Here is a 57671-nt window from a genome sequence, read left to right as displayed (position 1 = left end):
AGCTTTCGACCGTCCAGGTCAAGGGCATGACGGCGACCGCCGTTGAAGCACTCTCGACCACCCAGGCCCAATCGCTCACCGCCGCTTCGATCGGCGTGATGTCGGCAGCAGACATTGCCGCCCTGAGCTCGGATGAGTTGCAGGGCTGGGGCACCGCCCAGCTCGCGGCCCTCACCTCCAGCCAGATCGCTGGCCTCAACGCCACCGACATTGCGGATTTCTCTGACACGCAGTTGGGCGGCCTCAGCGCCACTCAGCTGAAGGGCCTCACCGCCGGTCAGCTCAACAGCCTCGGCTCCACCCAGATGGGCGCCCTGAACCTCACCAACCTTTCCACCCTACAAATCAGTGGCCTGAACGCCACCGGCATCGGTGCATTGTCCACCACCCAGGCCACCGGCCTCTCCACCACCAACATCGCAGTATTGACCACCACGGCGCTCGGCGCGCTCTCGTCTGACAATGTGCAGGCCTGGAGCACGGCACAGATGGGTGCCATCACCACCAAGCAGCTCTCGGCACTCACCACCGTCGCGATTGCCAACTTCTCAGATACGCAATTGGGCGCCTTGACCACCGCACAGGTGCAGGGTCTGACTACCGCGCAATTGAACGGCTTGGGCACCACCCAGCTCAACGCGCTCGACGCCACCAAGCTCTCTACGGTTCAAATCAAGGGCATGACGGCCACCGCCTTCGGAGCACTCTCCACCACCCAGAGCCAGTCGCTGACCACCACGCAGATCAGCAGCCTCAGCACCGATGACCTGCAGGCCCTCAACTCGGATGAACTCCAGGGCTGGGGCACAGCACAGATGGCTGCCCTGTCATCAAAGCAGCTTTCCGGCCTTTCGACCGCAGCACTTGCCAACTTCTCTGACACCCAGCTTGGCGCCTTGAGCTCCACCCAGCTGCGCGGCCTCACGGCAGCCCAGCTGAACGGCATCGGCAGCACGCAGATGGCGGCACTCAATCTGACCAACCTTTCCACCCTGCAGGTCGGCGCGCTGAACGCCACCGGCATCGGCAACCTCTCGACCACCCAGGCCACCGGTCTCTCGACCACCAATATCGCGGCCCTGAGCGCCACCGCACTCGGCGCCATCGCGTCGGACAATGTGCAGGCCTGGAGCACGGCACAGCTCGGTGCGATCAGCACCAAGCAGCTCTCCGCGCTCACCACCTCTGCCATCGCTCACTTCTCCGATACGCAATTGGGCGGCCTGACCACGGCGCAGACCCAGAGCCTGACCACCACGCAGGTCAATGGCCTGGCGACTACCCAGCTCAACGCGCTGGACATCACCAAGTTGTCCACGCTGCAGCTCACCGGCATGACCACCGCCGTCTTCGGCACCATCTCGACGACGCAAGCCAACGCTCTGACCACCGGTCAGATCGGCCTGCTCTCCACCGGCGCACTCGAAGCCCTGACCTCGGACGAACTCCAGGCCTGGAGCACGGCGCAGATGGGCGCCATCACCACGAAGCAGCTTTCAACACTCACCACCGCCGACATCGCCAAATTCTCGGATACCCAGCTGGGTGCCTTGACCACGGCGCAGACGCAGGGTCTGACCGCAACCCAGCTCAATGGACTTGCCACTGCTCAGCTCAACGCGCTGGATGTGACCAAGCTGTCCACTGCCCAGATCAAGGGCATGACCACTGTTGCACTGGAAGCCCTCTCGACCACCCAGGCCCAATCGCTGACCACCGCCGAAATCGGCGTGCTGACGGCAGCGGGCGTGGGCGCTTTGAGCTCGGACGAAATCCAGGGCTGGGGCACGGCGCAACTTGCCGCCCTCACCACCACTCAAATCGGCGGCCTCTCGACCACGGATCTGGGCGACTTCTCGGATACGCAGTTTGCCGCTCTCACCACCTCGCAGCTTGGCGGACTCACCGCCACGCAGCTTAACGGCCTGGGCACCACCCAGCTGAACGCCATCACCATCACCAATCTGTCGACCACCCAAGTGGGCGGGCTGGACGCAACCGGTGTGGGCGCTCTGACCACCGTACAGGCTTCGGGCTTCAACACCGCACAGGTGGCGGCACTGTCCTCCACCGCGATCGGCGGCATCGCCTCGGACGCCCTGCAGGCCTGGAGCACGGCACAGTTGGGCGCCCTCAGCACCAAACAGCTGTCGGCCCTCACCACCACGGCCTTCTCGCACTTCTCCGATACCCAGCTGGGCGCCTTGAGCACGGTCCAGGTCCAGGGGCTGACCACCACCCAGGTCAACACGCTGGGCACCACCCAGTTGAACGCGCTGGACGCGACCAAGCTTTCGACCGCACAGGTTGCCGGCCTCACCGCCACGGCGGCGGGAGCGCTCACCTCCACGCAGTTCGGCGCCTTCGCTGCAAGCCAGGTGACGGCACTCTCGACCACGGCCCTGAACGCGCTCTCCACCGACGAATTTGGCGCTCTGACTACGGCCCAGGCCTCGGCTCTGACCGCTGTCCAGATCCTCAACTTGAGCACCACCAAGTTTGCGGCTCTGAGCGCCACGACCGGCCTGCCCAATCTGAGTACCACCGCCATTACGGCGATGACCACCGCACAGATCGCAGCGCTCTCCACCGATCAGGCTGGTGCGTTCACCTCGACTCAGGTAGGCGCAATGACCACCGATCAGATCGCCGCCCTCATCACCGTCAGCAATCCCTGATAAAACAAGCAAGGCCCCATGACTCAGATTTCTATCGTCGAACTGTTCAAAGCAGCTGAGTCATTGGAGAAGGGGGGAGACGGAGCAGGCGCCGTCAATCTCTACAAGAACTGGGTGGCCTTCAATGCGGATAATCCGCATCTGCATGCCGCCATGTTTAACTACGCTGTAGTGATGGCCCGCCATGGCGACTCCGCTGGCGCCATCAATGTGATGCGCGATTGCATCCGCCTGAAGCCTGATTTCCTGCCGCCCTATATCAATCTGGGCCGCCTGCTTGAAGATTGCGGCCAGGCCGGCTCGGCCATTTCGCAATGGCTCGAACTGAGCAAGAAGCTTCCTGAAGTGACCGGCGAAAACATCCGCCACAAGCTGATGGCCCAGCAACAGGCCGGCCGCGTGCTGGAAGGCAATCACCTCGACGTACCGGCTGAAGACGTGCTGCGCCAGTCAATCGACATCAAGCCCGACCAGCCGGAAGTCGTGCAGCACTGGATCGCGCTGCGCCAGAAGCAATGCAAGTGGCCGGTGATGGAAGCCTGGGAAGGTGTTACCACGCGTGATCTGCTGAAGCACATTTCGCCACTCTCTACGTCTGTGATGTATGACGACGCGGTGATGCAATTGGGCCGCGCCTATTCCTACGCCAAGACCCTGGTGAAGCGCCCGCCGCAATCCTTCGGCAAATTTGAAGATCGCATGCAGCCACGCGCTGAAAAGCTGCGCATCGGCTATGTTTCGTCAGACCTGCGTGAGCACGCCGTGGGCTTCGGCATGTCGGAAGCACTCGAACTGCATGACCGCGAGCGTTATGAAATCCACGCCTTCTATTGTGGCATTGCCCATGATGATGCCACCAAGCAGCGCATCAAGAACAGCGTTGACAGCTGGACCAACATCACCGGCATGAGCGATGATGATGCGGCAGCGCTCATTCACGCTGCCAAGATCGACATCCTGATTGATCTCAACGGCTATACCCGCGATGCTCGCACCGCCGTCTTCGCACGCCGCCCCGCACCCGTCCAAGTGAACTGGTACGGCTTCCCTGGCAGCATGGCCACTCCCTATCATCACTATCTGATCGCCGATGAAGTGACGATCCCGCGTGAAAGCGAAGCCTATTTCACCGAAAAGGTTTTGCGCATTCCGGTCTATCAACCCAATGACCGCAAGCGCAAGATTTCCGCCGAGATGCCCAAGCGCGCGGACGAGAACCTGCCGGAGCAGGGCTTCGTGTTCTGCTGCCTCAACGGCACGCAAAAGATTACCGAGCCGCTGTTCACCGCCTGGATGGAAATCCTGCGCAATGTGCCGGGCAGCGTGTTGTGGCTGCTGGATTCAGTCGCTGAAACCCATGCCCGCCTGAAAGCGATCGCCACCAAGCTCGGCGTTGATGAGAACCGCTTGTGCTTTGCGCCCAAGCGCCCCAACCCGCTGCATCTGGCCCGCTATCAACTGGCTGATCTGTTCCTCGATACATTCCCCTATGGCGCCCACACCACTTCGTCGGATGCCATGTGGGTCGGAACCCCAGTGCTCACCATGCCGGGCCAGAGCTTCGCCAGCCGCGTCTGCGCCAGCCTGGTGCGCGCCGCCGGCACGCCGGAATTGATCGTACCGGATCTCGCAACCTATATAGCCACCGCTACACGTCTGGGCCTGAACCCCAGCGAGGTGCAGGACTTCAAAGTGCGCCTGCGCGCCAGCCGTGACTTGTGTGTGCTGTTTGACACCAATCTCTTGGTCAGCAGCCTCGAAAGCCTCTACGACCAGATGTGGGAAGACTTTGCCTCCGGCAATCTTCCCCAGCCTGATCTGCGCAATCTTGATATCTATGAGGATATTGCACTCGCACATCAGGCCCAGTCCGGCCCGGTTGACGCACCCTCCTATCAGGCGGCCCTGGCAGCCTGGAATGACTTCTACCCCCTGCAGCTTGACTCGCGGCTTTGGACGGGCGAAACCACGCCTGATTCAAATCCTCTCGCAAGTGCAGCAAAAGGTGATTCTGCCCCCGCTGCCCCGCTGGAGCAACGCCGGGTAGCTTAACTTTGCGCATTACTGTTATTGGCTGTGGATATGTGGGCCTCGTCACAGGCACCTGCCTAGCGGAGCTGGGCCATCACATCACTTGTGTTGACACCAATGCAGCGCGCATCGAAGCCCTTAAGAAATCAGTGTCCCCGATTTATGAACCGGGCCTGGAAGAACTTCTCGAAACCAACATCAATGCCGGCCGCATCCACTTCACCACCAATGTGGCCGAAGCGATGCAGGGTGCCAGCGCTGTGTTCCTCGCCGTCGGCACGCCGCAAAGCGAAGATGGCAGCGCCAACCTCACTTATCTCAATGCCGCCGCCGCCGAAGTGGCGCGCAATGCCAAGGGCTTCCTCACCATCATCACCAAATCAACTGTGCCAGTGGGCACGGGTGATGCACTGGAGGCGCTTGTCGCGCGCGAAAATCCCGGCGTTGAATTTGCCGTGATATCCAATCCGGAATTCCTGCGCGAAGGTGCCGCCATTCAGGATTTCATGCAGCCCGACCGGGTGGTCATCGGCCTCGAAAACGACCGTGCCAGAAGCGTGATGACGGCGATCTATGCCCCGATGGGCGATATTCCTCTGCTCTTCACCCGCCGCCGCAACAGCGAGCTGATCAAATACGCCGCCAACGCCTTCCTCGCCATGAAAGTAGCCTTCATCAACGAAATGGCCGATCTGTGCGAAGCCGTGAATGGTGATGTGGCCGAAGTGGCGCAAGGCATGGGTCTTGATCCGCGCATCGGCAACCGCTTCCTGCAGGCAGGCCCTGGCTATGGCGGTTCTTGTTTCCCCAAGGATACGGCGGCGCTGGCGGCATCCGCGTCGAAAGCCGGAAGCCCGATGCAATTGGTGGAAGCCACCATCGCCTCCAACGAAGCGCGAAAAGCCAATGTGGCCACCAAGGTCGCAGAAGCCTTGGGCGGCAGCCTTGTGGGCAAGCGCATTGCAATCCTCGGCCTGGCCTTCAAGGCCGGCACTGATGACATGCGCGAAGCCCCGGCCCTCTCGATCATTCCGGCCCTTGAAGCGCGTGGTGCCAAGATTGCGGCGTTCGACCCCAAGGCCTTCGAACAGGCCAGGCCCTTGCTGACAGAGACTGAATTTTCCAAGGATGTGCAATCTGCGCTGCATGGCGCTGATGCCGCTTTAATCCTGACGGAATGGCCGGAATTCAGGACACTCGGCCCCAGCGATTTCAAATCCACGATGCGCCAGCCGCTGGTGTTTGATTTCCGTCACACGTTCTCAGTGGAAAGTTTTGCCGCAGCCGGTGTGAGCCTCTACAGCGTCGGTCGTGGCCACGATGAAGATGAGCAGGAAAGGCCGGATGTGCTGCCGTTCCCCTCGCTGGAATCAGAAGTGAAGGCCAAGCTCGCCAAGAGCAAGCTCAAGATCCACAGCGCTTGAGTTTCAGGCCGCCTTCAGCCGCTGGCTGAAATAGGCAATCGTCTTCTGCAGACCTTCATGCAGCCCAACCTTCGGCTCCCAGCCCATCAGTGCCTGCGCGCGGCTGATATCGGGTTTGCGCTGCTTCGGGTCATCCTGCGGCAGCGGGTTGTAGATGAGCCTGGATTTTGAGCCAGTAAGCGCCAGCACCTGCTCGGCCAGTTCCAGCATGGTGAACTCGCCCGGATTGCCGATATTCACTGGGCCCGCTTCACCCGGCGGCAACTTGCTCAAGCCATGGATGGCGCCAATCAGGTCATCCACAAAACAGAACGAGCGCGTCTGCAGCCCATCGCCATAAACGGTGATCGGTTCACCTTTCAGCGCCTGCACGATGAAATTGGACACCACCCGCCCGTCATTGGGGTCCATGCGCGGGCCATAGGTATTGAAGATGCGCGCCACCTTCACATCGACATTTTCCTTGCGGCGATAGTCAAAGCACAGCGTCTCCGCCGCGCGCTTGCCTTCATCATAGCAAGAGCGGATGCCGATCGGGTTCACATGGCCCCAATAATCTTCGCGCTGCGGATGCACCAAGGGGTCGCCATAAACTTCGCTGGTCGAAGCCTGCACGAAAATTGCCTTCTGTCGCGCGGCCAGTTCGAGAAAATGCATTGCACCGAGAACGGAAGTCTTCAGCGTGCGGATCGGATCAGCCTGATAGGCCGGAGGCGAAGCGGGGCAAGCCAGGTTGAAAATCATATCGGTTTCAATCTCGGCAGGTTCAGTCACATCATGCTTGATGAAGTTGAACTTGGCATTGCCGGAAAGGTGAGCCAGGTTCTGCATCGCGCCGGTCTGCAGATTGTCCAGCCCGGTCACCTGCCAGCCATCGCCCAGCAGCTTGTCCACCAGATGCGAGCCGAGAAATCCCGCCGCCCCTGTGACCAACGCCTTTTTGCCGGTGCTTGTAACCATCGTTCAGTCAGTCCTGATTTGTTTCGCCACGAGCCATAGCGCGTGTTGCACTGCGAAGGAATAGGCATGGCCTTGCCGATTTGTCACAAATCCGGGGGTTGACCAATGTTATGTTATAACATATGAGTGCCGATCATGAACGCAGACAATACCCGCAAGAGCGATCTGGAAGTGAGCAAGGTTCTCACCTCATCAAAGAAGCCACTCTCGGCCTATGACCTGATGCACCAACTTCAGGCGCACGGCCCGGCTGCAAAATTCAAGGCGCCCGTGCAGGTCTACCGTGCGCTGGAGCGCCTGATGAAACAGGGCGAAGTGCACAAGGTGGCTTCGCTCAACGCCTTCGTGCCCTGCCGTTGCGCGCATGATGGAACACCACCTGGCTTTCTGGTTTGCACCGGCTGCGGCACGGTTTCGGAATTTGATGCGGGCAGCCTTGAACGCGCCGCGCGCCACCGCCCGCCTGGCTTTGTCATTGAAGCCACCAATGTCGAGATTTCTGGCAAATGCCAGAAGTGCCTGCAGAAGGGCGCTTGATCATGCGGCAAATCAATTTCTGGCAATTGAGTATCGGTGCGCGCCTCGGCACCGCCGCCATCGCCGTGGCCCTGATCTGGGCCATTCTCTTTCTGGCCTGGAGGTAACATGGCCTCCATCACGCTCGACGATGTCACGCTCGGTTATGACGGCCACCCCGCCGTCCACCATTTGAAGGGCACCTTCGCCTCAGGTTCGCTGACGGCGATTGCCGGCCCCAATGGCTCCGGCAAATCCACCTTAATGAAGGGCCTCGCCGGCATTCTCTCCCCGCTCGGCGGCCACATCACCCGCAGCGGCTGCGCGGCGCGCGACATTGCCTATCTGCCCCAGGCCCATGACATTGACCGCAGCTTCCCTGCAACAGTGGGTGATCTCGTACAATCCGGCCTCTGGCACCGCCGTGGCAATTTCGCAGCACTCACTAACGCTGACCGCCACGATGTACATCACGCGCTGGAACATGTCGGCCTGCGCGGTTTCGAACGCCGCGACATCGGAACGCTTTCCGGCGGCCAATTCCAACGCGCGCTCTTCGCCCGCGTATTGCTACAGGACGCGAAGCTCATTCTGCTCGATGAACCCTTCACTGCCATTGACGGCAAAACAACTGCTGATCTCCTGAAGCTCATCGCGCGGTGGCACAACGAAAAGCGCACCGTGCTGGCTGTGCTGCATGATTTCGAACTGATCAAGGCGCATTTCCCTGAAACCTTGCTGATGGCGCGTGAACCGGTGGCTTGGGGTGATACAAGAAGTGTGATCGCTCCCGCGAATCTTCTCCAGGCCCGCACCATGACCGAAGCCTGGGATGACAATGCCGAAGAGTGCGCCGCATGATCCTCTACGATCTTTTGATCGCGCCGTTTGTGGATTTCGATTTCATGCGCCGCGCATTGGCAGGCAGCGTGGTGCTCTCGCTCAGCGCAGGCCCGGTGGGCGTGTTCCTCGTTCTGCGCCGGATGAGCCTCGCCGCCGATGGCATGTCGCATGCCATCCTGCCCGGCATGGCCGTGTGCTTCCTGCTGTTCGGATTGCAAATCCTGCCGATGACGTTCGGCGGTCTCATCGCGGGCCTGATCGTGGCCTTCCTCGCCGGCGCCGTCTCGCGCCTCACGCTCTTGCGTGAAGATGCCAGCCTCGCGGCTTTCTACTTAATGTCACTGGCCTTCGGCGTGCTGCTCATCTCGGTGAAGGGCACCAGCGTGGATCTTGTCCACATTCTCTTCGGCAGCGTGCTGGCGCTGAATGATCAGGCCATGGCACTGATCGGTGCTGTCGCCACCGTCACCATGCTGGTGCTGGCGGTGATCTGGCGCGCGCTGTTCCTTGAATGCCTCGATCCTTCTTTCTTGCGCTCAGTGAGCAAATCCGGTGGCTACGCGCATTTCGCGTTCCTCGGACTCGTCGCACTCAACCTCGTTGCCGGCTTTCAGGCGCTGGGTACGCTTCTCGCCGTGGGCCTGATCATCGTGCCCGCCGTCTCCGCCCGCTTCTGGGTGCACCGGCTGGAACCCATGTGCCTGCTCGCCGCCACCATCGGCGTCGTGTCGAGCTATGTCGGCTTGCTCGCCTCCTATCATTTCAATCTGGCCACCGGCCCTTCGGTCATCCTCGTTGCCGGGCTGATCTACATCGCCTCGCTGCTCTTTGCGCCCAAGGGCGTGCTGGCAGGGCAGGCCAAGCCGCATCATCACAAGAGAGCCTAGATCATGAAAAAGCTCATTCTCATCGGCCTGTCTCTCGCAGCCTTGGCGGCCCCCGCCATTGCCGATGCCAAGCTCCACGTCACCGCCAGCTTCTCGATTCTGGGTGACATGGTGAAGCGCGTCGGCGGTGATCTCGTCGATGTGTCAACCATTGTCGGCCCCGACGCCGATACGCATGTTTACGAGCCGAAGCCCGCCGATGTGCAGCTGATCTCCAAATCGCAAGTGCTGTTCGTCAATGGTCTGGGCTTTGAAGGCTGGATGACCCGCTTTGTGGATTCCTCCGGCTTCAAGGGCCAGGTGGTCACTGTCAGCGCCGGCGTGGCCTCGCGCCAGATGGAAGATGACGGAAAGGAAATCACCGACCCGCATGCCTGGCAGAATCTCGCCAACGGACTGATCTATGTGCGCAACATCGAGCTCGGCTTGTGCGCGGCAGACCCCACCGATTGCGGCACCTTCAAGCAGAATGCCGATGCCTATTCGGCCGAAATCACGGCACTGGATACCGAAGTCAAAGCCGCCATCGCCAAGGTGGAAGTGCAAAAGCGCCTCGTCATCACCACCCATGATGCCTTCGGCTATTTCGGTGCCGCTTACGGGGTGAAATTCGAAGCGCCGGAAGGCTTCTCCACCGAGAGCGAAGCCGCAGCGGGTGACGTGGCCAAGCTGATCACCCAGATCAAGGCGCAGCACGCCACGGCATTATTTTTCGAGAACATGTCAGACCCACGCCTGATCGAACAGATCGGCCGCGAAACTGGCGTCAACCCCGGCGGCAAGCTTTTCGCCGATGCCCTGTCGCAGGACGAGGGCGGCGGCAGCTACCTCGAATTCTTCCGCCATAATGTGAAGCTGCTGGTGGCCGCCATGAGCGGGCCGGCCTAGTGCGTGACCAGCAAAAGTGGACGCCGGTTTTGCGCCCGGTCACGCACCCTTCTTAATGTCCCGAACCTTGATTTTACCTCATTTGACGGTGATGACTGCGCCGTCCAAATTGGGGCTTCCATGAGTGATTTGCCAAAGTGCTGAAGCGCGTCGTGCTGCTTCTAGGCTTCGTGCTGTTGCAGGCATTGCCCGCCGCAGCACACCCCCATGTCTGGGCTGATATGCGCTCGCAATTGCTGATTTCCGATGACGGCATGGTCACTGGCGTGCGGGTGCAATGGACCACCGACAAGGCCTATGCGCTGGATGCGCTTGATGGATTTACCCCTCTGGCCGATGGCACTTACAGTGCTGAAGACATGAAGAAGCTCACCGACGAGAATCTCGATGCACTGAAGGATTACGGCTATTTCATTTTCTTCCGCTTCAATGGTGCGCCACAGAAGATCGGCGCCCCCGTAGAGGGCGCGCAGACCTATGATACAACGGAAAAGCAATTGACCCTGTATTTCACCGTGCCGCTGGAAACGTCGCTGGACCCGCGCAAAGGCATCATCGACCTTAAGGTCTATGACCCGGAATTCTACATCGATTTCGAATATATCGACGACAAGCCTCTGCTGATCTCCAAGGCCATTCCGCCGGGCTGCACCGCCGAACTCTTGCCCATCGTGGGTGACGCTGGCCTGCAGCAGACCAAGGACATGCTGGCCACCAAAGACAAGAGCTGGAAGCCTGAAAATGGTGAGGATTTCGGATCGCTCTTCGCGCAAGCTGCCGAGGTGAAATGTACGCCATGAGACATCTGCTTTTTTGCCTGTGCATGCTGGCCGGCCTCTGGGCCGCACCCGGATTTGCACAGGTGCAGCCTCAGGATCAGCCGGCGGTGACCCAACAACAGGATTCACAGCCCCTGAATCGCAGGCGCCTGATGGTGCCACCGAAAAATGCCGATGGCACGATCAAGGTCACGCCTTTCTTTGAAGATCCGGTTTTGTGGATCAGGGACCAGCAACAGAATTTCTATGGCGGCATGTCGAAAGCCATGAAGGATATGAAGCAAGGCGGCAGCCACCAGGCGGCCTGGTTCCTGCTCTGGCTCAGCCTGGGTTACGGCGTGTTCCATGCGGCAGGCCCCGGCCATGGCAAGACGGTGATTTCCGGCTGGCTGCTGGCCACCGAAACACAATTGCGCCGCGGCATCTTGGTTGCCTTCATGAGCGCCATCGTGCAGGCGCTGGTGGCGATCATCGTGGTGTCAGGCGCGCTGTTGTTGCTGGAGGGTGCCACTTCAGCGGCCAAGAACATGGCGGGCTATCTCGAAAGCCTGAGCTATGGCCTCATCGCCATCATGGGTGCTTATTTGTTGTGGACGGGCCTTCTCGCCCTCCTGCCGCGCGTGAGCCGCAAGCCCGTGTCAGTCGGCGCAGCAGCAGTGGCGCAAACGCATCATTTTGAAATCGTCAATCCGCTGCCGGCCAGTCATGTGCACAGCCACATTGACGGAGCCGATTGCGATTGCGGTCACGCCCATGCGCCTTCACCGAAGGATGTGACGAGTGACTGGTCATGGAAGCGTGCGCTGTCGCTGTCTTTCGCGGTGGGTGTGCGGCCTTGCACCGGAGCCCTTCTGGTTCTGTTGTTCGCCAATGCGCTCGGCATCTATTGGGCCGGCATTGCCGCCACTTTTGTCATGGCGCTGGGCACATTTGCCACGGTGGCCGCGATTGCCTCCATCGCCGTCTATTCCAAGAAGCTCGCCAACCGCATGGCGTCACGCAACGACGCATGGATGCAACGCCTCAACATCGCACTCCGCCTGTGCGGCGGCGCGATGATTCTGGGATTGGGAATTATCTTGTCGATTGGAGCCCTGAGCGGCTCGATGCCGGATTCGTTCTAGCCCAGCGGCTGCAGATTCAGCTCAACCCTGCGGCTCGCAGTCGCCATCATGCTTGATGTGCCAACGGCCATCAGGCGCTTCGGCGCAATGCCTTTGGTTGTAAGATAAGCCACCACCGCTTCGGCGCGCTGCTTGGACAGGCTGGAGCCTTCAAACGGATCGGCATAGCCAATCACATCAAGCTTGGTCTTGGGATATTTCTTCAGCACCATGGCCACCGAATCCAGTGTCTTGGCATCAGCCGGGCTCAAGGCCGATTGCCCGCTGGCAAAGGTCACATCCCTGTCGAGGTTCAGCGCCACCGTGCTGCCGGATCGCGTCACCGAAACACCGGTGGCCTGCATCTGCTCGCGCTTCTTGGCCTGCTGGTTATCCATATACATGCCGGTCCCGGCACCTGCCACGGCGCCAACGCCTGCACCGATCAAGGCCGAAGTGGCCACATCCGCATGGGTGATTGAACCCACTGCCGCGCCCGCACCTGCACCCACGGCCGCCCCGGCGCCTGCGCCGATCACCGTATCTGACATTTGGCTTTCGCCGGTAAAGGGATTGGTACTGCAGCCGGAAACCGCTGCCGCACTCGTGGCCAAACTCACGGCCAGAACAAATTTACGCATCACTTACCCCAGTTTACTATCGGCCAGTGTGGCTCAGACTGGTTAAAATTGCGTGTGAGCCGGAGATCGGCGCTTGCTGCGGCCCATGCAGCACGTTACAAAATCGCATCGTGACAATGAATTCCCCAGCACCGGCAAGGATTTCTGCACAGGCCTCAACGCATAATCATATGCGCAAGGCGGCTTTGCGTGAAAACCCGCGCTTGAGCGCCTTGCCCGGCGCCTTTGCGCCAACTGCATTGGCTTTGCCCGTGTTGCTGGCTTTGCATTGGTCAGTTGCTTGGGTCGTAGGCCAAACCAATCTGCTGATCTGCTTTCTCGCCGCCTTTTGCGTAGGGCAATTCATCATCCATTCCGGAGGTGCCCTTCTGCATGAAACGGCGCACCGCTTGGTCTTCCACCGCGACAGGCCGAAGCTGGTGTTTGATCTGGCGCTGGAACTTCTGCTGGGCTCCTTCGGCAAGCAGCTCACCTATCAGTTTGAACACGTCACCAGCCATCACGCGCATCTGGGCGACTATGAACGTGACTATGAGCACGAGGATGTCTGCGCATTTGGCGCGCGTCAGAAAATCCGTAGTGAAAATCCGCGCATGCAAAACCTGCTTACTGGCGTCACCTTGCTGTTCGGCCTGCTGCCATTCGGATTTCTTTTGGGCGATTATGTTTTGCCTCGTCTCTATGAAGGCCAGTCAGGCCGCGGAGCAAAGGATCATGCGCGCAACATCCGCGCGCGCCAGGTGCCGAAGAACCTGCGCCTCGCCTTTGTCCTGACCACCATCGTGCTGAATGTGTTTCTGTTCTGGGCCTTTGGTTTTCTGGGCTGGCTCTATCACAATTGGTCGCTGTCGATCTTTCTCGGCAAGATGGGCATCTCCAATCTCGGCCAGTCGCTCAGCGAACATGAAGGCGACAATGACGCAGCGCCCACCTTCTCGGATTACCGCGCGCAGAACCTGATCCTGTTCAATACCGGCTACCATAACGAACATCACACATTCCCCAATGTGGCCTGGGTGAATTTGCCTGGTCTGCGGCGTGGTGCGCCGGGCATTTTCAACCGGCAGAATCCGCTGAATTATGCCCAGCTCTGGCTCCGCCATGTGCGGGCCGATTTCAGCCCCTCACGGCGTAATGCGGCCATGAAAGCCGACAACACGGCACGCTGCGCGCCGAAACGCTAAGCCTCGGCACTCAGCAAACTCTTGATGCATATCTGCCAGCCACGGATTTTCGCATCCCGCATGGCAGGCTTCATCTTCGCCTTGAAGCGCCGATCGGATTTCCACTGCTTGGCAAAGCTGGAAGGCTTCGGCACCAGACCGGCTGAAAGCCCGGCGAGATAGGCAGCGCCCAAAGCTGTCGTTTCCAGTACGCGCGGCCTGTCCACCGGGGCGCCGAGAATGTCCGCCAGGGCCTGCATCGTCCAGTCGGAGGCCGTCATCCCGCCATCCACTCGCAGCACGGTGTTCTGCAGGCCGGGCCAATCCTTCTTCATCGCGTCCAGCAGATCGAAGGTCTGGAAGCACACGGATTCCAAAGCCGCCTTTGCCATTTCCTTTTTCGTCGTGCCACGCGTGAGTCCGAAAATCGCACCGCGAATATCCGGCTTCCAATAGGGCGCCCCCAGCCCCACGAAGGCCGGCACCAGATAAACCTGCTGCGCCGGGTCAGCCGCCTGCGCCAGTGCGCCTGTTTCCCCAGCACTCTTGATCAGCTGCAAACCATCACGCAGCCACTGCACCGCAGCGCCCGCAATGAAGATCGACCCTTCGAGAGCATAAGTCTTCTCGCCATCGAGCTGATAGGCGATGGTGGTGAGCAGCCGGTTGTGCGAGGGCACGGCTTCAGCACCGGTATTCAACATCGCAAAGCAGCCGGTGCCATAGGTGGATTTCACCATCCCCGGCGTGAAACACGCCTGCCCGATCAAGGCCGCGTGCTGGTCCCCAGCCACGCCGCCGATTTTGATTTCAGCCCCGAACAATTTCTTGTCAGTCTTACCGAAATCATCGGCGCAGTTTTTCACTTCCGGCAAAATGCCGCGCGGAATCTTGAGCAGTGCCAGCAATTCAGCATCCCATTTTCCCGTATGAATGTTGAACAGCAAAGTGCGCGACGCATTGGTGGCATCAGTGGCGTGAACCTTGCCGCTCGTCAGCCGCCAGATGAGGAAGCTGTCAATCGTGCCAAAACAAAGCTCGCCCGCTTCAGCGCGTGCCCGTGCGCCTTTCACATTGTCCAGCAGCCAGGCCAGCTTGGTGCCGGAGAAATACGGGTCCAGCAGCAGGCCTGTTTTCGCGCTCACCATCTTCTCGTGGCCCGCCGCCTTCAGCCTCTCGCAAAATTCCGCCGTGCGCCGGTCCTGCCAGACGATGGCTTTGTGCAGCGGTTTTCCCGTCTTGCGGTCCCACATCACCACGGTTTCACGCTGGTTGGTAATGCCGATGGCCTTGATGCTGGCCGCCTTGAATTTTTTGATCACGCTTTTGCAGGTGGAAAGCACCGAAGCCCAGATTTCATCGGCGTCATGCTCGACCCAGCCCGACGCTGGGAAGAACTGCTTGAATTCCTTCTGTGCCGAAGCCTTCACTTGCAGCTTGGCATCAAACACCAGCGCGCGGGTGGAGGTGGTGCCCTGGTCAATCGAAAGCAGATAATCCGGCATGTCGAAGTCACACTTTCAGTTTCAGCTTCATCGGATATATCCGGCCTGCTAAACCGGTTCAAACCCTTCAGGACGTTATCATGCCTTTACCCAGCCCATTTACCCTGTCTGCCTGCGCTGAAATGCTTTGGCCGGACAAGCCGATGCTCTGGCGCCTCCAGTGTCTCACGGAGCTGGGTTATGAATGCGGCATCTGGAACTGGGGCAATCACGATGTGGCCCAGCTCGAAAAATCCGGCGCGAAATTCTCCTCGATGACGGGTTACATCACTGGCCGGCTTTCTGACGCTGAAGGTGCGGACGACCTGCTGCATACGGCTGTTGAAGCGATCAAAATCGGCAAGCGCCTCAATGTGGCGCGACTCAATCTGCATGGCACCGGCCTCGGTGATCGCGGCCTCCCCGTTACTCCGGTTGAAACCGTCACCGGTGCCATGTGGCTGAAAGCTGAAGACACGCTGCGCCGCATCGCTGATCTGGCCGACAAGCATGACGTCACCTTCATGCTGGAAAACCTCAATCTGCCGGTCGATCACCCTGGCGTGCCCTTCGCCACCATCGAAGACACATTGGCGCTGGTCTCCGCTGTCAACCACCCGCGCGTGAGACTGAACCTCGATCTCTATCACGTGCAGATCGGCGAGGGGAACCTGATCGAATGGTGCCGGAAGTGCCAGCCCTGGATCGGTGAAATCCAGGTGGCCGATGTGCCCGGCCGTAAAGAGCCTGGCACCGGTGAGATCAACTATACCGGCGTGGCCCGTGCCCTCGTGGCCATGGGCTATAAGGGCCCGGTCTGCATGGAAGCTCACGCTTCAGGCGATGCCGAAGCAGCCCTTGCCGCCTTCCGTCAGGCCTTCACGCCCGCTTAACGGAACAATCTCTTCCCCACAAAGTTGAAGCCCAAAGGGGCCATCTTGACAAATCAGCGCCCCAAGTTTACCTATACGTTAACTAACGGACTTATAGGTTAGATTAGGTGGAAATCATGGCCGACACTCCAGAACTTGAAATCCTGCAGGAAAACCTGCCGAAGCTCACACGGATGAATTCCGTCCTGCGCTTCGCGATAGGCGATGACGAGGGCTACACAATTGACGCGCGCGACGGCAAAGCCGCACTCGTCGAAGATGGCAGCATCGAACCGGATTGCACCATCAAGGTGAGCCGCGAAAACATGGTGAAGCTGATCAATGGCGATATGGACCCGATGCTGGCTTACACACTGGGCCGCATCAAGGTGCAAGGCGATATGGGCGTGGCGATGAAACTGGTGAAGGCCATCGCCTCATAAATTCAAAATCCAAAACAACAAGAGTGGCGAGAAGCCGCCGATTGCAGAGGAAAAACGAATGGCAAAAGCCGCTGTCAAGAAATCAGCCAAACCCGCCGCAAAGAATGCAGCCCCCAAGCTGCAACACATTCCGGTCAAGCCAGTCTATGCCATCCTCGATGAAGCAGTGGCCGCGGCAGGTAGCAGGCGCGCGATTGATTTCCTCGACCGCCACTGGACCTATGCCGAACTCGGCGCGCTGGTGGATAAAGCCGCCGCCGGCTTTCGCTCTATCGGCGTAGGCCCCGGCGTCAAGGTCGGCCTGCATCTGCCCAACTGCCCCTATTATATCGTGTGCTACTTCGCCATCCTGAAGGCGGGCGGCATCATCGTGAATTACAACCCGCTTTATGTGGAGCGTGAACTCGCCCACCAGATCAAGGACAGCGAAACCTCGATCATGGTCACCATGGATCTGGTCCAGCTGCATTCCAAGGTCGCATCTCTCATTGGCAAGACGCCGCTGAAGAAGCTCGTTGTCTGCAAGATGCATGAAATCCTGCCATCTGCCAAAGGCATGCTGTTCAAGCTTTTGAAGCGCAAGGAACAGATTAAGTTCGTCGAGGACGATAGGCAAATCTCCTTCGACAAGCTCATCAGCTCCGGCAAGACCGAAGCCCCAAAGCCCATCAACCCCGAAACCGAAATCGCCGTGCTGCAATATACCGGCGGCACCACCGGCGTGCCCAAGGGCGCTGTTCTCACCCATGCCAATGTTTCCGCCAATGTCGAGCAGCTGGTGCAGTGGATGGGCCAGCTCGATGAGCGTGAAGACAAGATGCTCTGCGTGCTGCCGTTCTTCCACGTCTTCGGCATGACGGTTGCGATGCTGGTCGGCATTGCCAATCACGCCGAACTCATTCTGCTGCCCCGCTTTGAAATCAAGCAGGTGCTGAACATGATGGAGAAGAAAAAGCCCACCATGTTCCCCGGCGTGCCCACGCTTTACATCGCCATCAATCGTGCGGTGGCAGAGCGTGGCGGCAAGCTGGATTGCCATTCGATCCGCAAATGCGTCTCCGGTGGCGCGGCCTTGCCGCATGAAGTGCGCAGCGAATTCGAACGCATCACCGGCTGCCAATTGGTGGAAGGTTTCGGCCTGTCGGAATCCTCGCCCGTTGCCACTTGCAATCCTTTCTTCCAGCCTTTCCCTGATGGTTCGATCGGTCTGCCGCTGCCCGGCACGGCCATTGAAATCCGGTCGCTGGAAAATCCGCGCAAATTGATGCCACCCGGCGAAAAAGGTGAAGTCTGCGTGCGGGGCCCTCAAGTGATGCAGGGCTATTGGAACAAGCCGGAAGAAACCAAAGCTGTGATGATCGATGGCGCGCTGCGGACCGGAGACGTGGGCTTCCTCGATGAAAATGGCTTCGGTTACATCGTGGACCGGATCAAGGATCTCATCATCTGCTCGGGTTACAATGTCTATCCGCGCGTGATCGAGGATGCGCTCTACGCGCATCCTTGCGTGGCGGAAGCCGTGGTGGTCGGCATCGCCGATGCGTATCGCGGCCAGGCGCCCAAGGCCTTCGTGAAGCTGAAGGACGGCACGTCCTGCACGTCAGATGAATTGAAAACACATCTGGCCGAGCATTTGTCGAAACTCGAAATGCCGCATGTCATCGAATTCCGCACGGAACTGCCCAAGACCGCAGTGGGCAAACTGTCGAAGAAGGCGCTTCTCGAAGAAGAGAAGGCCAAGGCAGCCGCATGACCATGCAGATCGAAGCCCAGGAAAAAGACCACACGCCCGACAAGCTCTATTCGGTCACCGAGCTGGCGCGCGATCTCGGTATCACGCCGCGCACGCTGCGTTTCTATGAAGACAAGGGCCTCCTGATGCCGCAGCGTCTCGGCAACACGCGCGCCTATACGCGCCGCGACCGGGTGCGGATGATTTTGATCCTGCGCGGCAAGCGCATGGGTTTCTCGCTGCGTGAGATCAAGGAATTCCTCGATCTCTATGATGCTGATCATTCCAATGTGAAGCAGATGCAGCATCTCTTGAAGAAGGTGCGCGGCCGCATCACCTTGCTGGAAGAACAGCTTCACGCGGTTGAAACAAGCATCAGCGAACTTCGCAATATGGAACAGATTTCAATTGAGGCTCTGCGCGCCAAGGGCGCCAACGCCAACTAAATTTGGAGAACAAGATGACCCGCACTGTAATCGCAGCCTACGCCCGCTCCCCCTTCACGCCCGCCAGAAAAGGCGAACTCGCCTCCGTCCGCCCCGATGATCTGGCCGCGCAAGTGATCGCGGCTCTGGTCAAGAACAGCAAGATCAACCCGGCCGATATCGAAGATCTGCTGCTGGGCTGCGCCTTCCCGGAAGCAGAGCAGGGCTTCAACGTCGCCCGCCTCATCAGCCTGATGGCCGGCCTGCCCATATCGCTGGGTGCCGCCACCATCAACCGCTTCTGCGGCTCGTCGATGACTTCGGTTCACATTGCAGCGGGTGCCATTGCGTTGGGCGCTGGCGAGGCTTTCATCTGTGCAGGCGTGGAAAGCATGTCGCGCGTGCCGATGATGGGCTTCAACCCCATGCCCAATCCTGAACTCATCAAGACCATGCCGGATGCTTATATCCCGATGGGTGACACGGCAGAGAACGTCGCCGCCCGCTGGAAGATCAGCCGCAAGGAACAGGAAGAATTCGCCGTTGCCTCGCATGCCAAGGCCAATGCCGCCCGCGCCGCCGGCAAGCTGAAGGATGAGATCATCGCGATCACCACCAGGAAGGGCGTGATCTCTGAAGATGGCTGCATCCGTCCTGAAACCACACTAGAAGCGCTGGCTGAATTGAAGCCAGCCTTCAATGTGAACGGCGTCGTGACCGCCGGCACCTCTTCGCCGCTCACCGATGGTGCGGCAGCCCTGCTGGTCTGCTCGGAAGATTATGCCAAGCGCAACAAGCTGGACATGATCGCCGCGGTAAAGTCAGTCGCGGTGTCAGGCTGCGCACCGGATATCATGGGTGTAGGCCCCGTGGGCGCATCGAAGAAAGCACTGGCCCGCGCCGGTATCGACGCCAAGCAACTCGATGTGATCGAACTCAACGAAGCTTTCTCGTCCCAGTCACTGGCTTCGATCCGTGACATTGGGCTTGATGCATCGAAAGTGAATCTCGATGGCGGTGCCATCGCCATCGGCCATCCGCTGGGTGCCACTGGCGCTCGCATCGTCGGCAAGGCCGCAACCTTGCTGAAGCGCGAAAAGGGTAAATATGCGCTCGCCACCCAGTGCATCGGCGGCGGCCAGGGCATCGCCACCATCCTGGAGGCGCTCTGATGAGCGAGATCAAAAAAGTCGCCGTCATTGGCGCCGGCGTGATGGGCGCGGCAATCGCCGCCCATGTTGCCAATGCGGGCGTGCCCGTCATCCTGCTCGACATCGTGCCGAAGGATGCCACCAACCGCAGCGTGATCGCCGAGAGCGCTGTTGAGAAAATGTTGAGGACCGATCCTGCCCCCTTCATGAGCAAGGGCGCAGCGCGGCTCGTCACCACCGGCAACACCGAAGATCATTTTGATCTGCTCAAGGATTGCGACTGGATCATCGAAGCCGTCATCGAACGGCTCGACATCAAGCAGGCGCTCTATGCCCGCATTGATAAAGTGAAGAAGAAGGGCTGTGTTGTCTCGTCTAACACCTCAACCATTCCGCTTGTGGAATTGACCAAGGGCGCATCGGAGGAATTCGCCAAGAGCTTCCTCATCACTCACTTCTTCAACCCACCGCGTTATATGCGCCTTCTTGAAGTCGTCACCAGCAACAAGACTTCTAAGGAGGCACTGGCCGCCGTATCGCAATTCGCAGACATGCAGCTCGGCAAAAGCATCGTGGTCTGCAAAGACCGCCCCGGCTTCATCGGCAATCGTCTCGGCATCTATTGGATGCAGGTAGCCGTCACCGAAGCCATCGCGCAGGGCATCACGGTCGAAGAGGCAGACGCTATTCTGTCCAAGCCTATCGGTGTGCCGAAGACCGGCGTGTTCGGACTCATTGACCTCGTCGGCCTCGACCTCATGCCGCATATCAATGCCAGCATGACATCGCTGCTGCCTAAAGAGGATCCCTTCCACGCCGCCAACCAGCCGATGCCCTTGATCGAGAGAATGATCAAGGAAGGCTATACAGGTCGCAAGGGCAAGGGCGGCTTCTACCGCCTCAACCGCGAGAAGGGCAAACGCAAGGAAGCGATTGATCTCACCACGGGCGACTACCGCGACCAGCAACGCCCCTCGATTGACGCGATCAACGAGTCAGGCCGCAGCCTCGCGAAACTTTTGAGCCATGACAGCAAGCACGGCAAATATGCGTGGGACGTAATGAGCCGCACCTTGGCTTACGCAGCCTCTCTCGTCGGTGAAGTGTCGGACGATCCAAGCGCCATCGACGAGGCGATGCGCCTCGGCTTCAACTGGAAATTCGGCCCCTTCGAACTGATAGATCAGCTGGGCACCGAGTGGCTAAGCAAAAATCTGCAGCCAGCTCCGAAATATCTGCAAATTGCTGCAGGCCGCAGCCTCTACCGCATCGAAAACGGCCACCGCCAGGTGCTCGGTTTGGATGGTGCCTATCACGATGTGAAACGTTCTGAAGGCGTCATCATGCTGGAAGACATCAAGCGCACCGCGCAACCGGTTCTTAAGAACGGCTCAGCTGCCGTCTGGGACATTGGCGATGGCGTGGCCTGCTTCGAATTTACCAGCAAAATGAACAGCTTGGACGCCGATACGATGGCGCTGATTAGCAAAACCATCAAGCTGGTGCAGAAGGATTTCAAAGCGCTGGTCATCTATAATGAAGGCACGCATTTCTCCGCCGGTGCCAATCTCGGCCTCGCCGCCTTCGCTGCCAACATCGCAGCTTGGGGCGAAATCGAGCGCCTCGTCGCTTCCGGCCAGGATGCCTACCGCGCCCTGAAATACGCGCCTTTTCCAGTAGTTAGCGCGCCTTCCGGCATGGCGCTGGGTGGCGGTTGCGAAATCTTGCTCGCCTCCGATGCCGTGCAAGCTCATGCCGAAACCTATACCGGCCTCGTCGAAGTCGGCGTCGGCCTCATCCCCGGCTGGGGCGGCTGCAAGGAAATGCTGCATCGCTGGGGAACACTCGGAAAACTCCCCCAAGGCCCCATGCCAGCGGTGATTAAAGCCTTTGAAATCATATCAGTAGCGACAGTTTCCAAATCCGCCGCCGAGGCCAAGGAATATCTGTTCATGCGACCGGGTGACAGTATCACCATGAACCGCTACCGCCTGCTGGCCGATGCCAAGGCAAAAGCTTTAGCCTTATCAGTTGATTACAAAGCACCGGAGCCGCCAACTTTCAATCTCCCCGGCCCCACCGGCCGCGTGGCGATGGACATGGCGGTCGATGGTTTCGCCCGCGCCGGCAAGGCGACACCCTATGACAAAGTCGTCCTCGCCGAGCTGGCCGAAGTCCTTTCGGGCGGTAAGACAGACATGCTTAAATCCATGAAAGACACAGAGATTCTGGAACTTGAACGCACCCGCTTCATGCAATTGGTGCGCAACACCGGCACGCTGGACCGCATCACCCAGATGCTGGAAACCGGCAAGCCCTTGCGAAACTAGAGGAGCATTCCATGCCCACCTATCAGGCCCCCCTGCGCGACATGCGCTTCGTCCTCTATGAGCTTCATAATGGTGGCGATCTCGCCAAGCTCAATGACTTCAATGACTTTACGCCGGATGTGATTGATCCCGTCCTGAATGAAGCCGCCAAGCTCTGCCAGGAAGTTCTGCACCCGCTCAATCTCCCAGCCGACGACGAAGGCTGCCATTGGGACAATGGCGTCGTCCGCACGCCGAAGGGCTTCAAGGAAGCCTATAATCTGTTCCGCGAAGGCGGCTGGCCGTCTCTCGCCAGCGATCCGGCTTACGGCGGCCAGGGCATGCCGAAATCGGTTAACCTGTTGATGGAAGAAATGATTTGCTCCGCCAATCTGTCCTTCGGCATGTATCCCGGCCTCACCCACGGTGCCTATACGGCACTGCATGGCTATGCCAGCGACGAGCTGAAAAACGCCTATCTGCCCAAGATGGTGGAAGGCACCTGGTCCGGCACAATGTGCCTCACCGAGCCGCATTGTGGCACCGATCTGGGCCTGCTGCGCACCAAGGCCGTGCCGCAGGATGACGGCAGCTACAAGATCAGCGGCACCAAGATTTTCATCACTTCGGGTGAGCACGATCTCACTGAAAACATTATCCATTTGGTTCTGGCCAAGCTGCCGGATGCGCCCAAGGGCGTGAAAGGCATCAGCCTTTTTCTCGTTCCGAAATTCATGCCCAAGGCTGATGGCACGCCGGGCATGCGCAATGGCGTCACCTGCGCGTCGATCGAACACAAGATGGGCATCAAGGCGTCGGCCTCCTGCATGCTCGTGTTCGAAGATGCGGTCGGCTACCTCGTCGGCGAGCCGCACAAGGGCATGCGTGCTATGTTCGCCATGATGAATACCGAGCGTGTCTCGGTGGGCGTGCAAGGCCTTGGTTTAGCTGAGGTTTCTTACCAGAATGCCGTGGCCTATGCGAAGGAACGCCTGCAGGGCAGGGCGCTTTCGGGTGCCAAATATCCCGACAAGCCGGCCGACCCGCTCATCGTCCATCCCGATATCCGCCGCATGCTGCTCACCCAGCGCGCCTGGATTGAAGGCTGCCGCGCACTCTCCGGCTGGGCCGCCAAGGCACTCGACGAAAGCAAGCATCACCCAGATGAAGTCGAACGCATCAAGGCCGAAGACCGCGTCGCAGTCATCACGCCGGTGGTAAAGGCGATGATGACCGACATGGGTTTTGAAGTCACCAATCTCGGCGTGCAGGTCTTCGGCGGCCACGGCTACATCCATGATAATGGCATGGAGCAATATGTGCGCGATGCCCGCATCACCCAGATTTACGAAGGCACCAACGGTGTACAGGCGTTAGATCTCGTGGGCCGCAAAATGCCCGCCCATGCCGGCCGCTATCTGCGCAGCGTCTTCCACCCGATCTCCAATTATATTGAAGCGAAGATCGAAAAGGACGGCATGACAGAATTTGTCGAGCCTCTCGCAAAAGCTTTCGGCCGCCTGCAGCAGGCCACCGCGCAGGTGGCGACTGTTGGGCTTTCGAAGCCTGAAGAAGCCGGGGCCGCTGCCACCGATTATCTGCGCCTGATGGGCTACACAGTAGTCGCCTATATGTGGACGCAGATGGCGGAACTCAGCCTCGCCAAGGTCGGCACGGATGATCCGGAAGGTTTCTACAAGGCGAAGCTGTCCACCGCGCGCTTCTTCATGGAGCGTCTGTTGCCGCAAGCCACCGCGCATTTCCAGGCGGTGATGGCCGGTGGCAAGACCATGATGGCCTTTGACGATGCGCATTTCTGAATCATGAATCTGTGGTTCCGCCTCATCTGGGTGGTGCTCGCCAGCTTGCGCGCGCCGCCGATGCGCTGGAATGAGAAAATCATTCAGCATTTCCGCTGCTGGCCGTCCGACCTGGACTTCAACCTGCACATGACCAACGCGCGCTATTTCGCGCTGATGGATCTGGGCCGAATGGAGTTGATCGTGCGCGGCGGCCTCGGCAAGCTGATGCGCCGCGATGGATTGATGCCGGTGATTGCTGGCAGCATGATCCGCTTCCGCCGCCCCATCCAGCCGTTTCAGCGCATCACACTGGCCACGCAGGTGTTGTGCTGGGACGCAAAATGGATGTTCATCGAACATCGCATCGAGCGTGAAGGCGAGCTGATGTGCCAATCCATCGTCAAGGCCGCCTTCGTCAAGAAGGGTGGCACCATGCCCCCGGCAGAAATGGCAAAATCACTGGGGCACGAAGAAACATCACCGCCGCTGCCGGACTGGATCGTGCAATGGCAGCAAGCGGAACTCGCCGCAGGCGGCAAGGGGAAATCATGAGTCTCAAAGGCACGACACTATTCATCACCGGCGCCAGCCGTGGCATCGGCAAAGCCATCGCCCTGCGCGCAGCGCGTGATGGCGCCAATATAGTGGTCGCCGCCAAGACGGCGGAAGAACATGCCAAACTGCCCGGCACCATTTATTCCGCTGCTGACGAGATCAAATCCGCCGGCGGCAACGCGCTGCCCGTCATCGTCGATGTGCGCGATGAAGAGAGCATCAAGGCCGCCACAGAAAAAGCCGCAGAGACTTTCGGCGGCATCGACATCGTGATCAACAATGCCAGCGCCATCAACCTCACCGGCACCGCGCAAACGCCAATGCGCCGCTATGACCTGATGATGCAGGTGAACATCCGCGGCACCTTCGCGGTGACCCAAGCCTGCCTGCCTTACCTGAAGAAAGCGGCGAACCCGCATATCCTCACGCTGTCGCCGCCACCTTCGCTTGATCCCAAATGGTTCGGCCCACATGTGGCCTATACGATTTCAAAAATGGGAATGAGCCTGTGCGTGCTGGGCTGGGCCGAAGAATTCCGCGACATCGGCATCGCCGCCAACGCACTCTGGCCCCGCACCATCATTGAAACCGCAGCCCTCGCCATGCTGGGCGGCATCATCAAGCCAGAACATTGCCGCAAGCCCGACATCGTCGCCGATGCGGCGCATGCGATCCTGACGAAACTCGCACGCGAATGCACCGGCAATTTCTTCATCGACGACGAAGTGCTGGCCAAGGAAGGCATCACTGATTTGTCAGGCTACTCTGGAGTTCCCGGCAGCACCCCGATGCGCGATCTGTTTTTGGATCGCTAGCGTTCACTCTGCGCTACGAGCTTTTCGTACGCGGGCAAATGCTGCTCGAACATCGCCTTGAAGCGCGGCTGGCTCTCCACCAGCTTTTCGAAACCATCGTCGATTTCGCGCAGCTTCTCCGCCGTCAGCGGCTTCACCCCTTTGCTCGAAAGCACATCCTGATGCCAGCCTGCAACTTGTTGCCAATCGGCCGGCTTCTCATCGCCCCATTCCAACGCTTCGGGTTTGTCGGCCAGCCCCACTGCCTGCCAATAGCGCCGCATCTCGCCCTGCGGATCAACCTGCACCCGCTCGCTCTGGATCACGACCCCGCGCCCGGACAATCCGCTCAACTGCTGCCACTGCGCTTCAATGCCCAGTTCCTCGCTGGTGAATTCCGGATCAAGCTTCGCATAGGAGGTGAGCGAGGCCTTCGGATTGCGCACCAGAAAACTATGCGTCACGCGGCGCAGGAAAGCTTCATCCTGCATGATATGCGGCATCACATAATAGCTCATGTCCTTGAAGAACACCGGGCCTGCCTCCGCCTTGGCGAGGATCATGTCGCGGATGCCCTCATAGCTGCGCGGATGATTATCCATCGCATCGAAATGCGGCATCTCGCGCTTCGAGCGGTTGATATAATAATCATACATGAAAGGCTCATGCAGGCATTCCAGATCGCCACGCGCTCGCATGATGCGCTCGAACGCGGTCGACATCGAACGCGGATGCGACCACAGCGCTATTATTGCATGGCTCATGCCGTGGCCTCGGTGAAGGCACGGTCGATGCCATTGGCCACCTGGTCCACATCGTCCAGCGACAGGCACATCGGCGGCACCATGCGCAGCACCGAGCGATCAGGCCCGGATTTCGACAGGATAAGTCCCTGGTCGCGGCAGCTTTCAAACACGGCGGCGGTGATGCCTGCATCCGGCTCCTTGGTCTTGCGGTCCTTCACCATTTCGATCGCCAGCATCAGCCCACGCCCGCGTACATCGCCGATCGACTTGTGGCGCTGCTGCAAATCCTTCAAGCGCAACAGAAGTGCGGCACCCACCTTCTTGGAATTCTCCTGCGTCTTCTCCTCGCGGATCACTTGCAGAACAGCGCGCCCAGCTGCGCAGCTTGTGGGGTTGGCACCATAAGTGTGGAACATGAACTTGTCGGCCATCACATCGCCAATCGCCTTGCGCGCCACAACGGCACCCAGCGGAAAGCCATTGCCGATGCCCTTGGCCATGACGACAATATCCGGCACCACGCCATCGGCCTCAAAGCCCCACATGTGGTCACCTGTGCGGCCAAAGCCAGTTTGCACTTCATCGGCCACATAGAGCCCGCCCGCTGCGCGCACGCGTTCTGCTGCACCTGACATATAACCTTTTGGCATTTCAACAATGCCGCCATAGCCCTGCACACTTTCCACAAAAATGCCGGCCACCTTGCCTGTCGTCGTGCTGGAAATGGTGCGATCAATCTCGTCAAGATAGGGCTCGGTTCCCGCGCCGAATATGCCGCGATACTGGTTGGGCTCCGCCACGAAAGACACATTGCCCGGCATGCCCGGATGGCGGAAACCCGCGATGCCCGTGATCGATTGCGCCGCTGATGTAGGCCCGTGATAAGCGGTGCGCAGCGCCAGCAAATCCATATGGCCGGTATAAGTGCGCGCCATCACCATCGCGAGGTCGATGGCCTCTGAACCCGAATTGGTGAAATGCACCACCCATTCATGGCCCTTCGGCATGGTAGCCGCCAGCTCCTCGGCAAAATGCGCCGGGGTGGGGTGATAGAACATGGTGGTACAATGCGTGAGCTCCTGCGCCTGCGCCATCGCAGCGCTGACCACTTTCGGATGCGCATGACCAACCGACACGCAGACATTCATGCCCAGCAGATCAGTATATTTCTTGCCGTCCACATCCCAGAGATATTGCATCGAGCCTTTCTTGAAAACCACCGGTTCCTTGAAGGGTACAAATTTGCGCTGTGAGGCGGCATAGAATTTGTCGCGCCGTGCAGCGGTGGCGGCGAGTGACCAATCGGTTTCAAGTTCCTTGCTCATGGGGCAACTCCTTTGAGGCGTAAATTCTGCGGATCGTAAGGCGGCGTGGAAAGAATGCGCGCGGCGCGCTCGCGGCCCAGCAGCTTGACGGTGAACCCATCACGGATCTGCGGCTCGCGCAGGAAGGCCAGCGCCAGTGATTTCTTCACCCGGTGCCCATAGGCGCCGGAGGTGACGACACCAATCGGTCGACCCTGTGCGAATACTGTATGCGAATAGAACGGCTCCACTTCGCCATCAGTATCGATTTCAAGCAGCACCATGTCCCAGCCTGGCTGGCGCTTCAGCATCGCATCGCGGCCCACAAAGCTGCGGCCTTCCGATTTCACTAGGAATGCCAATCCACTTTCCAGCGGCGTGCGCTCGGTGGTCAAGTCCATGCCCCAGCCGCGATAGCCCTTTTCAAGCCGCATGCTGTTGGCGGCATAGGACCCGTAATATCCGATGCCGAATGGTTTTCCCGCATCTTCAAGCGCGCGGAAAAGCTGCGCCGCCTGAGGACGCGGCAGATGCAATTCCCAACCGAGCTCGCCGACATAGGAGACGCGGATCGCCATCAAGGAAATGCCCGCAATGGTGATGTCCTGCACTGTGAGCCACTTTCCCAAGTCCTGGGAGGTCAATGCCTTGAGCACATCAGCAGAACGCGGGCCCATCAGGCCGATGACAGCCCATTCATCGGTCAGGTTGCGGATGCTGACATCAAAACCCGCAGCACGTTCGCGCAGCAGATCGAAATCCATCTCTTCGGCCGCGGCCGCAGAGTTCAAATAGGCACGCTGCTCCGTCAGCACTGCCACGGTAAATTCACTTGCCACACCACCCGCAGGCGTGAGCGCATGCGTCAGGCCGATGCGCCCCAACTTCGGCGGCGCATTGGCCCCCAGCGCATTGAGGAAGCGGATCGTATCCACGCCGGTGATTTCAAACTTTGAAAACACCGAAAGATCAGCCAGCGCCACGCGGTTGCTCACCGCATCCACTTCGCGCGCCACGGCGGAAAACCAGTTGGTGTGGCGGAAACTATCCTTCGTCTCATCACCGGGCTTGTCCGAGAACCAGTTGGGTCGCTCGGCGCCATGGGCCGCACCCATCACCGCGCCACGCTCAATCATCAGATCATAAAGCGGCGACATGCGGATCTTGCGCCCCGCAGGCCGCTCCTCGAATGGATAATGCACGCCGAATTGCAAGCCGAAACATTCCACCGCCTTCGCCACGCGGAAATCGCGGTCAGCCCATGGCCCGAAGCGGCGGCTATCCACCGCCAACGCATCCATCGGCGGCGCGCCATGCACCATCCAATGCGCCAGGAATTTCCCCGCACCGCCACCTTCCATCACACCCATGGAAGACCCGGTCAGCAGCCACGCACCCGGCACGCCAAAGGCAGGCCCGATCAGCGGGTTGGCATCGGGCGTGAAGGTGATCGGACCATTGATCGCCGTCTTCACGCCTGCCGTACCCAGCGCCGGGACGCGCGCCATCGCGGCTTCGATAATATGTTCGACGCGTTCAAGATCAGGTGGCATTAGCTCAGCACCAAACTCCGGCGGCACGCCATCGACTGACCACACCTGCGCCTGCTTCTCGTAAGGCCCAAGAATGAAACCATCGCGCTCTTGCCGGCAATACCAGCTTTCTTCCGGGTCGCGGATGATCGGAAGCTCGGCCAGCCCGGCCTTCTGGCGCGCTGCAATTTCGGGCACCGTATCGGTGACCAAATATTGATGCAGCACCGGCACCGATGGCACATTGACGCCCATCATCCGGCCCACTTCGAAACCCCATGTGCCGGCGGCATTGACGATGTGCTTCGCCTTCAGCACGCCCTTGGCGGTTTCAATGATCCACACATCATCTTCGCGCCTGATAGCGTGAACCGGATTGTAACGTTGGATGGTAGCACCATTTCTCATCGCCACCTTCGCCATAGCATTGGTTGCGAGCGAAGGATCAACATGCCCATCATCCGGCTCATAAATGCCGCCGATCAATTCATCCAGCGTCGCCAGTGGATGCAATTCCGCGATGCGCTCACGCGTCAAAATTTCAAGCGGATAGCCAGTGAATTCCGACAGCCCCGCCACATGGCGGAATTCATCCATGCGCTCCGGATTGCGCGTCACCCGCATCGCGCCGCTGCGGTGGAAGCCGCAGGATTCACCCGTCTCTTCCGGCAGAATATCACGGTAGAGCCGCACTGATGTGGCACGCAATTCCTGGATGGTCGGGTTATGCGCGAAATGCGTGCACAGCCCCGCCGCATGCCAGGTGGAGCCATGGGTGAGATCATTCTTCTCGACCAGCGCCACATCGCGCCAGCCCAGCTTGGTGAGGTGATAGAGCAGCGAGACGCCCATCGCGCCGCCACCAATGATCACCACCTGAAACTCACTCATCCCCTCATCCTTTCACCCGCCGGATCGAAGGGTACTTTGCTCAGCACTTTCGTTTGGTAAGATTTCCCGGCGACATCGACCATGAAAGATCGCGCAGCTGTTTCGGCCAGCATTTCATTTTTCTTCACGCTCACCAACGCCAGCGCCAGTGTGAGGCCCGTCCGCGCACCCTTGGCACCGGAAGTCGTGAGGCCAACAACAGCGCCATTCTCTGTGACTGGCTCATCATGCACAATCAGCGGATGGCCCTCCACATCCAGCAACACCAAACGCTGGCTGATGCCATCTTGTTTCTGCTTCAGCAAAGCGGCTTTGCCATTGAAGTCTTTCTTCCAATCCACTGCAAATCCAAGCCCGGCTTCCAGCGGTGTAATCTCCGGCCCCAGATCATGCCCCCAATGGCGATAGCCCTTTTCGATGCGGCATCCATTCAACGCATAATGCCCCATGGGTCTGGCGCCCGCGCCGATCAACGCATCAAACGCTTTGCCAGCACTGTCATTCGCAACGGTGATCTCCCAGCCCAGATCACCGACATAGGAAATCCGCGTGGCGGAACAGCGCACGCCCGCAATCGTCACATCGCGCGCCGTGCTGAACGCAAACGCGTTCCAGTCATCCTTGGACAGCGCAGCAAGCGTGCCACGCGAGCCAGCGCCCATCACGCCGATCACGCAGAATTCTTCCGTGCGATCCGCAATTACAACATCAAGACCCCGCGCCGCGCGCCGCAGCAGCGCCAGATCACGGCGGCGGGTTGCGGCAGCCGACACGATGCGGAACGCGCTGTCGCCCAGCCGCGTGATCGTCACATCCGCTTCAATGCCGCCCTTCGCGTTCAGCATCAGCGTATAGACCGCGCGGCCCTGCGTCACATCCATCTGCGCCGTGGCCATCTGGTTCAACAGGCGCAACGCACCAGGCCCGCTCACATCAATCTTGCTGAAGGGTGAAAGATCAAGCAGCGCCGTACCGTCTTTCATCTGCGCGGCCTCGCTTTCGGCAATCGCCTGCCATGGCTGATCACCAGCGGAATAGGGCAGGTCACGCTCGTCATTGCTGCGCGCATACCAAAGCCCACGCTCCCAACCCACTGTCAATCCGAACACAGCACCTTGCGCAGCCCAGTGGTCATGCAGTGCCGACTTGCGCAAACCGCGCCCGGCGGTGGGCTGCTTGAACGGCCAATGCATCGCGAACAGATCGGACACGGCTTCCTTCATCCGCTCCTTCATATGTTCAGGCGCAGCCGTCGCCGCATCCACGCGTGCAATATCAATGCCCCACAAATCGCGCGGCTCGGCACCCGCGGCGATCCAGTCGGCCAGCACGGCGCCGATGCCTGCCGAGCTCATGATGCCCACCGAATTCATCCCCGCCGCCACGAACAACCCGTCCACTTCCGGCGTTTCTCCTACCAGTGGCCGCGTGTCGGCGGTGAAGCTTTCCGGCCCATTCATGAAGCGCTGGATGCCCACTTCAGCGAGTTGCGGGATCAGTGCTAGTGCCGCTTCCATGAAGGGGCCGAATTGCTCCCAGTCCTCCGGCATTTCCAGAAAAGCGCGGTTGCCTTCCGGGCCATAAGCGTTCCAGGCTTTGGCATTGGGCTCAAACCCGCCGATCACCAAACGCCCCGCATCGCCCTTCACATAGATCCCAGCATCAAGATCGCGCACCACGGGGAAGGGGTTGGGCAGACCTGCAATCGGCTCGGTTACAATATACATGTGCTCCACCGCCTGCAGCGGCAAGGCAACGCCAATTTCGTCGGCCAGTTTCCTCGACCATGCTCCGGCGCACAGCACCACACAGTCCGCCGCCATCTCAGTGTCATCCGCCAGCGCAACACCGGTGACGCGGGCTTCACGCGTGGTGATGCGGCTCACCTCAACACCTTCACGGATTTTCACGCCGCGATTTTTCGCCGCGCGTGCATAAGCCATGCAGAGATCAACCGGATTCACATTGGCATCTTCGGGCACCATCAGCGCGCCGACATGGCCGGAAAGATCAAGCTGCGGCACCTGCACATCACGCGGCGCAAAAACCTGCGGCGTCAAACCCATATGCCGCCCCACGGCGGCAATCCGGTGCAGCTCATCCATGCGTTCCGGCTGGCGCGCCAACCAATAGCCGCCAGTGCGGCGATAGCCTGTGCTCATGCCCGTCTCGGCTTCCAGTTCCGGAAACAGTGTCAGCGCATGCGAGGCGATCCGCGTCATGCTGGCGGTGGCGCGCAACGGGCCCACAATGCCTGCCGCATGCCAGCTGGTGCCGGAGGTCAATTGGTTGCGCTCCAGCAATGTCACATCGCCTTCGCCACGCCGTGCCAGATGATAGGCCACGCTCAGGCCCACCGCACCGCCACCAATGATGATGATCTTTTTCATCAGTAATAATTCTGGTCAGGCTGCAAGGATTTCACCTTGGCGATATAGGCCTGCAGCGCTTCGTCAATTGCCGGATCAAGTCCCGGGTCCTGATATTGCTCCAGGTTCCGTTTCCAGATTCGGTTGGCGCGCGTGGCGGCATCAACGCCGCCTTCAGCCTGCCATTGCTCGAATGAATTATTGTCGGGTGTCAGCGGCCGGAACAATGCGCCCATGAAATTCAGCCGCGTATGATCGCTGCCAAGGAAATGTTGGCCCGGCCCTGTTTCGGCAATGGCGCTCATCGCCTGGGCATTTTCGCTGAGGTCAATGCCGTCGAAGAACCGCGCAACCTTGCCGCAGAGATCATGATCAATGATGGTCTTCTCAAACGAAGTGACCAGCCCGCCTTCCAGCCAGCCCGTGGCGTGGTTGATCAGGTTGGCGCCTGCGAACATCGACATCAGCAAGCCCCAAGTCGCCTCCTGCTCGCTCTGCGCATCAGGAAGTTTCGATGCAGACAATGTGCCCACAGTATGTAGCGGCACACCCAGACGCCGCGCGAGTTGCCCCGCCGCCAGCACCATCAAGCCTGCCTCCGGCGTGCCAAATGTAGGCGCGCCCGATTGCATTGACATGGTGGAAGCAAAGCTTCCCATCAGGCACGGCGCGCCGGGATTGATCAATTGCACTAACGCCAAACAAGCAGTCGCTTCTGCCAAAACCTGCGCAAGAGTCCCCGCCACAGTGGTTGGGCTCATCGCACCGGTCAGTACCCACGGCGTGCAAGCCACCGGCTGGTTGGCGCGCGCATAAGTTTTCAGCGCGCCCGACATATGTGAATCCAAAACCAGCGGCGCATTGGTATTCGACACGCAATAGAGCACCGGATTGTTCGCCACATAATCCGCACCGAAAACAATCCGGGCCATCTCAATCGCATGGCCCGCACGTTCTGCTCCGATGAAAGCGCCCATAAACGGCCGGTCAGACCAGCGAATGTGGGCATAAAGCATGTCGAGATGCCGCTTGTTGGCGGGCAGATCCACCGGCTCGCACACCACGCCACCGGAATGATGCAACCACGGCAGCGTTTGGTGCAGCTTCACCAGATTGGTGAAATCGGCATAGGTCGCGTAGCGCCGGCCCTTGTCGAGATCATGCACAAAGGGTGGCCCCCATGAGGGGCAGAGCACGCTGTTGCTGCCACCCATCACCACATTGTTGGCCGGGTTGCGCGCATGCTGGGTGAATTGCTTCGGCGCCGTGGCCTGAATGGTCTTGCGGCAGAAGCCGCGCTCAAACCGCACGCGCGTGTCCTGCACGTCGCAACCTGCCGCTTTGAAGATGGCGATGATCTCAGGATCGCCAACAAACTCCATGCCTGTGTCATGCAGGATCGTGTCGGCATTGGCTTCAATGAGCGCCAGGCCTTCTTCGCTCAACACGCTGAAGGTGGAAAGCTTGCGGTTGATATAGGGCGCACGCGGAGCCTCCACTTTCTCCGTGCTGGAAGCGCGTCTACGGCGCGGATTGTGTGCTTGCTCCATGGAGGCGAATTTCCCCCGCGCGCGGCGAAAACTCAATTGACAAAACCTACCATTAGAATTTCTAATGGTGTTGATGACAAAGAAACCCAAACTGAAAAGCCAGGCGCATGCCAATTCAAATCTGTTGAAGGGCATGGAAGTTTTCGAGGCTGTCGCCGAAACCGGCCAGATGACGGCAGCAGCACGCATGCTGGGCCTCACCCAATCGGCCGCGTCGCAGCACATCGCGACGCTGGAGAAGGCCTATGGTGCAGTCTTGTTTGATCGCAGCGTCAGGCCTGCGCGTCTCACACAGGCCGGAACATTGCTGCACCGTCACGCGGCGCGCATTCTCAATGAGGTCAACGATCTCGAAACCGAAATGCGCCACCAGGGGCCCACGCCGATCAGCGTGCTGCGCCTCGGCATCCTGGCGTCGATTGCAACGACACTCACCCCTGGATTGGTTGCGCTCGCTAAAAAGGGTTTCGGTGTGCGTGATGTCACGCTGCACGCGGGCTTGAGCACCGATCATGAAACCTTGCTGCGCACCCGCAAGGCCGACCTCGCGATCACCTCAAATCCATTCTACGACATGGAGGGTTTGGAGCGTCATGCCGTGCTGCAGGAATCCTTCCTGCTGGTTGTGCCTGCGGGTTATCGCGGGCCCACCGACAGCCTGGACTCGATCCAGAAGCGCCTGCCGCTGATCCGCTTTGCCGACACGACGGGTGTGGGCCGCCTGATCACCCAGCACTTGCGGCGCATCCGTTTGACTCCGCAGGAAGTGATCCAGGCCGACCGCTCCAGCATGGTCACGGCCTGCGTCTGCAATGGCATGGGCTTCACGCTGCTCACTCCTACGCTGCTGATTGACGGCCTTGTCGAGCGTATGCCCCTGCGCGTCTTGCCCTTGCCCGCAGCACGGCTCACCCGCACGATCACCGTTGTTGCGCGCGAAAGAGAACTGGGCGATTTCCCGGCGCGCGTGACGGAGATGACGCGCGACAAGCTGGTGGAACAGGTCGGGCAATATATGGGAGAGACGGGAACTTCCGCCCTCACGCTTGCTCAGGATTGAGAAAGTGTAACTACGCTGCCAGGTGCAACATCTCGTGTCACCCAGGCATTGCCGCCGATCACCGCATTCTCGCCAATGGTCACCCGGCCCAGAATGGTGGCACCAGCATAGATCACCACATGGTCTTCCACGATGGGGTGCCGCGCTTCCCCCTTGATCAGGCTGCCATCAGCGCTGGGCTTGAAGCTTTTGGCACCCAGCGTCACACCCTGATAGAGCCGCACATTGCGCCCGATGATCGCCGTCTGCCCGATCACCACACCGCTGCCGTGATCAATGAAAAAGCCCGCGCCGATGGATGCGCCGGGATGAATGTCGATGCCGGTGCGTTCCAGCGCAATGTCGGCAATCAGCCGGGCCACCAGTCGCACGCCGCGCTGGTAAAGCGCATGAGCGATACGGTGATGAATGATGGCGATTGATCCGCGATAAGCCAGCACCACTTCGGCCACGTTTTCCGCCGCCGGATCGCCAACGTAAGCCGCGCGGAAATCATCCACCAAAGTATTGCGGATTTCGGGCAGGTTGTTGGCAAATCCGTCAACAATCGCTTCGGCCCGCACCTGGCGGTTACTGGCGCTGGCACTTTCAGTGAGATCAAATTGCAAGCTGCGCTGCACCTGGACCACCAGCGCCGCCAATCCGTCTTGAAGGCAGCTGCCCACATAAAGATCGGTGCTCTCATTGGCAAAAACGGCCTGGCCGAAATGCGTGGGAAACAGCGCGCAGCACAGCTTGTGCAAAACAAACTGCAAGGCTTCCCGCGATGGCAGCTCCCGCACCTGGCCCTGATGGCGGATATTATGCGTCACCTCGCGTGAAAGCCGCAGCTGGCTGACGAGATCGTTCTTGCGCCAGTCATATTCAGGGTTTCGCACGGGGAATGACTTTACGATTGCTGACATGGCTTGAGCCTAGCGCGGCAGCTGGGCGCCCACTCTTCAATATTTCTCAAACCTCATGGCAAGCGAAGGAAATTGCGGGACGCGCGCGGCTGGCAAATGATCTCACGCCAGAAGGAGATCACCATGACTACATCATCCAAGAATTTCGAAACGTTGGCCTTGCATGGCGGCAGCTACCGTGCCGATCCCGCCACCGGTGCGGTCGCCGTGCCGCTGCATCAGACAACTTCGTTCCAGTTCAATGACACGGCGCATGCAGGGCGTCTGTTCGCGCTGCAGGAACTGGGCAACATCTATACCCGCATCGGCAATCCCACGCAGGATGTGTTTGAACAGCGCATCGCTGCCCTTGAAGGCGGCGTGGCAGCCCTTGCGGTGGCATCCGGCCAGACTGCGACGACCTTCGCCATTCTTAACCTGGCGCAGTCCGGCGACAACATCGTTTCCTCCACCGATCTCTATGGCGGCACGGTCACCTTGCTGGCCCAGACGCTGAAGCAATTCGGCATCGAAGTGCGCTTCGTCGATCCATCCGACCCGGAAAATTTCCGCAAAGCCTCGGACGACAAGACCCGCGCTTACTATGCGGAAACTTTGCCGAACCCCAAGCTGCATGTTTTCCCCATTGCTGAAGTGGCAGAGATCGGCCGCAAGATCGGCATTCCGCTGATCGTGGACAATACCGCCGCACCTTTGATTGCGCGCCCGCTGGAACATGGTGCTGCAGTGGTCGTGCATTCTGCCACCAAATATATCGGTGGCCATGGCACATCAATTGGCGGCGTGATCGTCGATGGCGGCAATTTCCCGTGGGACAAACATGCCGAACGCTTCCCCACGCTCAACACACCGGATGAAGGCTATCACGGCGCCATCTGGACGGAAGCGGCCAAGCCGCTCGGCCCCATCGCTTACATCCTGCGCATCCGCGTGAAACTGCTGCGCGATATTGGCGCGGCGATTTCGCCCTTCAATGCCTGGCAGTTCATTCAAGGCTTGGAAACGCTGCCGCTGCGCGTGCGCCAGCAAAACGAAAACGCCGCGAAGATCGCCACCTTCCTGAACAAGCACAAGCAGGTGAAGGAAGTCATCTTCCCCGGCCTGCAGGGCGGCAAGCAAAAGGCGCGCGCCAAGAAATATTTGAAAGGCGGTTACGGGGCTTTGGTGGGCTTCGAGCTCAAGGGAGGCGTGGAAGGCGGCAAGGCCTTCATCGACGCGCTGAAGCTGCTTTATCACGTGGCCAATATCGGTGATGCGCGCTCCCTCGCCATTCACCCGGCTTCCACCACGCATCAGCAGCTGACATCGACCGAGCAACTTGCCGCCGGTGTAACGCCAGGTTACATCCGCTTGTCCATCGGTATCGAGCATCCCGACGATATCATCGCCGACATCACTCAGGCGCTGCAGGTGGCATCGGGTGCGAAATCAGATTTGCGGCTGGTCAAAGCCGCATAGCTTCTCTCTGTTGACGCGAAAAAAAGGGGCGGTGGTTTTCCACTGCCCCTTTTGCTTAGCCCTTTGCTGAATCCAGCAAGGCTACTTCTTCTGGTGAAAGCTTGACCGCAGCACCCGCCACATTCTCTTCCAGATGCGCAATGCTTGATGTGCCGGGGATCGGCAACATCACCGGGCTGTGCTGCAGCAACCAGGCCAGCGCCACTTGGCCGGCGGTTGCGCTATGCGCCTTGGCAATGCGGTCCACCACTTGGCCCGGCTGCGTCAGCTTGCCGGCCGCCAGTGGATACCACGGAATGAAGCCAATCCCGTTCGCCGTGCAATAGCTGAGAACATCTTCGCTGCCGCGCGTGGTCAGATTGTAGAGGTTCTGCACCGTGGTCACTGGGAACACTTTCTGTGCGGCCTTGATGTCATTGACCGACACTTCGCTTAAGCCCGCATGGCGGATGATGCCTTCGTCGAGAAGCTGGCGCACCGCACCGAATTGTTCTGCCGCAGGCACGCCGGGATCAATGCGGTGCAATTGCCACAGATCGATCTGTTCAACACCAAGCTTTTTGAGGCTGCCCTTGGCGCGCTCGATCAGATATTTGGGATCACCCTTGGGCGTCCAGCGATCAGGCCCTTCGCGCGTGAGGCCTGCCTTGGTCGCAACGATCAAACCGGGATAGGGATGAAGCGCCTCGCGGATCAGCTCTTCCGAAACATCCGGTCCATAGCTGTCGGCCGTATCGATAAAGTTCACGCCCAATTCCGGCAAGCGCCGAAGCGTAGCGATGGCCGCAGCGCGATCAGCAGGCGGCCCCCAAATCCCGCGCCCGGTAATCCGCATCGCGCCATAACCAAGCCGGTTGATGTTGAGATTGCCGAGTTTGAATTGCCCCGAAAGAGCTGCGTTAGGAGTGCTCATCGCCTTAAACCTTCCAATTTATTGTTTGACGGAAGTGGGCATCGCGCTGAGGCGTTTCAATGATAATCGAAGAAGATTGGCGCGGAAGCAAAGGCAAAATCAGCGCAGGTCTATCGACTTAAGAATCTGAAATATAATTCAATATTGGCGTTCCTTCATCTGACCATATCTATCGATAATCGAACAGGATAAAGGATGAGAAATATTCCTGTTGACCTTGCGGGCTAATTTTGTTACGAATAGGAAAGAGGCCAAGGAAACGTCCTTGGTGTTCTATGGAGCTTCACATGGTCAGCGAGATCGAAGTCAGGTTTGAAGAATTTAGGAAGACTTACCAAGACTTTGAAACCAGCGACCTTGTGGGCTTGGTAATCAAGGCCGGCCAGTTTCTGGAACTGGTGACTTGGGAGCCGGACGCCACTCGAAAGGCAATGAATCTGCTGTACCATGAAATCGTTGGATATGATGCGCCGCTTGAAAGCGGCTGGCGCGAGAACTGGTTGAGTGCCTGGTCTGAGCTAGGAGCCAGCAAAGCTTCCGACTATTTTGTGGATCTCAATCAATTTGCCTTCTTTGGTCTATGCCCGGATCATGTCACGCGAGGCGATGCAAACACGATTGGCCTCACTAAAAACGCCCTAGCACGGTCGATCCATAGTTTTGTTCAGCGGGGTCGTGAACTCCTGTCCAGCATACCTGCGGATTGGGGCGAAAACATCGAACTCAAACGGACGGTGCTGGCTGCGGAGGCTCGGATTGCAACAGATATGGGACGGCCCGTTTCCATTGAACAATTGGCGGCTCTATGCCGCGTTGGCGAAAAAAGCATCCGCAATCTTCTCACACCCAAGACTGGTGACCCGGATATGAAAAGCAACGGTGGCATGATTGATGCAGCCGATGCGCAAAGGTGGCTTAAAAAAAGGGGCGACTATAAGTCATCGATCTGGTGGACCACCCAGAACGCCATCGCAACCGAAGGCCAGGTTGAAGCAGCCAAGGGTTCGGGCGTGCTGGATGAAGTCGTATTTGTTCCAGTAGCTCGCGATGGGAGCTGGTTTCATCCGGTCGAATGCAGGAATGCACGGGGTTACACCGTCGGCAGCAAGGGTAGCGAAGCGCCTATTGCTGATTATTTCGAAGCCTTGAAGCTGCTTGCCAAGGCGCCCACACCCAGCTGGCGTCGACCTAATGAGAACGGGCATTGGGGTATTGTGGCTGGATATCAGTGGGCCCGCAAGGAAGCGTCCGAATTGCACAAGTTGCTGGATGAGGGAACCGCCCTATGATTGGCATCGATCACCATGCCAATGTGTTGCCAGCTCATGGAAAGATCGCTTGCTCGCGATGCTTTGGCGCGTGCGGCACTTGGGGCAAATCAGTTATTGAACAGGATGGTTGGCTTCTTGAAAACAATCCGATGGCTTGGGGTTCCACCAACCCCGAACTGCTGGTTCTTGGCTTCTCCAAGGGCACCCGGCAAACAGGTAAATATCTGGAAATGCCATTCGACCAAATCGCTTTTGGTGGCTTTCGCGGCCGTCTCGAAAAGGCATTGCGTTCCTTGGGCGTCCTGCCAGATCGTCCGTTTGCGGATATGTTCACCGCGCGCGAAACGGATGTCGCTTTCGGCTCGCTGATCCGTTGCTCGGTGGCGAAACGGGTTGGCGATAAGTGGGCAAAGTCCGGCGATGTCATCAATGCGCTTGCCAACAGGGCCAGTGGCGATGACTGGGCACTTGCATGCATCGACCAGCACCTGTCACGCTTGCCAACGCGCACGAAGCTGGTCGTGCTCATGTCGAATGATGCCGACTACATGGGGGCCTCCTTCGGACGGCTCGCCAAAGTCCGCCCATCACTGAAACGAATAAATGACGTGGCTTACAGCGATGGCATAGTGACGTTCGTGCACATCGTTCATTGCGCTGGCACCTCAGGAAATCACTACAGCAATTGGATGGCCAGGAACGGCACTGGGCAGGGCCACAAGGCGCGTCTCGCCGATGAAGCAGTAAGGTCGGCGGGCTATCGCCCGGCTTCCAACCCAAACATTGCCAGGGAGAAAATCATGCCACCCGTGACAGACGAAATCACATCAATCCCCGCCGCAAAGACAACGATTTCGAGTGCTACAAAAGAAGATGCGAAAACGATCAATGCGACGCTCGAGCAAATTCTTCGCGAGGCTTCATCGCGCTTCGAACGTCACACCGAACGCCCTGGAACCAAATATCTGTCCATTTTTGTAACGCCGAATGGATCACCCTTCGCAGTTGATACGAGCAATTTGACTGCGCAGCCCATCTGGTTGGCCAGGAAGGATTGCTCAGCCGAATTGCTGGCCTGCATGCGAATAGAAATCTACCCCGCCGCACGCAGTCGAAACTCAAATCTCAATGTCGTGGGGTTGAAACAGGGTTATGAAGTTGTGCGCTTCTATCCGGAAGACATTGGGCAAGCCCGCATGATCTTGGAGCATTTGTATCAGCGCTGAAGCATTTTACTTTCTTGTGTGTGCAAACTTGGCCGGTGGTTCACTCCGCCGGCTCTTTTGCCATTCCGAACGCAGCTTAGGCTCACGCATTTCAATCAATGAGAAAATGGCGCGCCCGAAAGGATTCGAACCTCTGACCCCTAGATTCGTAGTCTAGTGCTCTGATCCAGCTGAGCTACGGGCGCGCAAGGCGGGGTTAAACCCTGCCGACTGGCGTTCTGTTAGTATGACGGAGGGGTGAATGCAAGTACGAGATTTGAGGCGCCTCAATGGCCGTTTTGCCCGTTGCGGTCAGGCAGGCAAATCTCGATGCTGGTGCCTTCTTCCGAGGATGACGCCACCTTGATCTGGCCGCCATGGGCCTGCACCAGTTCGGCCGATATGGCGAGGCCCAGCCCCGTGCCGCCGGGGCGCGCCGCGGTCTGGAAGGCCTGAAACAGCTTGCCGCGCACGGCGGGCGGGATGCCGGGGCCGGAATCTTTCACTGCAATCCGCACGTCGTGGCCTTCACGCGAGGCGGCAACCGAAATCACATCTTTCTCCTGCGGGCGCGATTCAATCGCCTGAGCGGCGTTGCGCACCAGATTGGTGAGAATGCGGGTCAAATGCTCGCGGTCGGCATCCACACTGAGTTCTGCAGGGACTGACTGCTTGAGGGAGATGCGCGGGTTTTCCAGCTGCAGCGTTTCAAACACATCCGTCACCAAAGGCTTCAACGCAAACACCTCGCGCCGCGGCGGCAATTCCTGCGCCCGCCCATAGGTGAGGGTCTGGTTGAGGAACGTGATGGCCCGGTTAAGCGAGATGATGAGCTTGGGCGCAAAGCGCTGCACGCGCGCATCCTTCACTTCGCCCAGGCGGTCCGAAATCAATTGCGCCGAGGTCAGCATGTTGCGCAGATCATGGCTCACCTTGCTCACGGCAAGACCCAGCGCGGCCAGATGCGTCTTCTGTTGCAGCAACGTCTGCAATTGCTTTTGCATGCTTTCCAGCTGGCGCTCGGCCATGCCCAATTCGTCGCCGCGCCCGCTGGGTGCGATCACCCGTGATTTGTCTTCCGGCATTTCACCGAAGGCCATCATATTGGCTGAGAGCTTCAGCATCGGTCGCACAAAGAAGCGGTTCAACGCCGCGTAAATCAGGCAGGCCACGATGAAAGACAGCACGATGGACACGCCCAAGATGCGCAGCGCAAAGTTGATCAGCGCATCGCGCAGCGGCCATTCATGCACAGCGATTTCAATGGAAGAACCGGTCATTGCTGGCGGATAGTCGATCACATTGATCAACCGGTCGCTGCTGACGAACATCGCCCGGAAAGCCGGAATGACAGCCGTGTAGTAACTTCCGTTGCGCAAATCGAAAGTCTCTTCCGCCAGCGCGGGGTTCTCGCTTTTCAAAATGAGCGAGCGCTTGTCGGCGCGCATCACGGCCACAGCTTCAACGCCAGCACCCATCAGCAAAGCGTTGTTCAGATCGGTAGGCACCATTTCAGTAGGCGAGGCTTCCAGTGCCAAAGCCGCAATCTCGGCCTGGGCGATGCGGGTCTTCATCCACTGCACACGAAAATTCGCAATCGACGGCAGGAAGATCAGGACTTCGCCCAACATCACAAAAATGATGGTCAGCAGCAGCACTTGGCCTGAAAGGCCGGTCAATCGCCCGCCGCTGTGTTGGGATTTGTTGGAACCCATATCATCCGTCATGGTCCTTGATTAGCCCAAGATTTTAGCGCCACCCAACAGGTTTCTGATCAGACGCAAAAAAGCTGCAAGCGAAGGTATAAAAGTGCACATTCATGGCCTGTATTTACTTGTCCCGTAGGGTATTGGCCGCGATTGACTTTTCCCCAGAGTTTACGCATAAGCACCCCAACTTATGCAAAACCTTTAGGTTCTGCTCTGTCTTTCCGGAAATTATAACAATAATTCCAAGAGGTTGAGCAGATTGTTGGAATCGAGTCATGCCACAAAAACGTACATATCAACCCTCCAGGCTGGTCCGTAAGCGCCGCCATGGTTTCCGTTCGCGCATGGCAACAGTGGGTGGCCGCAACGTTCTGCGTCGTCGCCGCGCCAAGGGCCGCAAGCGGCTCTCGGCCTAATCCTTTAAATTCAATCGCATGCAGCGCATAACGCGGAGGCAGGATTTCGTTGCCGCCGCTAAAGCTGTTTCGTGGAGCAATCCGGCCTTTCTGCTGCAAGCCCGGTTGCGTTCTGACGATGGTGTGCCCCGCGTGGGTTTCACCTGCACCAAGAAGCTTGGCAATGCCGTGATCCGCAACCGCATCAAGCGCCGCCTGCGGGAAGCCGCCCGGTTGGGCCTTGCCAGTGTGGTGCAAAAATCCTTCGATTATGTCGTGATCGGCCGCAGTGCCGCCGAGACGAGCGACTTTGAAATCCTGAAATCTGATCTTATCTCTGCAGCGAACCGCCTGCACGCCAAGGCCCTGCCTAAAACGGAAGCAAAATGAGCCAGCCCCAGAAGCCGCAATTTGACACCAAGAACATGATCATGGCGGTGGCCCTGTCCATGCTGATCGTTTTCGGCTGGCAGTATTATTACGCCGGCCCCGCTGCCAAGAAGGCGCAGGAGGCCACGCAGACGCAGGAAACCGTGCAAGCCACCATCGCCACCGATGGCGCTGGTCAGGTGAAAGACCGCGCCAGCCTCATTGCCGCAACCAAGCGCGTGAAGATCGATACGCCGGATCTCGCAGGTTCGATCAACCTCACGGGCGCCTTGCTTGATGATCTTGAACTGCCGAAATATCACGAGACCATTGATGACAAGAGCCCGGTCGTCACCCTCCTGTCGCCGTCGGGTGCGCCCAATGCCTATTTCGTCGAGCAGGGCTTCGTGCCCAAGCCCGGCAGCACCATCAAGGTGCCGGATTCCAAAACCGAATGGCAGGTGGAAGGCGCGCCAACCCTCACCACTTCAACACCCGTCACTTTGACTTGGGACAATGGCGAGGGCCTGAAATTCGCCCGCGAGATTTCAATCAGCGACAATTACCTGTTCACCGTGAAGCAAACCGTGACCAACAGTGGCACCGCCCCGGTTGATCTCATCCCCTACGGCCGCGCCCAGCGCCAGGACACGCCGCAGGTCGCTGGCTACTGGGTGTTCTATGAAGGCCCGCTCGGCGTTCAGAATGGCGGCCTTGAAGAGCATAAATATGCCGCGCTGAAAAAGGATCCGGATGTGCCGGCCACCGTGCCGAGCAAGGGCGGCTGGCTGGGCTTCACTGATAAATATTGGGCCGCCATGTTGATCCCCGATCAGGAGACCAATTACGCCGCCTCGTACCGCTTTGTGAAAATCCCCGGCCGTGATGCCTACCAGACTGATTTCCTGGCCACGGCACCCATCACTGTGCCCGCTGGCGGCAGCGCCACTTATGAAGATCACGTCTATGCCGGTGCGAAGATCGTGTCGGTGATCAATTCGATCTTCGAAAAATTCAAATTCGCGCATTTTGATTTGATGATCGACTGGGGCTGGTTCGCCCCGATCACCAAATTCATGTTCTATCTCGTCTCCTTCGTGCATTCGATTGTCGGCAATTTCGGCGTCGCCATTCTGGTGGTCACGCTGCTGGTCAAGCTCGCGGTGTTCCCGCTGGCCAATCGCTCTTACGCGTCGATGAGCAAAATGAAGAACCTGAAGCCGCAGATGGATGCCATCAAGGAGAAATATCCTGATGACAAGATGAAGCAGCAGCAGGAAACCATGGCGCTCTACAAGGAAGCCAAGGTCAATCCCATGGCCGGCTGCCTGCCGATCTTCGTGCAGATCCCGGTCTTCTTCTCACTTTATAAGGTGATCCTCACCACCATCGAATTGCGCCATGCGCCGTTCTTCGGCTGGATCCACGATCTCTCGGCACCCGATCCGACCACTCTGTTCAATCTCTTCGGCCTGATCCCTTGGACGCCGCCGCATGCTTTGATGATCGGCTTCTGGCCGCTGCTCATGGGCATCACCATGTGGGTGCAGATGCGTTTGAACCCCACGCCGCCGGACCCTATCCAGCAGCAGATGTTCAACTGGATGCCGGTGATCTTCACCTTCTCGCTCGGCACTTTCCCGGCCGGTCTGGTGATCTACTGGGCCTGGAGCAACACGCTCTCGATCCTGCAACAATCCTACATCATGAAAAAGCACGGCACGGAATTGAACCTGTTCGGCAATATCAAGGACTCGATTCCCTTCTTGAAAAAGAAACCTGCCGCGACGTGAGCGCCACCTTCAACGAAGACCAGCTTGCCGCCGGGCGCCGCCTTTTCAATGGCAGCGCCCGGTTCCGTTTGGGCGTGGCCCAGCTTGAACAATTGCCTCCGGTGGACCGGGTGGAGATCGCCTTCGCTGGCCGCTCCAATGTCGGCAAGTCATCGCTGATCAACGGCCTCACCGGCGTGAACGGCCTCGCCCGCGCGTCGAACACACCGGGCCGCACCCGCGAGCTGAATTACTTTGATCTCGGCGGCGATGCCCTCACGCTGGTCGATATGCCGGGCTATGGTTACGCCAAAGCCGCCAAGAAAGACGTGAAGCAGTGGCAGGGCGTGCTGAAAGGCTATCTGCGTGGCCGCGTCGGCCTGGCCCGCGCCTTCGTACTGATCGATTCACGCCATGGCTGCATGACGCCTGATTTCGAAATGTTCGACATGCTGGATGATGCCGCCGTGCCCTACCAACTGGTCATCACCAAATGCGACAAGATCAACCGGCATGAGCTCGCGGTGCTGGAAGCCGAAACCATGGCCCACATCAAGAAGCGCGCAGCCGCCTTGCAGCAGGTTCACCTCACAGCAGCTGAGCGCGGCTTCGGCATGGATGAACTGCGCGCTGAAATCGCTGGATTGGTTTCTTAGCCTAGGGCTTACTTCGCAAACTCGAACGTCGCGGACTCGCCTGAGTCCTGGTCGATCACATCAATGTCCAACGCATCGCCGGTGTCCTTCACCGCCTGGATTTCGACATCGATTTCATTGCCATCGGCATCAAACACCGCCACCACGTCACCCACATTGAAGGTGGCACTATCATCCACGCTCACCGTGTCGCCGGTGTCGAGATTGGTGCCGTCCTTGGCAAAAGCAGGGCTCGCCACGAAAACCAGCGAAGCAAGCAGGAAGGCAGGAAGAGTAAAACGCATGGCAAGGTCCATCATCAATTGTTACTTGCCCGAAAAATAGGCGCTCGCTTCTCTCGTGACAAATGAAAAGATGGGCAGCTTACGCGGCCGATTCCGTGATGGACAGATCAGCCAACCCTGATTAGATTCCACATTTCTAAAAAGCCCCAACAAGAGGGCCATAATGACAACCCACAGGGAGCAACACCAATGTCCACGACTGCAAATTCCGCAGGCGCGCGCGGTCTGAGCAAGAATGAACGATTCGTCATTCTCGCCTCATCCACCGGCACCGTCTTTGAATGGTATGATTTCTATCTCTACGCCACGCTGGCGCCGTTCTTCGCCGCACTCTTTTTCCCGCCCGACAACCCCACCTGGGGCTTGCTCGGCGCGCTTGCTGCCTATGCCGCCGGCTTCCTCGTCCGCCCCTTCGGCGCGTTGTTTTTCGGCCGCATCGGCGATCTGTTCGGCCGCAAATATACCTTCCTGGTGACGATCATCGTCATGGGCCTTTCCACCTTCCTGGTGGGCCTGCTGCCAACCTATGCCTCCATCGGCGGCCTGGCACCTTTGCTGCTGGTCTTGATCCGCCTCATTCAGGGCTTGGCCTTGGGCGGTGAATATGGTGGTGCGGCAACTTACGTGGCCGAGCATGCCCAGAATGGCCGCCGTGGTTATGCCACGAGCTGGATTCAAACCACCGCCACCATCGGCTTCTTCCTGTCGCTGCTGGTGATCGGCGCGCTCCGCAAATACATGGATCCTGCGGTGTTCAAGGATTGGGGCTGGCGCGTTCCGTTCCTGGCCTCCGCCGTGCTGCTGGTCTTCTCGGTCTGGATCCGTCTGAAGCTGGATGAATCGCCAATCTTCCAGAAGATGAAGAATGAAGGTACGCGTTCGCTCTCGCCGATCCGGGATTCATTCTTCAAGGCACCCAACAACAAATATGTGCTTCTCGCCATCCTGGGCGCCACGATGGGCCAGGGCGTTGTCTGGTACACCGCGCAATTCTATGCGCTGTTCTTCGTCGGTGGACCTCTCAAGGCCAACTGGAATGATCAATACTGGATCGTCGCCATCGCCGTTCTGGCGGGCACGCCGTTCTTTGTGATCTTCGGCCAACTGTCAGACCGGATTGGCCGTTTGAAGATCATCATGGCGGGCTGCATCCTCGCGGTGCTGACTTACTTCCCGCTGTTCCATCTGTTGGCCAAAGAAGTGAACCCTGATCTGGCCACCTTCAACGACACGGCGAAAATCACCGTGACGGCGGACCCGGCCCAGTGCCACTTCACCATCTTCCCGATTGCCGGCTGGACCACGCAGGGCGATTGCGACAAGGGCAAGTCTTTGCTCACGTCCAATGGCATCTCCTTCGTGTCAGCCAACGGCGCTGCCGGAAGCAAGGCCACGCTCGACATCAACGGCACCAAGGTTGAAGGCTTCTCCGGCTTCGGCTGGGCCAAGGCCCTGGCTGATGCAGGTTATCCGCATATGAAGGCGGCACCTTCACAGGTCATCCTGACCAAGGACCAGACGGAAGCCGTGGTTGCAGCTCAAACGGCCAAGAAGCCGGCTGATGCTGAGAAGGTTCTCAACGAAGCCCGCAAGGCTGTTGATGCCGCATCGAAGCCGCTGGCTGCGATGAACATGGTCGAAGCCCCGGTGGTTGACACTGATGGCAACTCGACGGTGAATGTGACGGAGATCAAGACCTCCTTTGCAGACCCCGCCAAGATGAACTATTGGGGCGCCATCGGAATCGTGTGGATCATGATGATCTATGTCGCCATGGTTTACGGTCCCATCGCCGCCTTCTTGGTGGAGATGTTCCCGTCGAATGTGCGCTACACCTCGATGTCATTCCCCTATCACATCGGCAATGGCTGGTTCGGCGGGCTGCTGCCGCTCTTCGCCACCGCCTATGTGGCCTATACGGGCAATGTCTTCGCAGGCCTGTGGTATCCGGTGATCTTCGCCGCGATCTGCGTGTTCTTCGGCATCTTCTTCTTGAAAGATACCAAGGACGTGGACATCGCCAAAACCTGATAAGGCGATCGCAAATCGAAAACCCCGCTGGCAACAGCGGGGTTTTTCTTTGCGCAGGATTGCTCAAGAGCCCAACTTGTAGGATTTGCCATCGCGAAGTAAGATCGCCGACCGGTCGAAATTGCCAAAGAAAAGCGGGATATGGAATATAGATCAATCGTCTGGCGAAGCTCTTGGTCTGTGTTCATGCTATTAGCTACGCTGGTTGCTATTTTTTCCCTGCGATATGGATTGCCAACTGTTCCATTTGCCACCTTGAATAACTTTGTTGTGCACCGAACGATACTGATTGTTCATGCAATTTCGGCTTCTATCGCTTTGTTGATTGGCCCTTGGCAATTTTTGCCAAATATGCGTCAACGCCGGCTTTGGTTACACCGTATCAATGGTCGAATTTACTGCACCGCTGTCCTTGTGGCGTGGATTGTCTCTATCCCAATGGCCATGCACGCTGAAACCGGAAGACTTGCCTCAGCTGGGTTCCTATTGCTCGGCGTGAGTTGGATAACGTGTACCTCCGCAGCAGTGATTTTCATACTATGTGGCAAAATTTCTTCACATCGGCGATGGATGATCCGCAGTTACGCGCTAACAGCGGCTGCCATTTCGTTGCGCATCTACATGCCATTAAGTGGAGCGCTCGGTATTGGATTTGAAGATGCTTACCCGGTCGTAGCCTGGCTGTGCTGGGTTCCCAATCTCTTGTTTGCCGAGATTATTCTGATTTACAGCGATAGGAGGCCGAATATGGGTTCGGCCATCACGGCTCCATAGTATTGGGCCATCAATCCTAAGTTCGGTTCACGATCCTAACGCGCAAATCCACGCAGCCATTGCCCGTTGATGGCAGCACCAGCAGCGCACCCGCGCGGTACAGAGCCAGCGCCAAATCGCTCCGTGTACTGAACAATGTCGCCCGCCGCGCATTGGCATCAACAATGCTCACTCCATCTGGCAGCTGTTGCAAGAACTGTCGCGGCGGCAACAACACATCCACCTTCTGCGCAGCACCGGGAATAAGCGCATATCCGCTGATCGAAACCAGCCAGCCTGCAAACAAAGCCGCCGTTACGCCTGCGCCGCGCAATCCGCGCTCAATAATCATAGACGTGCTCCAGCCGCACCGGGCCTGATTGCAACTGGCGTAAAATTCCAGCCAGCCTTGCCACCTTCACATCCATCAGATCGCGTTCTTCGTAGAAGCCTTCGCGGTCCAGCGTGATGATGCGTTGCGCATTGGGTCCGAAATCCGCCACCACGCCCGGCTCATGCAGCGTGGTGATGAGAATGCTGTCATTCCCAGCAATCTCAATCACCTCGCCACCCCGCCGCGCGATCTCAACCAGGATCGCCGTGTAAGCCGCATAGCGCGGCGTCTTGATCACCAGCCCCTGCGGCACCTCACGCATCACTTGCACATCTTTGATCGCAGCCAACTCATCGCGCGACAGCCCCGAAACCACACTGAAAATTTCCAGATTGGCATCGCCCGTCGTCGCCGCCACGAGAGACTTGATGCCCTGCGCGTAAGCGATTTTCGCTTTCCACTCACCGGTCAGTGCAAGCCGCCGCTCCCAGCCGCGCACCGGATCAGTTACCGGTGCCGCCCACAAAGCCGCAATGGGTGCCGCGAAATCATACTCATACCAAGGCGTCTGCTGCAGGAAGGCCGCGTAACCAGCCGCCATGTCGCGCGCCACTTCATCCTGCGGTGTCTTCTGCGCACCACGCAGCAGCGCAAACACCGCGCCCAGCGTGTCTTCGTAAAGCGCCTTGAACGCCAGCTCCAAACCAAAGCTGGGCCCGATCACATAAGACGTCGAGCGCGTGTCAAAATCCGCCCCGCCATGCGCGTCAGCTGCTTGCAGTAACTGGCATTCCGCTTTCCAGAACCCAATCACGCTGGGGAAATAGGCGAACTGATACTCATCCCCATTCTTCAGCGTTTCGGCCAAACCTTCATAGGCGTAGACAATGTGCCATTCCGGATAGGTCATATAGGAATTGGCGGCGGGTCTTTGCTCAGCGGCATCAGTAAGAATAGGTTGGTAGTTGCGCGGGGTCACTGTGCCATGGCACAAAAGCTCAGTGCCGATGACCGGGCCAATCAGCGCCACCAGCGCGAGGGCCAGAATGATCCCCAGCCATTTCAGCAAACGCCGCATCAGGCCCGCTTTGAATCAAAGAACCGCGAGGCCAGCAGGCCCACGCCACCGAGAAACAGATGCGGCGTGCTGGCCAGAATCTTGAAGGACAGCGGCTGGTCCAGCCAGCCATTGCGGATGATGCCGAGATCAAGATAGCCCGAACCCGTCACCACGCCCATCAGCCCATCGGCAAAATAAAGTATGCCAAAATAAGTGAGGAAAAATTTCGCCGCCCGGTGCGAGGTCAACCCCGCCGCCAGCGCCCACAGCGCCGATGCCGTATGCAGCAAATCTTGAAACAGGTTCAGCCGGAAAATCCCAAAGGTGCGCCCTTCTGCGTCTTGAAACATCGGCACATGCCCCACCAGCACGGCGATGGCGAGGAACACAGTAAATCCGAAGCAGATCCAGCGCAGGCTTGTCATGTCACGGCGGCTTTCGAAATATATTGATCCCACAGGTTGTGGCGGAAAGTTTCACTCGGGTCGAGCTTGCGCTTCAACGCGGCAAATTCGCCGTGCCGCGCATAGGCCCGCTGGAATTGATCGAGCGACGCATGCGGCCGGTAGGGCAGGTAATAGCTGCCGCCGATCGCCAGCACGCGCTCGATCAGCTCATGCGTCATCCGCGCCATGTCGGCCTCGGCGCGCAGCGACTTTTCTTGAGAGAACAAAAGCACCGCCGCCACCCGCGGCGTGGTGGCGTAAGTGAGCACGCTGTCATGATCAGTATCGACAAAGCGCAAGGTGATGTTGAGCAGCTGCTGGAACGAGGACGGGATCACATCGCGGCACGCAGTGACAAAATCCACAAAGCGGCTGGCATCGACGAAATACTCATGCAAAATATCCGTGCGGTCGGGGTCCTTGTCATCCAGCGTGATCACCGGTTCATTCATCAAACTGTTGCGCGTGGCAACGCCCGTATTGATCCACGGATTAAGCCGCGCTTCAAAACCCCACCGCGCCATTTTCCAATGATCGCTGCCCACTTGCGCGCGGAAAATCTCGCGCGCCACGTGGCTCATGAAACCGGAACCCACCAGCGGCGCAATCGCACTCTGGTCAGGAGCAGGGCGATAGGTGATCAGCAGCGCTTCCTCAAAGAAACTGCCAATCGTCACATCCAGCCGCCCATAGGCCATGTTCACGGATTTGTCGTCGTGAATGGCGGAGACGAAACGCGTGCCGAATTCCGCTGACGGCATCACCTCATAAGTGGGCAGCAGATTGGCATTGGGCACCATCGCCACATCAAGTTCGGTGATCACCCCGAACAACCCATAGCCGCCCATCGCGGCAGAAAAAATGTCGGCATTCTCATTGCGCGAACAATTGATATGTTCACCCGAAGCCAACATCATCTTCAGCGATTGCACGGTAGTGCCGCCAGAACTGAAGGGCACCGGCCAGCCATGCGCATTCACACTGTAAGTGGAGGCCACGCCGAAATCATTGTTGGATTGCATTACGGCTGGCGAGAAGCCGATGCTGTCAAGCTTGGTAATCACCTCACGCCAGCGCGTGCCGCCGGTAACGCGATACGTCTTCTTCGTCGTATCAGGCTCGATAACACTCTCCGCCATGGTCACTGCCGTGCCATCGCGGGCCAGGCTTTGCCCGCCCATCGAATGCCGCGCCGCATGCGCCAGCAGCGGGCGCTTGGCGGCTCGCGCTTCTTTCAACTCGGCACGTAACCGCGCCAGCATGTTATCGGCGCTGGGTTCTTCCAGCATGATGTGCTTGGCGACAGGTGTCGGCGAAAGTTCGCTGGCATCATTCAGGATCAGCGGTCCACCGGTCTGCGGTTCGGGAAAAGCCAAGCCTGACGGGATGGATGAATTCTCAATATAATGCGTGGCCACCGCACCGGCAGCCGCTCCCAGCAAAATCCCGCGCCGTGTGAAGCCCATTCGTTCCTCGCTGATTCGACAAGGCACTCTATGCCTTCGCGCGCCATTTGAGAAACGGATGGGCTGAGTCTATTACGCCACGGCGGCGCGCTGGGCGGCAGGCGCGGAATGATAGGCCTCGGCCAGAAGCCCGGTATCCTGATGGCCCTGGAAGCCAGTGCATAGACCAGACTTGTCGAAGGTGAAAACATGCACCCATGCATTTTCACCTTCCACGCCATTGCGTCGCATGGTCCACTGCGTGTGGCCCAGCACAAAAACCATGTCTTCATTGGCGGCGAATTTCAGCGGGCTGAAACTCCGCAGCTCCTGGGTTTCATGCAGCAGGCCGAAAAATTCCGCAGCACCTTTCTTGCCTTTGCGCAGGCCCGCCATCGGCACATCCTTGGCGCGCCCAACCATGCCGAAGCTGGCATCGTCGCTCAGTTGTGCGGTCACAGCGGCAATGTCGCCGCGTCCGAAAGCCTGATAAATCTCTTGCACGCGAGTGATAAGGTTCTGGTTCATGTCATCCTCCTTGGGTTGCGTCAAAAAACCTAATCCCGCCGCCGGGCCGCCGCCTGAGGAAGATTCCCTATGTTTCGGGCAGGCCAACCCATCCCTGTTCCAGCGCATGCAGGATCAGGCCGCCCCGGGTGCGAACGCCCGTCTTGGCGTGAATGGCCTGAATGTGGTTGTCCACCGTCTTGGGCGAAATGCCCAGCGCACGCGCCGCTTCCTTCATGCTCATGCCGCGACACAGGCAGCGCAGCGTTTCAAGCTCGCGCGGCGTTAGCTCCATGGTCTTGCGGTTGGGCCGAAAGGAAGGTTGCCCGGCTGCGGTCAGCACGGCTTTCACCGCATCGGCATCCAGCTTTCCGTCGCGCGCTTCTTTTTCAAGCGCTGCGGCGGCAGAGGTGGCCGTGAGCGCAGCGCGATGTGGCCGTGGCTCAATCTTGTTCTGATAGGCTTCCGCCGCCGCCAACAGGCGCGCTTCGGCAGAAAGCGCCTGTGCCCGCGCGCCATTGTGATAACCGCTGCCATCGAGCCTTTCATGATGTTCGGAAACCAACTGGGCCAAAGGCTTCAGCCCGCCACTCTCGGCCAGTATGCGCGCGCCATAATAAGTGTGCAGGCGCATGGCCTCGCGCTCGCCCGCATCATGCGCCGTATTCTTCATCATAACCCGTGCCGGAACACCCGCCTGGCCGATGTCATGCAGAAGGGCGGCCTGCTCCAACAAAACACCGGGTGCCTTTGGGAGGCCGTAAACTTTCGCTGCTGCCGCCACCAGTGCCGCCAACTGGCGCGAATGGCCCATCGTATGCGGCGTCTTGATATCGATGAAATCCGCCATGGCGAGCAAGGCGTCGTTCAACGCTTCTCCACTGAAGGGGCCATCAGCAGAAGGTGGCCTATCGTCCTCACTGTTTTTCAGCGCATTTTCGTCCTGCAACAGGAGCGCAGCCAGTCGGGGATCGTAGGCCTTGCCGGATCGCACCTGAATACGTTGCGCCGCTCCTTCCGCGCCGAAGGCCTCCTGCAACACCACGGCATCCTGCGCCAGCGTCACGATGCGCACTGGCAGCGCAATGGCTTCGCCTTTCAACTCAGCCGGAATGCCTTTGCCGTCCCAGCGCGCGTAGAGCTGGCCCAGCGCCGCGCAGGCTTCATCATCAAAGCCAAGCCGCTTGCCCAGCCGCTGCGCCACTTCGCAATGGCCACTGAGAATGCGCTCACTTTCCGGCTTGCTGGCCGCGAGGCCTTTCAGCACCTGCAAAAAGGCCGCGAGAGGCGGTTGCCCGGCGCGGGACAGGCGCAGATGTTTCCACACCAGCGGGATCACCTCGCCGGGCTTGCCATTATCAATCAGTGCAAAATCGCGACGGAAGGAAATCTCGTCGCCCAGCAATGCGGCCATTGCATGGGTTTCTGAATTGCAGCCGATATAGCGCAGCATGCCCTGCTGAAAAACTTTTTGGCGCTGCGCCTCATCCAGTCCGGCCCGCCGCGCCAGCCTGTCGGCCAGCCCTGCGGCCTTCATGGCAAATCCAAGCGCGCGCCCCGTGGCAAGGTCAGTGGCCCGTGACAAGGCCACCATCAAATCGCGTTGGGTAATCTGAGCTGGCTGCATGCCGGAAACTGCCCTGCGCCGGCCTGTTGCCGGGTGTCAGGACTTTAGCAGTTTCTCGCGCAAATCCGAAACTGCATTGGCATGGGCATCAAAGCCTTCATATTTGGCCAGCGCATGCGCATGCTTGGCCAGCGCCGGGTAGCCATGCTGCTTCACATGCGCAATCGAAGTGCGCTTCATGAAATCAAATACCGAAAGTGCTGATGCTGTCTTGGCCCAGCCTGATGTGGGCAACACGTGATCCGGCCCAATCACATAATTGCCCAGCGTGGTGGGCGTATATTTGCCCAGCAAAATTTCGCCCGCATGCTTCAGCTTGGGCAAATATTGATCCGGCTCTTCCGCCAAAACTTCCAGATGTTCTGGCGCGTAATCATTGCAGAAGGCAATTGCCTCGGCTTCGTCGCGCGCCAGCACGATGCCGCCAATCGGCCCTGAAAGCACCGCCCTTGCAAAGCCCGCGCGTTGTTCACTCATCAAGGCCAGATATTTCGGCAACGCCGCCATCGCCTCATCCGCCACGCGCTTCGACCAGGTGACGAGATAGCCCGAACTGTCCGGCCCGTGCTCGCTCTCCACCAGCAGATCGAGTGCGGCGAGTTCACCGCTCACGCTGTCATCCGCCAGCACGATCACTTCGGACGGCCCGGCGGGTGAGCCGACATCAAGAAGATGAGACACCAGCCGCTTCGCCGCCGCCACCCAAGGGCTGCCGGGGCCGACGACCTTGGAAACTTTTGGAATGCTCGCCGTGCCGTAAGCCACAGCCGCAATTGCCTGCGCGCCGCCAGCTTTATAAACCGCATCAACCCCAGCCATCCGCGCCGCCACCAGGGTCGCATCATCGATCTTGCCATCAGGTCCGGGCGGGGTGACGATGATCACTTTCTCAACGCCTGCCACCTTGGCCGGAATGGACGTCATCAACGCCACCGAAGGGAACGCGCCCTTGCCACGCGGCACATAGCAGGCCACCGAAGGAATGGCGCTCCAGCGTTCGCCACCAAAGGAGCCGGGCAGGATTTCCTTCATCCAGCTTTCTTCCGGCTTCTGATGCTGATGGAATGAACGGATATTGGCGGCGGCAAATTCCATCGCCGCTTTCACCTGAGGATCAAGCGTCTTTTCCGCCTGTGCAAAGTCAGCCTCGGTTGCAGCCAATGCATCAGCCTGCACCGATGCCTTGTCGAACTGCATTGCAAAGCGCGCCAGTGCCATATCGCCCTCATCACGCACCGCCGCCAGAATGGGTTTCACCTTCTCCTCAAAGGCCGAGAGATCACCTTCCACGCGCGTCAGCAGCGCCTGCCGCTGGTCAGCGGAAAGTTTGGAAAGCTCGTGGAAATTAATGCTGGATTTCATGCAGGCGTTTTGCGTCAAGCGACCGCCAAAAGCAACCTCAGCCCGGCACCGGCCCGGTACTGCCACGCACAATCAAGTCAACGCTCCACATTTCCTGCGGCAAATCAGCATTGGTGTTTTCAATTAGGCTCAGGAGAAGTTCAGCCACGCGGCTCCCGGCCGCACGGATGGAAGAGCTTGTTGTAGTTAGCGAGGGCACCAATCCTTCCGCATTGAGAAAGGGCAGGCCATCATCATGGCCGATGAGAGACACATCTGTGCCCACGGCAAGCCCCAATTCGTGCACCGCGCGCAAAGCACCCGAAACCATCAGCATGCTCGACATCACAAGCGCAGTCGGCCGCGGCTGCGATTGCAGAAGGCGCTTGGCCTGCCGGTAACCGTTTTCTTCCGTCAATTGCCCGCTGAACATGATGGATGGATCAACCGCCAGCCCACGTTCATGTAATGCCTTTTCATAACCCTCGCGCCGGTGCTGCGCGTAAGTAAGGTATTCAAGGCCATTCAGCAGACCGATCCTTGTATGGCCCAGATCAGTGAGCAATTTGGTTGCCTTGTGGAATGCCCCGCGATTGTCGATATCAAGCCAGGCATAGCCATCCTGGCGCGTGCCCACGCGGCCATGCACAACATAGGGAAGGTCGAGGCTGTCGAGCAGCGCCAGGCGCGGGTCATCCATATGCGGCGCCTGCACCACCACACCGTCCACCAGGCCGCCTTCGGCATAGCGGCGATAGACCGCCATCTCGTTTTCCTCGCCACCGGCGTGCAGCAGCGTTTCGAAACCACGCATGGATTGGATGTCGGCAGCACCGGCGATGAAGTCCGAAAAGATCGGATCGATCATGATCGAACGGTCAGATGGAAACACATATCCAATGACATGGGAACGTCCAGTTGCCAGCCGCCTCGCATTGGCATTGGGCCGATAGCCTTGCCGGTGCGCCTCCTCGGTCACCCGCTTGCGTGTGGCTTCGCCCACTTCCGGATAACCGTTCAAAGCCCGGCTTACGGTGGTTTGGGAGAGGCCAAGATGCTGCGATAATTCTTTGAGATTCATGCGGATTTTTCGACAAAGCGCACCAAAGCGCTTTCAATTTATAATACAATTGCGAAGGGCTGAATAGGTGCATTCCATGCTGCGCTGCACCTAAAACCTTGTTTTACATATTCTTCTTGACGTTCCATTTACCCATGTTAGGTTTCAAAGTCTCAAAGCGGTTTGAGAAATCCTCCAAATCTTTAAAAAGTGAGGAATTTTAAGCTGCTTGTTCTGGGAGGAACATCGGTTTGTCGTGCTCAGCATGTCAGGCCCCAGCTGCGCCTCCCGCACGTTGAATAGCAACCGGAGGAATAGCTAATGAAACTCAAAACCGCTCTTGCCACTGCCCTGATGGGTGTGAGCCTTCTAGCCGCCAGGGCCATGGCTGTGGATCTTTCGCTCGTTTCGGGCGCCACCGGTGGTGATCTTGAATTCGCAACCAATGAACTCAAGGAATTCACCAAGGACACCGGCATCAACGTGAAGATCGTGCCGATGCCGTCTTCCACCACCGACCAGTTCGGCCAGTACAAGCTGTGGCTTGCTGCCGGCAATGCCGATATCGACGTTTACCAGACCGACGTGATCTGGGCCCCGCAGCTGGCTGACCAGCTGACCGACCTGACTGCCGCCGCCAAGGATGTGGCGAAGGATCATTTCCCGTCGATCATCGAATCGCAAACAGTGAACGGCAAGCTCGTCGCCATTCCTTACTTCACCGACGCGCCGGCTCTCTATTACCGCAAGGACCTGCTCGACAAATACAAGCTCACTCCGCCCAAGACCTGGGATGAGATGGCAGCTGCTGCCAAGACCGTGATGGATGGCGAAAAGAACGCTGACCTGCAGGGCTTCGTGTTCCAGGGCAACGCCTATGAAGGCCTGACCTGCAACGCGCTTGAATGGGTGAAGTCCAATGGCGGTGGCCAGGTTGTGGAAGCCGACGGCAAGATCTCTATCAACAACCCCAAGGCTGCAGCGGCTCTTGACCGCGTGAAGGCCTGGGTCGGCACGATCTCGCCCAAGGGCGCTCTTGCCTATCAGGAAGAAGAAGCCCGCGGCGTATGGCAGACCGGCAATTCGGTATTCATGCGCAACTGGCCCTACGCCTTCGCCCTTGGGAACAAGGACGACAGCAAGGTGAAGGACAAGTTTGACGTGGTGCCGCTGCCCTCGGGTGGCGAAGGCACCACCT

Annotated in this window: 50 protein-coding genes and 1 tRNA gene (2 of these 51 running past the window's edge); 30 read left to right on the top strand and 21 right to left on the bottom strand. The window is 58.8% G+C overall.

The window, feature by feature from the left end; translation table 11 throughout:
* The 3 genes in view from F8B91_RS09720 to F8B91_RS09710 are tightly spaced (at most 18 nt apart) and all read left to right on the top strand, a layout consistent with a single transcriptional unit that may run on beyond the window.
* A protein-coding gene (locus F8B91_RS09720; protein ID WP_196503506.1) for a beta strand repeat-containing protein crosses the window boundary here: on the top strand, positions 1-2678 show its 3' portion. 2146 nt of this gene lie to the left of the window's left edge; 2678 of the gene's 4824 nt are visible here — the last part of the coding sequence; its start codon lies beyond the left edge, outside the window; it ends in the stop codon at positions 2676-2678.
* Between the two features lie 18 nt (positions 2679-2696).
* Positions 2697-4730, top strand: coding sequence for a glycosyl transferase (locus F8B91_RS09715; protein WP_196503505.1), 2034 nt, complete (start codon positions 2697-2699; stop codon positions 4728-4730).
* Positions 4731-4732: 2 nt separating this feature from the next.
* The gene (locus F8B91_RS09710) at positions 4733-6133 is read left to right on the top strand and encodes a UDP-glucose dehydrogenase family protein (protein ID WP_196503504.1); all 1401 of its coding nucleotides are present in this window, start codon (positions 4733-4735) and stop codon (positions 6131-6133) included.
* A 3-nt stretch (positions 6134-6136) separates the two neighbouring features.
* On the opposite strand, the gene F8B91_RS09705 is transcribed toward F8B91_RS09710, so the two are convergent.
* Positions 6137-7093, bottom strand: a complete 957-nt coding sequence (locus tag F8B91_RS09705) for a UDP-glucuronic acid decarboxylase family protein (RefSeq protein WP_196503503.1) — start codon at positions 7091-7093, stop codon at positions 6137-6139.
* A gap of 135 nt (positions 7094-7228) precedes the next feature.
* On the opposite strand from F8B91_RS09705, the gene F8B91_RS09700 reads away from it, so the two are divergent.
* From F8B91_RS09700 to F8B91_RS09675, 6 genes are all read left to right on the top strand, one after another.
* The gene (locus F8B91_RS09700) at positions 7229-7630 is read left to right on the top strand and encodes a Fur family transcriptional regulator (RefSeq protein WP_196503502.1); all 402 of its coding nucleotides are present in this window, start codon (positions 7229-7231) and stop codon (positions 7628-7630) included.
* A gap of 108 nt (positions 7631-7738) precedes the next feature.
* Positions 7739-8470 (top strand): zinc ABC transporter ATP-binding protein AztA, encoded by a 732-nt coding sequence (gene aztA, locus F8B91_RS09695; protein ID WP_196503501.1) that lies wholly within the window; start codon positions 7739-7741, stop codon positions 8468-8470.
* Positions 8467-9339 (top strand): metal ABC transporter permease, encoded by an 873-nt coding sequence (locus tag F8B91_RS09690; RefSeq protein ID WP_196503500.1) that lies wholly within the window; start codon positions 8467-8469, stop codon positions 9337-9339. Before aztA ends, F8B91_RS09690 begins: the two co-directional genes overlap by 4 nt.
* A 3-nt stretch (positions 9340-9342) precedes the next feature.
* Positions 9343-10227, top strand: coding sequence for a metal ABC transporter solute-binding protein, Zn/Mn family (locus tag F8B91_RS09685; protein ID WP_196503499.1), 885 nt, complete (start codon positions 9343-9345; stop codon positions 10225-10227).
* Positions 10228-10364: 137 nt separating this feature from the next.
* Positions 10365-11027: a DUF1007 family protein gene (locus F8B91_RS09680; protein WP_196503498.1), complete on the top strand. Its 663-nt coding sequence runs from the start codon at positions 10365-10367 to the stop codon at positions 11025-11027.
* Entirely contained in the window at positions 11024-12130 is a 1107-nt protein-coding gene (locus F8B91_RS09675) for a nickel/cobalt transporter (protein WP_196503497.1), read from the top strand. Before F8B91_RS09680 ends, F8B91_RS09675 begins: the two co-directional genes overlap by 4 nt.
* Here F8B91_RS09675 and F8B91_RS09670 read toward each other — a convergent pair.
* Positions 12127-12750 carry an OmpA family protein gene (locus F8B91_RS09670; RefSeq protein WP_196503496.1) on the bottom strand — a complete coding sequence of 208 codons (624 nt, stop codon included), beginning with the start codon at positions 12748-12750 and terminating at the stop codon, positions 12127-12129. The two genes, F8B91_RS09675 and F8B91_RS09670, sit on opposite strands and share 4 nt — an antisense overlap.
* Before the next feature lie 116 nt (positions 12751-12866).
* Between F8B91_RS09670 and F8B91_RS09665 the strand changes: the two genes are divergently transcribed.
* The gene (locus tag F8B91_RS09665) at positions 12867-13934 is read left to right on the top strand and encodes a fatty acid desaturase (RefSeq protein WP_246715197.1); all 1068 of its coding nucleotides are present in this window, start codon (positions 12867-12869) and stop codon (positions 13932-13934) included.
* Here F8B91_RS09665 and glpK read toward each other — a convergent pair.
* Positions 13931-15418 (bottom strand): glycerol kinase GlpK, encoded by a 1488-nt coding sequence (glpK, locus tag F8B91_RS09660; RefSeq protein WP_196503494.1) that lies wholly within the window; start codon positions 15416-15418, stop codon positions 13931-13933. The two genes, F8B91_RS09665 and glpK, sit on opposite strands and share 4 nt — an antisense overlap.
* Positions 15419-15561: 143 nt before the next feature.
* Here glpK and F8B91_RS09655 point away from each other — a divergent pair, with 143 nt between their 5' ends.
* From F8B91_RS09655 to F8B91_RS09615, 9 genes are all read left to right on the top strand, one after another.
* Complete coding sequence (locus F8B91_RS09655; RefSeq protein WP_432432033.1) at positions 15562-16290, top strand: TIM barrel protein; 729 nt, start codon at positions 15562-15564, stop codon at positions 16288-16290.
* A gap of 116 nt (positions 16291-16406) precedes the next feature.
* Positions 16407-16712: an SCP2 sterol-binding domain-containing protein gene (locus F8B91_RS09650; RefSeq protein WP_196503492.1), complete on the top strand. Its 306-nt coding sequence runs from the start codon at positions 16407-16409 to the stop codon at positions 16710-16712.
* 58 nt (positions 16713-16770) lie between these two features.
* Entirely contained in the window at positions 16771-18465 is a 1695-nt protein-coding gene (locus F8B91_RS09645) for a long-chain-fatty-acid--CoA ligase (protein ID WP_196503491.1), read from the top strand.
* On the top strand, positions 18462-18890 hold the full coding sequence (locus F8B91_RS09640; RefSeq protein ID WP_246715006.1) for a MerR family transcriptional regulator: 429 nt from the start codon (positions 18462-18464) through the stop codon (positions 18888-18890). The genes F8B91_RS09645 and F8B91_RS09640 overlap by 4 nt, the downstream gene beginning before the upstream one ends.
* A 14-nt stretch (positions 18891-18904) precedes the next feature.
* A complete protein-coding gene (locus F8B91_RS09635; RefSeq protein WP_196503490.1) occupies positions 18905-20041 on the top strand; it encodes a thiolase family protein in 1137 nt (378 codons plus the stop codon).
* A complete protein-coding gene (locus F8B91_RS09630) occupies positions 20041-22350 on the top strand; it encodes a 3-hydroxyacyl-CoA dehydrogenase/enoyl-CoA hydratase family protein (RefSeq protein ID WP_196503489.1) in 2310 nt (769 codons plus the stop codon). Before F8B91_RS09635 ends, F8B91_RS09630 begins: the two co-directional genes overlap by 1 nt.
* Before the next feature lie 11 nt (positions 22351-22361).
* Positions 22362-24149: an acyl-CoA dehydrogenase C-terminal domain-containing protein gene (locus F8B91_RS09625; RefSeq protein WP_196503488.1), complete on the top strand. Its 1788-nt coding sequence runs from the start codon at positions 22362-22364 to the stop codon at positions 24147-24149.
* A gap of 3 nt (positions 24150-24152) precedes the next feature.
* Positions 24153-24683, top strand: coding sequence for a thioesterase family protein (locus tag F8B91_RS09620; RefSeq protein ID WP_196503487.1), 531 nt, complete (start codon positions 24153-24155; stop codon positions 24681-24683).
* Positions 24680-25501 (top strand): SDR family oxidoreductase, encoded by an 822-nt coding sequence (locus tag F8B91_RS09615; protein WP_196503486.1) that lies wholly within the window; start codon positions 24680-24682, stop codon positions 25499-25501. Before F8B91_RS09620 ends, F8B91_RS09615 begins: the two co-directional genes overlap by 4 nt.
* On the opposite strand, the gene F8B91_RS09610 is transcribed toward F8B91_RS09615, so the two are convergent.
* From F8B91_RS09610 to F8B91_RS09590, 5 genes are read right to left on the bottom strand one after another with little or no spacing between them, the layout of a single operon-like run.
* Positions 25498-26244: a hypothetical protein gene (locus F8B91_RS09610; protein ID WP_196503485.1), complete on the bottom strand. Its 747-nt coding sequence runs from the start codon at positions 26242-26244 to the stop codon at positions 25498-25500. The genes F8B91_RS09615 and F8B91_RS09610 overlap by 4 nt on opposite strands.
* Positions 26241-27551, bottom strand: a complete 1311-nt coding sequence (locus tag F8B91_RS09605; RefSeq protein ID WP_196503484.1) for an aspartate aminotransferase family protein — start codon at positions 27549-27551, stop codon at positions 26241-26243. Before F8B91_RS09605 ends, F8B91_RS09610 begins: the two co-directional genes overlap by 4 nt.
* A complete protein-coding gene (locus F8B91_RS09600) occupies positions 27548-29953 on the bottom strand; it encodes a GcvT family protein (RefSeq protein ID WP_196503483.1) in 2406 nt (801 codons plus the stop codon). The genes F8B91_RS09605 and F8B91_RS09600 overlap by 4 nt, the downstream gene beginning before the upstream one ends.
* A complete protein-coding gene (locus F8B91_RS09595; protein ID WP_196503482.1) occupies positions 29950-32343 on the bottom strand; it encodes a GcvT family protein in 2394 nt (797 codons plus the stop codon). Before F8B91_RS09595 ends, F8B91_RS09600 begins: the two co-directional genes overlap by 4 nt.
* Positions 32343-33872: a trimethylamine methyltransferase family protein gene (locus F8B91_RS09590; protein WP_196503481.1), complete on the bottom strand. Its 1530-nt coding sequence runs from the start codon at positions 33870-33872 to the stop codon at positions 32343-32345. The genes F8B91_RS09595 and F8B91_RS09590 overlap by 1 nt, the downstream gene beginning before the upstream one ends.
* A gap of 73 nt (positions 33873-33945) precedes the next feature.
* Here F8B91_RS09590 and F8B91_RS09585 point away from each other — a divergent pair, with 73 nt between their 5' ends.
* The gene (locus F8B91_RS09585; protein WP_196503480.1) at positions 33946-34932 is read left to right on the top strand and encodes a LysR family transcriptional regulator; all 987 of its coding nucleotides are present in this window, start codon (positions 33946-33948) and stop codon (positions 34930-34932) included.
* On the opposite strand, the gene epsC is transcribed toward F8B91_RS09585, so the two are convergent.
* Complete coding sequence (gene epsC / locus F8B91_RS09580) at positions 34923-35837, bottom strand: serine O-acetyltransferase EpsC (RefSeq protein ID WP_196503479.1); 915 nt, start codon at positions 35835-35837, stop codon at positions 34923-34925. The genes F8B91_RS09585 and epsC overlap by 10 nt on opposite strands.
* Positions 35838-35960: 123 nt before the next feature.
* Here epsC and F8B91_RS09575 point away from each other — a divergent pair, with 123 nt between their 5' ends.
* Positions 35961-37295 carry an O-acetylhomoserine aminocarboxypropyltransferase/cysteine synthase family protein gene (locus F8B91_RS09575; protein ID WP_196503478.1) on the top strand — a complete coding sequence of 445 codons (1335 nt, stop codon included), beginning with the start codon at positions 35961-35963 and terminating at the stop codon, positions 37293-37295.
* A gap of 55 nt (positions 37296-37350) precedes the next feature.
* On the opposite strand, the gene F8B91_RS09570 is transcribed toward F8B91_RS09575, so the two are convergent.
* The gene (locus tag F8B91_RS09570; protein WP_196503477.1) at positions 37351-38208 is read right to left on the bottom strand and encodes an aldo/keto reductase; all 858 of its coding nucleotides are present in this window, start codon (positions 38206-38208) and stop codon (positions 37351-37353) included.
* A 287-nt stretch (positions 38209-38495) separates the two neighbouring features.
* Between F8B91_RS09570 and F8B91_RS09565 the strand changes: the two genes are divergently transcribed.
* Both F8B91_RS09565 and F8B91_RS09560 read left to right on the top strand, forming a co-directional pair.
* Entirely contained in the window at positions 38496-39497 is a 1002-nt protein-coding gene (locus F8B91_RS09565; protein ID WP_196503476.1) for a hypothetical protein, read from the top strand.
* Positions 39494-40705 (top strand): hypothetical protein, encoded by a 1212-nt coding sequence (locus F8B91_RS09560; protein ID WP_196503475.1) that lies wholly within the window; start codon positions 39494-39496, stop codon positions 40703-40705. The genes F8B91_RS09565 and F8B91_RS09560 overlap by 4 nt, the downstream gene beginning before the upstream one ends.
* Before the next feature lie 107 nt (positions 40706-40812).
* Here F8B91_RS09560 and F8B91_RS09555 read toward each other — a convergent pair.
* A tRNA-Arg gene (locus tag F8B91_RS09555) sits at positions 40813-40890 on the bottom strand.
* Between the two features lie 81 nt (positions 40891-40971).
* Positions 40972-42411 (bottom strand): sensor histidine kinase, encoded by a 1440-nt coding sequence (locus F8B91_RS09550; RefSeq protein ID WP_196503474.1) that lies wholly within the window; start codon positions 42409-42411, stop codon positions 40972-40974.
* 257 nt (positions 42412-42668) lie between these two features.
* Here F8B91_RS09550 and rpmH point away from each other — a divergent pair, with 257 nt between their 5' ends.
* Genes rpmH through yihA form a run of 4 tightly spaced genes read left to right on the top strand, consistent with a single transcriptional unit; the run spans position 42669 to position 45585 of the window.
* Positions 42669-42809, top strand: a complete 141-nt coding sequence (gene rpmH / locus F8B91_RS09545; protein WP_196503473.1) for a 50S ribosomal protein L34 — start codon at positions 42669-42671, stop codon at positions 42807-42809.
* An 18-nt stretch (positions 42810-42827) separates the two neighbouring features.
* Positions 42828-43178, top strand: a complete 351-nt coding sequence (gene rnpA / locus F8B91_RS09540) for a ribonuclease P protein component (RefSeq protein ID WP_196503472.1) — start codon at positions 42828-42830, stop codon at positions 43176-43178.
* Positions 43175-44950, top strand: a complete 1776-nt coding sequence (gene yidC / locus F8B91_RS09535) for a membrane protein insertase YidC (RefSeq protein WP_196503471.1) — start codon at positions 43175-43177, stop codon at positions 44948-44950. Before rnpA ends, yidC begins: the two co-directional genes overlap by 4 nt.
* Positions 44947-45585, top strand: a complete 639-nt coding sequence (gene yihA / locus F8B91_RS09530; RefSeq protein WP_196503470.1) for a ribosome biogenesis GTP-binding protein YihA/YsxC — start codon at positions 44947-44949, stop codon at positions 45583-45585. Before yidC ends, yihA begins: the two co-directional genes overlap by 4 nt.
* Positions 45586-45593: 8 nt before the next feature.
* Here yihA and F8B91_RS09525 read toward each other — a convergent pair whose 3' ends face one another.
* On the bottom strand, positions 45594-45869 hold the full coding sequence (locus F8B91_RS09525) for a DUF5334 family protein (RefSeq protein WP_196503469.1): 276 nt from the start codon (positions 45867-45869) through the stop codon (positions 45594-45596).
* 189 nt (positions 45870-46058) lie between these two features.
* On the opposite strand from F8B91_RS09525, the gene F8B91_RS09520 reads away from it, so the two are divergent.
* Complete coding sequence (locus F8B91_RS09520) at positions 46059-47900, top strand: MFS transporter (protein ID WP_196503468.1); 1842 nt, start codon at positions 46059-46061, stop codon at positions 47898-47900.
* A gap of 141 nt (positions 47901-48041) precedes the next feature.
* Positions 48042-48674: a DUF2306 domain-containing protein gene (locus F8B91_RS09515; RefSeq protein ID WP_196503467.1), complete on the top strand. Its 633-nt coding sequence runs from the start codon at positions 48042-48044 to the stop codon at positions 48672-48674.
* Positions 48675-48690: 16 nt separating this feature from the next.
* Here the strand turns inward: F8B91_RS09515 and F8B91_RS09510 are convergent, their stop codons facing one another.
* The 8 genes from F8B91_RS09510 to F8B91_RS09475 form a co-directional block, all read right to left on the bottom strand.
* Positions 48691-49005, bottom strand: a complete 315-nt coding sequence (locus tag F8B91_RS09510; RefSeq protein WP_196503466.1) for a hypothetical protein — start codon at positions 49003-49005, stop codon at positions 48691-48693.
* On the bottom strand, positions 48995-50065 hold the full coding sequence (locus F8B91_RS09505) for a hypothetical protein (protein WP_196503465.1): 1071 nt from the start codon (positions 50063-50065) through the stop codon (positions 48995-48997). Before F8B91_RS09505 ends, F8B91_RS09510 begins: the two co-directional genes overlap by 11 nt.
* On the bottom strand, positions 50065-50472 hold the full coding sequence (locus F8B91_RS09500; RefSeq protein ID WP_196503464.1) for a DUF4383 domain-containing protein: 408 nt from the start codon (positions 50470-50472) through the stop codon (positions 50065-50067). Before F8B91_RS09500 ends, F8B91_RS09505 begins: the two co-directional genes overlap by 1 nt.
* The gene (locus F8B91_RS09495) at positions 50469-51959 is read right to left on the bottom strand and encodes an FAD-binding oxidoreductase (RefSeq protein ID WP_196503463.1); all 1491 of its coding nucleotides are present in this window, start codon (positions 51957-51959) and stop codon (positions 50469-50471) included. The genes F8B91_RS09500 and F8B91_RS09495 overlap by 4 nt, the downstream gene beginning before the upstream one ends.
* Positions 51960-52031: 72 nt before the next feature.
* Positions 52032-52466, bottom strand: a complete 435-nt coding sequence (locus F8B91_RS09490) for a nuclear transport factor 2 family protein (protein WP_196503462.1) — start codon at positions 52464-52466, stop codon at positions 52032-52034.
* A 67-nt stretch (positions 52467-52533) separates the two neighbouring features.
* Entirely contained in the window at positions 52534-54072 is a 1539-nt protein-coding gene (locus tag F8B91_RS09485) for an HD domain-containing phosphohydrolase (RefSeq protein WP_196503461.1), read from the bottom strand.
* A 36-nt stretch (positions 54073-54108) separates the two neighbouring features.
* Positions 54109-55434 carry a histidinol dehydrogenase gene (hisD, locus tag F8B91_RS09480; RefSeq protein ID WP_196503460.1) on the bottom strand — a complete coding sequence of 442 codons (1326 nt, stop codon included), beginning with the start codon at positions 55432-55434 and terminating at the stop codon, positions 54109-54111.
* Between the two features lie 37 nt (positions 55435-55471).
* Entirely contained in the window at positions 55472-56494 is a 1023-nt protein-coding gene (locus tag F8B91_RS09475; RefSeq protein ID WP_196503459.1) for a LacI family DNA-binding transcriptional regulator, read from the bottom strand.
* 300 nt (positions 56495-56794) lie between these two features.
* Between F8B91_RS09475 and F8B91_RS09470 the strand changes: the two genes are divergently transcribed.
* Positions 56795-57671, top strand: the 5' portion of a protein-coding gene (locus tag F8B91_RS09470) for an ABC transporter substrate-binding protein (protein WP_196503458.1). 383 nt of this gene lie beyond the right edge of the window; the window shows 877 of its 1260 coding nt (coding positions 1-877); the start codon lies at positions 56795-56797; the stop codon falls past the right edge of the window.

This window comes from Aestuariivirga litoralis (genome assembly GCF_015714715.1).
GTDB classification, from domain to species: domain Bacteria; phylum Pseudomonadota; class Alphaproteobacteria; order Rhizobiales; family Aestuariivirgaceae; genus Aestuariivirga; species Aestuariivirga litoralis_A.
Note: the sequence above shows the minus strand (reverse complement) of the source record. Positions and strands in the feature narration are given on the sequence as shown.

Bases quoted from the DNA above. Each gene is read 5' to 3' on its own strand.
- F8B91_RS09565 (WP_196503476.1), top strand. From the start codon at position 38,496: ATGGTCAGCGAGATCGAAGTCAGGTTTGAAGAATTTAGGAAGACTTAC.
- F8B91_RS09650 (WP_196503492.1), top strand. From the start codon at position 16,407: ATGGCCGACACTCCAGAACTTGAAATCCTGCAGGAAAACCTGCCGAAG.
- aztA (WP_196503501.1), top strand. From the start codon at position 7,739: ATGGCCTCCATCACGCTCGACGATGTCACGCTCGGTTATGACGGCCAC.
- F8B91_RS09570 (WP_196503477.1), bottom strand. From the start codon at position 38,208: ATGAGCACTCCTAACGCAGCTCTTTCGGGGCAATTCAAACTCGGCAAT.
- F8B91_RS09640 (WP_246715006.1), top strand. From the start codon at position 18,462: ATGACCATGCAGATCGAAGCCCAGGAAAAAGACCACACGCCCGACAAG.
- F8B91_RS09500 (WP_196503464.1), bottom strand. From the start codon at position 50,472: ATGACAAGCCTGCGCTGGATCTGCTTCGGATTTACTGTGTTCCTCGCC.
- F8B91_RS09560 (WP_196503475.1), top strand. From the start codon at position 39,494: ATGATTGGCATCGATCACCATGCCAATGTGTTGCCAGCTCATGGAAAG.
- F8B91_RS09690 (WP_196503500.1), top strand. From the start codon at position 8,467: ATGATCCTCTACGATCTTTTGATCGCGCCGTTTGTGGATTTCGATTTC.
- F8B91_RS09670 (WP_196503496.1), bottom strand. From the start codon at position 12,750: ATGCGTAAATTTGTTCTGGCCGTGAGTTTGGCCACGAGTGCGGCAGCG.
- F8B91_RS09510 (WP_196503466.1), bottom strand. From the start codon at position 49,005: ATGATTATTGAGCGCGGATTGCGCGGCGCAGGCGTAACGGCGGCTTTG.
- F8B91_RS09705 (WP_196503503.1), bottom strand. From the start codon at position 7,093: ATGGTTACAAGCACCGGCAAAAAGGCGTTGGTCACAGGGGCGGCGGGA.
- F8B91_RS09635 (WP_196503490.1), top strand. From the start codon at position 18,905: ATGACCCGCACTGTAATCGCAGCCTACGCCCGCTCCCCCTTCACGCCC.
- F8B91_RS09505 (WP_196503465.1), bottom strand. From the start codon at position 50,065: ATGCGGCGTTTGCTGAAATGGCTGGGGATCATTCTGGCCCTCGCGCTG.
- F8B91_RS09485 (WP_196503461.1), bottom strand. From the start codon at position 54,072: ATGCAGCCAGCTCAGATTACCCAACGCGATTTGATGGTGGCCTTGTCA.
- F8B91_RS09495 (WP_196503463.1), bottom strand. From the start codon at position 51,959: ATGGGCTTCACACGGCGCGGGATTTTGCTGGGAGCGGCTGCCGGTGCG.
- F8B91_RS09590 (WP_196503481.1), bottom strand. From the start codon at position 33,872: ATGGAGCAAGCACACAATCCGCGCCGTAGACGCGCTTCCAGCACGGAG.
- F8B91_RS09615 (WP_196503486.1), top strand. From the start codon at position 24,680: ATGAGTCTCAAAGGCACGACACTATTCATCACCGGCGCCAGCCGTGGC.
- F8B91_RS09600 (WP_196503483.1), bottom strand. From the start codon at position 29,953: ATGAGTGAGTTTCAGGTGGTGATCATTGGTGGCGGCGCGATGGGCGTC.
- F8B91_RS09575 (WP_196503478.1), top strand. From the start codon at position 35,961: ATGACTACATCATCCAAGAATTTCGAAACGTTGGCCTTGCATGGCGGC.
- F8B91_RS09585 (WP_196503480.1), top strand. From the start codon at position 33,946: ATGACAAAGAAACCCAAACTGAAAAGCCAGGCGCATGCCAATTCAAAT.
- yidC (WP_196503471.1), top strand. From the start codon at position 43,175: ATGAGCCAGCCCCAGAAGCCGCAATTTGACACCAAGAACATGATCATG.
- F8B91_RS09645 (WP_196503491.1), top strand. From the start codon at position 16,771: ATGGCAAAAGCCGCTGTCAAGAAATCAGCCAAACCCGCCGCAAAGAAT.
- F8B91_RS09625 (WP_196503488.1), top strand. From the start codon at position 22,362: ATGCCCACCTATCAGGCCCCCCTGCGCGACATGCGCTTCGTCCTCTAT.
- F8B91_RS09610 (WP_196503485.1), bottom strand. From the start codon at position 26,244: ATGAGCCATGCAATAATAGCGCTGTGGTCGCATCCGCGTTCGATGTCG.
- F8B91_RS09620 (WP_196503487.1), top strand. From the start codon at position 24,153: ATGAATCTGTGGTTCCGCCTCATCTGGGTGGTGCTCGCCAGCTTGCGC.
- F8B91_RS09520 (WP_196503468.1), top strand. From the start codon at position 46,059: ATGTCCACGACTGCAAATTCCGCAGGCGCGCGCGGTCTGAGCAAGAAT.
- F8B91_RS09605 (WP_196503484.1), bottom strand. From the start codon at position 27,551: ATGAGCAAGGAACTTGAAACCGATTGGTCACTCGCCGCCACCGCTGCA.
- glpK (WP_196503494.1), bottom strand. From the start codon at position 15,418: ATGCCGGATTATCTGCTTTCGATTGACCAGGGCACCACCTCCACCCGC.
- F8B91_RS09675 (WP_196503497.1), top strand. From the start codon at position 11,024: ATGAGACATCTGCTTTTTTGCCTGTGCATGCTGGCCGGCCTCTGGGCC.
- rpmH (WP_196503473.1), top strand. From the start codon at position 42,669: ATGCCACAAAAACGTACATATCAACCCTCCAGGCTGGTCCGTAAGCGC.
- F8B91_RS09655 (WP_432432033.1), top strand. From the start codon at position 15,562: ATGCTCTGGCGCCTCCAGTGTCTCACGGAGCTGGGTTATGAATGCGGC.
- F8B91_RS09700 (WP_196503502.1), top strand. From the start codon at position 7,229: ATGAACGCAGACAATACCCGCAAGAGCGATCTGGAAGTGAGCAAGGTT.
- F8B91_RS09475 (WP_196503459.1), bottom strand. From the start codon at position 56,494: ATGAATCTCAAAGAATTATCGCAGCATCTTGGCCTCTCCCAAACCACC.
- rnpA (WP_196503472.1), top strand. From the start codon at position 42,828: ATGCAGCGCATAACGCGGAGGCAGGATTTCGTTGCCGCCGCTAAAGCT.
- F8B91_RS09685 (WP_196503499.1), top strand. From the start codon at position 9,343: ATGAAAAAGCTCATTCTCATCGGCCTGTCTCTCGCAGCCTTGGCGGCC.
- F8B91_RS09595 (WP_196503482.1), bottom strand. From the start codon at position 32,343: ATGAAAAAGATCATCATCATTGGTGGCGGTGCGGTGGGCCTGAGCGTG.
- hisD (WP_196503460.1), bottom strand. From the start codon at position 55,434: ATGAAATCCAGCATTAATTTCCACGAGCTTTCCAAACTTTCCGCTGAC.
- F8B91_RS09715 (WP_196503505.1), top strand. From the start codon at position 2,697: ATGACTCAGATTTCTATCGTCGAACTGTTCAAAGCAGCTGAGTCATTG.
- F8B91_RS09550 (WP_196503474.1), bottom strand. From the start codon at position 42,411: ATGACGGATGATATGGGTTCCAACAAATCCCAACACAGCGGCGGGCGA.
- epsC (WP_196503479.1), bottom strand. From the start codon at position 35,837: ATGTCAGCAATCGTAAAGTCATTCCCCGTGCGAAACCCTGAATATGAC.
- F8B91_RS09525 (WP_196503469.1), bottom strand. From the start codon at position 45,869: ATGCGTTTTACTCTTCCTGCCTTCCTGCTTGCTTCGCTGGTTTTCGTG.
- F8B91_RS09630 (WP_196503489.1), top strand. From the start codon at position 20,041: ATGAGCGAGATCAAAAAAGTCGCCGTCATTGGCGCCGGCGTGATGGGC.
- F8B91_RS09665 (WP_246715197.1), top strand. From the start codon at position 12,867: ATGAATTCCCCAGCACCGGCAAGGATTTCTGCACAGGCCTCAACGCAT.
- F8B91_RS09515 (WP_196503467.1), top strand. From the start codon at position 48,042: ATGGAATATAGATCAATCGTCTGGCGAAGCTCTTGGTCTGTGTTCATG.
- F8B91_RS09490 (WP_196503462.1), bottom strand. From the start codon at position 52,466: ATGAACCAGAACCTTATCACTCGCGTGCAAGAGATTTATCAGGCTTTC.